Source organism: Pseudomonas sp. PDM17 (genome assembly GCF_014851985.1).
Taxonomy (GTDB): domain Bacteria; phylum Pseudomonadota; class Gammaproteobacteria; order Pseudomonadales; family Pseudomonadaceae; genus Pseudomonas.
In genome coordinates, this window is the sequence record NZ_JACVAT010000006.1 from 454035 (window position 1) to 510789 (window position 56755).

Sequence of the window (56755 nt, forward strand, 5' to 3'; positions counted from 1 at the left end):
CGAAGTCATCTACGAGACCCGCCACGGCCCGCTGCTCAACAGCGCGCTGGGCGAGCGCAAGCACGACCTGCAACCGCTGCCGCTGTCCAGCGGCTACGGCATCGCCTATCAGAGCATCCAGGGCGAGACCGACCGCACGCTCGACGCCTTCTTCGATCTTTCCCGCGCGAAGAACGTCGAACAGGCCTTCGACGCCACCCGCGACGTGCGCGCAATGGCACTGAACATCGTGTTCGCCGACGAAAAACACATCGGCTGGCAGGTTACCGGTCGCTTCCCCAACCGCAAGGAAGGCCGCGGCCTGCTGCCCTCCCCCGGCTGGGATGGCCGCTACGACTGGGACGGCTATGCCGACCCGATCCTGCACCCGTCCGACCAGGACCCGGCGCAGGGCTGGCTGGGCACCGCCAACCACCGCAGCGTGCAGCCAGGCTACGGCGCGCAGCTGTCCAGTTCCTGGTACTACCCGGAGCGTTACGAGCGCATCGCCCAGCTCGCCGGCGGCAGCAAGAGCCACGACTACCGCAGCATGATCGCCATGCAGTACGACCAGACCACACCGTTCGCCGGCAAGCTGCAGTCAATGCTGGACGCGCCGGGCATGGCGCAGCCACTGAAGAAAGCCATCGACGCCCTGCCCGCCGACCAGCGCGCCCGCGCCCGCGAAGCGCTGGACAGGATCATGGCCTTCGACGGCAAGCTCTCGGCCACCTCCGGTGATGCCGCGCTCTACGAGGCCTTCCTGCAGGAAAGCACCAAACAGATCTTCCTCGACGAACTCGGACCTGAGGACAGCTCGTCCTGGAAGGCCTTCGTCGAGACCGCCAACCTCTCCTACTCGGCCCAGGCCGACCACCTGCTGGGCCGCGACGACAGCCCGTTCTGGGATGACACCCGTACCCCGCAGAAGGAAGACAAGCCGGCGATCCTCGCCCGCAGTCTGGCCGCCGCCACCGCCTTCTGCGAGCAGAAGCTGGGCAGCGACCGACACGCCTGGCAGTGGGGCAAGCTGCACACCTACGAGTGGGTCAGCGACAGCACCAAGATGGCGCCCAACCTGAGCGCCGGCGACCGCGCCAGCCTGGGCGCGATCAAGGGCTACCTGGACCGCGGCCCCTACCCGGCCGGCGGCGACCACAGCACGCTGAACGTCTCGGCCTATCACTGGGGCCAGGACTTCAACACCTGGCTGATCCCGGCCATGCGCCTGGTCGTCGATTTCGGCCAGAGCGAGCCGATGATGGGCCTCAACAGCAGCGGCCAGTCCGGCAACCCGGCCAGTCCGCACTACGCGGACGGCATCGATGCCTGGCTGAAAGGCAACTACATGAGCTTCCCCTTCCAGTCGCAGAACCTGGAAAAGGTCTACGGCGTGAAACGCCTGACGCTGGTGCCGGAGAAGTGATGATCTGAAAAATATTTCCGGGGACCGGGAACTTGGCTCCCGCCCCGGAATCAGATTTGTCGACTTACTCCATGATCATATTCAGGCACCCTCTGGGTGCCTTTCTTTTTTCCCCGCTCCGCTTCCGCTGCACCTCCCTTCGCAACACCCTTCCCCGGCCGGAACTCCCTCGCATCGTTCCCACAGGAGTCATCGCCATGTCCGAATCGCTCATCGTCATCACCGGCGGCCCCGGTGCCGGCAAGAGCACGCTGCTCGACCATCTGCACCAGCATCACGGCCTGAACGCCGTCGAGGAAGGCGGGCGGGCGATCATCCGCGAACAACTGGCCCGTGGCGGCGATGCACTGCCATGGGCAAACCGGGAGGCCTTCTGCCGGGAAATGTTCGAACACGCGCTGACGACCCGCAAGCGAGCGCTCGATACGGGGGGACTGTGGCTGTTCGATCGCGGCCTGCCGGACGTGCTGGGGTACGCGCGGCTCTGCGGCCTGCCGATTCCCGAAGCACTGGAAATCGCCACATGGGAACAGCGCTACGGGCAAACCGTGTTCCTGGCGCCCGCGTGGGAAGCCATCTACCGCAACGACGCCGAACGCCGGCAGGACTTCATCGAAGCGCGGCGAACGGCGGCGATGATGGCCCAGGTGTACGAAGCGCTGGGGTATCGCGTCGTGCAGTTGCCGCTCGCGAGCCTGGAGGAACGAGCGGCCTTCGTGCTGGAAGTCCTAGGGACGGCTGATCACGCCCATTGAGGCAGCGGCAGCAGGCGGTTCGGAGATACTCACACTGAGGGACACCACGACCTGACGGCTCTCGCCCTGGATGCCGTAGTCGTCGGAGTTGCCATAGCCCATCCAGACTTCGCTGTTGCCGCTCATGCGGACATCGGACAGCTCGTCACCGTCACCTTCGTGGCCATTGAGCCAGCCGGACGCGGCACCGCGCTCCTGCCCCAGATGCAGCGTGCCATCCACGGCGAAGGTCAGCGGGTCCTTGCCCGGCTCGACCTGATCTAGCCAACCGAGGAACAGCGAAGGAGTGAATCGGCTGTGCAGCCAGCAGCGAACCTGCGTGAGGCGCTGGTTCTTGAACACCAGGAGCGTGGCGTTGCCGTAGAGCAGGCCCTGCTCGCCGCCGCGCATGGGCAGGCGCGCCGTGGGCTCGCCCAGGCGTTCGACGAACTGGTTCAGGGGAGCGCTGGACGGCAGACCGAGCACTTCGCCACCGGGAGTGACGTTGAGTTCGGCTGCCGCCAGATGGCCGCTGGCGCCCAGCAACAGGGCGCAAAGCAGGCCCCGCAATCCTTGCGAGGTCATGTCCGTTTTCTCTCTGAGTGGCGATCAGGCCTTGGGCAGGGTGACGCCGGTCTGGCCCTGGTACTTGCCGCCGCGATCGCGGTAGGACACTTCGCAGGCTTCGTCCGACTGCAGGAACAGCATCTGCGCCACGCCTTCGTGCGCGTAGATCTTCGCCGGCAGGTTGGTGGTGTTGGAGAACTCCAGGGTCACGTGGCCTTCCCACTCGGGTTCCAGCGGTGTCACGTTGACGATGATGCCGCAGCGCGCGTAGGTGCTCTTGCCCAGGCAGATGGTCAGCACGTCGCGCGGGATGCGGAAGTACTCGACGGTGCGGGCCAGGGCGAAGGAGTTCGGCGGGATGATGCAGACGTCGCTGTTGATGTCGACGAAGCTCTTCTCGTCGAAGTTCTTCGGATCGACCACGGCCGAGTGGATGTTGGTGAACACCTTGAACTCGGCGGCGCAGCGTACGTCGTAGCCATAGCTGGAAACACCGTAGGAAATCACCCGGCTGTCATCGGCACCGCGAATCTGGCGCTCGACGAACGGCTCGATCATGCCGTGTTCCTGAGCCATGCGGCGAATCCACTTGTCCGATTTGATGCTCATGGCGGGTGTCCTGTGCGGCGGTTGAAAAAAGAAGGCGAATCTTACCGGGGCCGACCCTTCAGGGCAAAGGGCCGGCGGTCCCACGCCGGCCTTCGCTCAGGGAAGCCAGGTTGTGCGAAGTTTCCGCTGATCCACCGAGTAGCGCAGCCAGTCTTCGGCATAGCCGTCGGCGCAATCGCACTCGGCTCCGGGCACAGCCTCGCGCACCAGGCGCAGGTCGACGCCTTGCGGCGACTGGCGCAGCACCAGGCTGGCGGTTTTCAGCAGACCTTCCACCGCACCGGGATCGCCCAGTCGCTTATCCACCACCTGCAGGGTGGCGAGGTCCAGCAGCAGCGCGTCCACTACCGGCAGGCCGGGACGGTTGTCGCGCACGAGGAGGAGCAGGCCCAGACCGTTGCCCATGTCCAGCAGTGGCACCGGGTCGCAGGCGCTCGTCGGGCTGCCGAGCAGGCCGGTGGCATGGTAGAGGGCTGGCGGCAGTGGCAGGGTCAGGCTGGAGCCGTCAGGGCGGCGCGCCTGCACGGCCATATCGTCCTCGAAGGCATCGCCTGAGGCCGAACGAAAGTCCAGGGTCACCGGCTGGCCGCCGATCACACACTGTGCCTGCCAGTTGGCGGAGTCCTCGTCGGCGCCCCAGGCCACTGAGCCGACGAGGCCCAGGCACGCCGCCAGCAGCCAGCCGGCGGCGCGTTTCGCATCCTTGCGCATGGCAGTCCCTGCGTATCAGTCGTCGCTGATGGAGATGTTCGGCATGTCCGGCGCGGCCTTCTCGCTCAGGGCGATGCGGGCGCCGACGCAGCGGGCCATTTCCTGGTAGATCATCGCCAGCTGGCTTTCCGGGTCGGCAATCACGGTGGGCTTGCCGCCGTCGGCCTGCATGCGGATGGCCATGGACAGCGGCAGCGACGCCAGCAGCTCCACGCCGTACTGTGCGGCCAGCTTCTCGCCGCCGCCTTCACCGAACAGGTGCTCGGCGTGGCCGCAGTTGGAGCAGATGTGCACGGCCATGTTCTCGACCACGCCCAGCACCGGGATGTTGACCTTGCGGAACATCTCCACGCCTTTCTTCGCGTCGAGCAGGGCCAGATCCTGCGGGGTGGTGACGATCACCGAACCGGCCACCGGGACTTTCTGCGCCAGGGTCAGCTGGATGTCGCCGGTACCCGGCGGCATGTCGATGACCAGGTAATCCAGGTCGTTCCAGGCGGTCTGGGTAATCAGTTGCAGCAGCGCGCCGGAAACCATCGGGCCGCGCCACACCACCGGGGTGTTGTCGTCGGTGAGGAAGGCCATCGACATGACTTCCACGCCGTGGGCTTCCAGCGGGATGAACCACTTCTGGTCGCGGATCTTCGGCCGGGTGCCTTCGGGGATACCGAACATGATGCCCTGGCTCGGGCCATAGATGTCGGCGTCGAGGATGCCGACCTTGGCACCTTCGCGGGCCAGCGCCAGCGCGAGGTTCGCGGCGGTGGTGGACTTGCCCACGCCGCCCTTGCCGGAGGCCACGGCGATGATGTTCTTCACGTTGCTCATGCCCGGCACTTGCGCCTGAGCCTTGTGCGCGGCGATGTGGGTTTCCACCTTGACCTGGGCCGAGTCGACGCCGTCCAGCGCTTCCAGGGCCATCTGCACGGTCTGCGCCAGGCCGTTCTTGAACAGGCCGGCGGCGTAGCCCAGCTCCAGGGTCAGCGAAATGCGCCCGCCCTGGATGTCCAGCTCGCGGAGGTAGCCGGCGTCCAGCAGGTTCTGGCCGGTGTGAGGGTCGTTGATCTGGCGGAGAAGATTTTCCACCGTGGCTCGGTTGGCGCCCATGGGTACTCCCGATGAAAGACTGAGCAGAATAGGCGGGCATTCTAACAGCAGCGACAAGCTTCGGGCTGCAGGCTTCAGGAGCGGCGCATCGCATCACCTCGCTCCTGCCTGCAGCCTGCAGCCTGCGACCTGCCGCCTGTAGCCCGTTCTGGCCTGCCACAGGTCGCTTCCTATATAGTTGCTGATTCCCTCGTTTTAACCGGAACGGCCGATCATCATGTCCGAAGCCCGCAAGATCCTCGTCACCAGCGCCCTGCCCTACGCCAATGGTTCGATCCACCTGGGTCACATGCTGGAGTACATCCAGACCGACATCTGGGTGCGCTTCCAGAAGATGCGTGGCAACCAGGCGGTGTACGTGTGCGCGGACGATGCCCACGGCTCGGCCATCATGCTGCGCGCCGAGCGCGAAGGCATCACCTCCGAGCAGCTGATCGACGGCGTGCGCGCCGAGCATATGGCCGACTTCGCCGACTTCCAGGTGAACTTCGACAACTACCACTCGACCCACTCGGAAGAGAACCGCGAGCTGTCCTCGGCCATCTACCTGAAGCTGCGCGACGCCGGCCACATCGCCACCCGTCCGGTGACCCAGTACTTCGACCCGGAAAAGCAGATGTTCCTGGCCGACCGCTTCATCAAGGGCACCTGCCCGAAATGCGGCACCGCCGACCAGTACGGCGACAACTGCGAAGTCTGCGGCGCGACCTACGCCCCGACCGAGCTGAAGGACCCGAAATCGGCGATCTCCGGCGCCACCCCGGTGCTCAAGGAATCGCTGCACTACTTCTTCAAGCTGCCTGACTTCCAGGACATGCTGCAGCAGTGGACCCGCAGCGGCACCCTGCAGGACTCGGTGGCCAACAAGCTCGCGGAGTGGCTGGACTCCGGCCTGCAGGAGTGGGACATCTCCCGTGACGCGCCTTACTTCGGCTTCGAGATCCCCGACGCGCCGGGCAAGTACTTCTATGTCTGGCTGGACGCGCCGATCGGCTACATGGCCAGCTTCAAGAACCTCTGCGCACGCCGCCCGGAACTGGACTTCGACGCCTACTGGAAAGAAGGCTCCGAAGCCGAGCTGTACCACTTCATCGGCAAGGACATCGTCAATTTCCACGCGCTGTTCTGGCCGGCCATGCTCCAGGGCGCCGGCTACCGCAAGCCGACCGCGGTCAACGTGCATGGCTACCTGACCGTCAACGGCCAGAAGATGTCCAAGTCGCGCGGCACCTTCGTCAAAGCGCGCACCTACCTGGACCACCTGGACCCGGAATACCTGCGCTACTACTACGCCTCCAAGCTGGGCCGCGGCGTGGACGACCTCGACCTGAACCTCGAGGACTTCGTGCAGAAGGTCAACTCCGACCTGGTCGGCAAGGTGGTCAACATCGCCAGCCGTTGCGCCGGCTTCATCCACAAGGGCAACAACGGCCTGCTGGTGGACGCCAATCCGGCTCCGGAGCTGGTCGAGGCCTTCCGCAATGCCGCGCCGAGCATCGCCGCGGCCTATGAAGCCCGTGACTTCGGCCGCGCCATGCGCGAGATCATGGCCCTGGCCGACCAGGCCAACGCCTGGATCGCCGACAAGGCGCCGTGGTCGCTGAACAAGCAGGAAGGCAAGCAGGACGAAGTCCAGGCCATCTGCGCCCTGGGCGTGAACCTGTTCCGTCAGCTGGTGATCTTCCTCAAGCCCGTGCTGCCGAAGCTGGCCGAAGCCGCCGAAGCCTTCCTCAACGTCGCCCCGCTGCAGTGGGCCGACCACGAGCAACTGCTGGCCAACCACCCGCTGAACCCGTTCAACCCGCTGATGACCCGTATCGAGCCCGCGAAAATCGAAGCCATGATCGAAGCCTCCAAGGAAGACCTCGCCGCCGCCAACAAGCCCACTGGTAATGGCGAACTGACCAAGGACCCGCTGGCCGCGGAGATCAACTTCGACGCCTTCGCCGCCGTCGACCTGCGCATCGCGCTGATCGAAAAGTGCGAGTTCGTCGAGGGCGCCGACAAGCTGCTGCGCCTGTCCCTGGACATCGGCGACGAGAAGCGCAACGTGTTCTCCGGCATCAAGAGCGCCTACCCGGACCCGAGCAAACTTGAAGGCCGCCTGACCCTGTACGTAGCCAACCTGGCCCCGCGCAAGATGAAGTTCGGCATCTCCGAAGGCATGGTCCTGGCTGCCGGCCCCGGCGGTGAAGAGATCTACCTGCTGAGCCCGGACAGCGGCGCCAAGCCCGGCCAGCGCGTCAAGTAAGACGACTCATCACGGCAAGGAGGCCATCGATGAAACTGCACCACTGGGCAGCACTCGTCCTGAGCGCCGCCCTCGCCGGCTGCGGTGCTCCATCGGAGCACGGCGCCGGTTCCGGCGCCGCTTTCCAGGGGGAAGCGGCGAAAGCCGGCACCTTCCTCGCCTATGAACACCAGGTCGGCATCCGCCTGGCCAGCGAGCGCATCGACGCGCAACTGGCCGCCGCCCGCGACGCCTGCAGCCAGGACCGCTTCGGCCAGTGCGAGCTGATCGCCATCGAGCAGAGCGGCGACAGCCAGATGCGCAACGCGCACCTCGTCGTGCGCATCGTCCCCGAAGGCGTGGAAAAACTCGTCGCCCTCGCAGCCGAAGGCGGGCAACTGCAGAGCCGCAGCACCCGCGCCGAAGACCTCGCCCAGGCCGTCAGCGACAACCAGCAACTGCGTGGCCGGCTGGAGCGCGAGTACCAGACTCTGCAGGGTTTCCAGGGCCGCAAGGACATGAGCGTCAGCGACCTGCTGGCCCTGGCCAAGGCCACCGCAGAGGTCGAACAGCAACTGCAGGCCGCCAGCCAGGACGCCGCCCAGCAGCAACGGCGCATCTCCACCAACCTGCTCACCCTGGACTTCTCCAGCGAATACCAGCCCAGCGGCCGCTGGTCGCGCATCGGCAAGGCCTTCGGCAACTCGCTGGACGAACTCACCGACGGCACCGTCAACGCCATCCAGGTAGCCGCGTTCGGCCTGCCGCTGCTGGTCGTGCTGTTCATAGCCGGCCTGATCCTGCGCTGGCTGTGGCGAAAACTCGGAACCCGGCGCGCCACTCACCCAGCATGAAGAAATCCAACATCGTCTTCACCACCCTGCTCACCGGCGGGGTGCTCTATAGCGTGCTGCACCACAACCCGGTGTACCGCGACCTCTACGCCAACCGCGAGGATTGCCTGAAGGACTGGGGCGCGACGCCCAATGCCTGCGAGCCGGAGTCCACCAGCAGCAGTGGCGGCGGCAGCAGCTCCGGGCGCTATCGCGGGCCGAGCTACGAGGACGGCTCGCGACCGAGGACCGCGCAGACCTATCAGGTGCAATCGCGCCAGTTGGTCACCCGCGGCGGCTTCGGCCACTCCGGAGCGCGCTTCTCCGGGGGTGGCTGATGCGTCGCCTGGCCATGACGCCGCGCACCGACTGGCGCGAGCGCTGCGAGGCGGTCGGCTTCACTTTCCACAGCATCGACGGCCTGTACTGGGACGAATCGGTGGCCTACGAATTCAGCCTCGAACAGATCGAGACACTGGAGGCCGCCAGCGAAGACCTGCACCAGCGCTATCTGGAATGCGTGGAATGGGTGATCCGCACCGGCCACTTCGAACCCTTCCAGCTACCGCCGGGCGCCCGCGAGGACATCATCCGTTCCTGGAACCGCCAGGACCCGAGCCTTTACGGCCGCTTCGATTTCGCCTGGGACGGCGACGGCCAGCCGAAGATGCTCGAGTACAACGCCGACACCCCCACCGGCCTGCTGGAAGCCAGCGTGGTGCAGTGGCAGTGGCTGAACGATGTGAACCCGGCCGCCGACCAGTTCAACTCGCTGCACGAGAAGCTGATCGCGCGCTGGAAGACCATCGCGCCGGACGGCCTGCTGCACTTCACCGCCATCGACGGTCATGAAGAAGACACCGGCAATGCCCTCTACCTGCTCGACACTGCGCACCAGGCCGGATTGTCCACGCGCTACCTGCCGCTGGAGTTCATCGGCCACCACGCGGGGCGCGGCACCTTCATCGACCAGTACGAGCAGGACATCCGCCACTGTTTCAAGCTCTACCCCTGGGAATGGCTGCTGCAGGACAGTTTCGCCGAGCACCTGGAGCGCAGTGACATCCGCTTCCTGGAGCCGGCGTGGAAGCTACTGATGTCGAGCAAGGCCATGCTGCCGGTCCTCTGGAAGCTCAACCCGCAGCATCCCAACCTGCTGCCCGCCAGCTACCGCCAGGACATCTCCGGCGCCTACGTACGCAAACCGCTGTATTCGCGTGAGGGCCAGAACATCCGCATCGTCGCCGGCGACCTGCAGCTGGAAAGCGACGGCCCCCACGCCGACGCGCCCTGCATCTACCAGGGCTATGCGCCGCTGGCCAACCACGACGGCAATTATGCCGTGCTGGGCTGCTGGGTGATCAATGGCAAGGCCGCCGGCCTGGGCATCCGCGAGGACGCCAGCGCCATTACCCGCGACAGCAGCCGCTTCGTTCCCCACTATTTCGTCTGAAGGATCCGCCATGAACCTGCTGCAGACCCTGCCCAACTTCCTCGCCTACTTCGCCTCGGCCATCGGCCTGTTCGGGCTGTTTACCAGCCTCTACATCCGCCTGACGCCCTATGCGGAAATCCAGTTGATCCGCCAGGGCAACATCAGCGCCGCCGTGGCCCTGGTCGGCACCCTGCTGGGCTTTGCCCTGCCGCTGGCCAGCGCCATCGCCCACAGCGTCAGCCTGATCGACATGCTGACCTGGGGCGTGATCGCCATGCTGGTGCAGGTGCTGGTGTTCCTCGGCCTGTCACGCCTGGTGCCGGAACTCAAGGGCGGCATCGAAAGCAACACCCTGGCCCACGGCGTATTCCTCGGCGGCGCCTCGCTGTGCATCGGGCTGCTCAACGCCGCCTGCATGACCTACTGAGCGTCTTCGCAGTCCACGTCGCCGCCACCCAGGTGCTCGAAGCCTTCCAGGTAGAGACACGAAGCATCCGACGCACAGTCCTGCAGAGAGGCGTTGCTCAGGTTGTCCCGTGAAGTAGGGTCTTCCAGGTTCACCTGCGGGAAGATGTCGGCCACCTCCTCCGCCGTCATGATCCTGTCGAAAGTGACGTTGACCGATTGCAGGCGGCCGTATTCCCAGTCCAGGTCCACCGCCGCGATGCGCGGATCGAGCTGATACACCAGCGCCTCGGGCAACTGCGGGCCGGCGTAGCTGAGATCGGTGTCGTGGCAGGCATCGCCCCAGTTGCTCAGCTTCTTGCTGGCGGCGCAGCTGAACTGCGCGTCGACCTTGCCGGTGCGCTGTTCCATCTGGCAAGCGAAGTCGGCCACGCCCATGCGCGGCCAGCCGACCAGATCGGCCGTGGTGAAAGGCGCGGCCGCAGCCAGGGCACTGGAGAACTGCAGGCAAAGGGCGGTGAAGCGTCCGGACAGGGGGTTGCGCATCGCGACTTCCGTGAGGGGAACCGATCGGGTTCGGCAGCCGCCGATATTCCTCCCGCCGCCCCTGGCACCGCAACTGATTTCGGGGAGGTACAATTGCCTACTTCGCACCTTGTATTCGAGCCATGTCCTCTCGCCGCCATCAACCCGCTGACCATTGGTCTCCGAGCATGATCCGCCTTTCCTTGCGCCCGGCTGCGAGTGCCCGGCCGTGACCGAACTCGCCCTGATCCTGGTCAGCGCCATCCTGGTCAACAACTTCGTTCTGGTGCAGTTCCTCGGCATCTGCCCGTTCATGGGTGTGTCGCGCAAGATCGAGACGGCGCTCGCGCTGGCCCTGGCGACCACCTTCGTCCTCACGCTTGCCTCGGCGTTGAGCTACATCCTGCAGCGCTACGTGCTGCAACCGCTGGACCTGGAATTCCTGCGCGCGATCGGCTTCATCCTGGTGATCGCCGTCGTCGTGCAGTTCACCGAACTGCTGGTGAAGAAGACCAGCCCGTTGCTGGCCCGCACATTGGGCATCTTCCTGCCGCTGATCACCACCAACTGCATCGTGCTCGGCGTCGCGCTACTGAACGCTCGCAAGACCGAGTTCGGCTTCCTGCAATCGACCTTCCAGGGCTTCGGCGCCGGGCTGGGCTTCACTCTGGTGCTAGTGCTGTTCGCCGCCCTGCGCGAGCGCATCGCCCTCGCCGACGTGCCCAAGCCGTTCAAGGGTGCAGCCATCGGCATGATCACCGCCGGGCTGATGTCCCTGGCGTTCATGGGCTTCAGCGGGTTGCTCAAGCCATGATCGCGGCGCTGCTGATCATCGTGATGTGCCTCGGCGGCGCCGTGGCGCTGCGCCTGGCCGCAGCGCGGGTGAAAGTCGCCGACGAATCCATCGCCGGGCAGATCAACGATCTGCTGCCGCAGACCCAGTGCGGCCAGTGCGGCTACGCCGGCTGCAAGCCCTACGCCCAGGCCATCGCCGGGGGTGACGCGATCAACAAGTGCCCGCCCGGCGGCGCCGCGACCATCGCCGCCCTCGCCGAGTTGCTGGACATAGAGCCGCTGCCGCTGGACGCCGCCGAAGAGACGCCGCTGCGCGTGGCCTACATCCGCGAGGCCGAGTGCATCGGCTGCACCAAGTGCATCCGCGCCTGCCCGGTAGACGCCATCGTCGGCGCGGCCAAGCTGATGCACACGGTGATAGTCGACGAATGCACCGGCTGCGACCTGTGCCTGGAACCTTGCCCGGTGGACTGCATCGAGATGCGCGACCTGCCGCTGCGCGTCGTCGACTGGAAATGGCCGTTGCCGCAGGGCCGGCTGATCCAGACCGACCGGGAGCAGGCGGCATGAACGCTCAGGTCTGGGACTTCCCCGGCGGCCTGACGCTGCCAGCCAACAAGCAGCAGTCCACCGCCATGCCAATTCAGCGGCCACCGCTGCCGCGCCGTCTGGTACTGCCGCTGCAGCAACACATCGGCGGGCCCGCCGTGCCCTGCGTTGAAGTCGGCCAGCGCGTGCTCAAGGGCCAACTGATCGCCGAGGCCGGTAGCGCCATCAGCGCCGCACTGCATGCGCCGACTTCCGGCACGGTGGTCGGGATCGGCGAGCAGCCCTACCCGCACAGCTCCGGCCTGTCGGCGCGGGCCATCGTCATCGACAGTGATGGCCTGGACGAGTGGACGACGCTGAATCCCGAGTCCGAGTATGCGTCCTTCTCCGGGGTCGAACTGCTGCAGCGCCTCCGCCAGGCCGGCATCGCCGGTCTCGGTGGCGCCGGCTTCCCCACCGCCGCCAAGCTGGCCTCGCGCGCCCAGGACGACCTGCATACGCTGATCATCAACGGCGCCGAGTGCGAGCCCTACATCAGCGCCGACGACCTGCTGATGCGCGAGCGCGCCGTCGAACTGGTCGAAGGCATCGACGTGCTGATGCACATCCTCCAGCCGCAGCAAGTGCTGCTCGGCATCGAGGATGACAAGCCCGAGGCCATCGCCATTTTGCAGGCCACCATTGGTGAGCGGCCGATCCGCCTGCAACCGGTCCCGACCCGCTACCCCTCCGGCGGCGAGCGCCAGTTGATCCAGGTGCTGACCGGCTGCGAGGTGCCGTCCGGCGGGCTGCCGGCGGATATCGGCATGCTCTGCGTAAACGTCGGCACCGCCGTCGCCGTGGCCGACGCCGTGCTGCGCGGGCGGCCGCTGATCTCGCGTATCACCACCCTGACCGGCGCCGCCCTCGCGCGCCCGTGCAACGTCGAAGCGCTGCTCGGCACGCCCGTGGGCGAGCTGCTGGCGCTCGCCGGCCTCGACCACGCCAAGCTCGACCGCCTGTTGCTCGGCGGCCCGCTGATGGGCGACAGCCTGACGTCGCTGGACGTGCCGCTGATCAAGACCACCAACTGCCTGCTGGCCGCCACGCGCGAAGAACTGCCGGCACCCGCACAGGCCATGCCCTGTATCCGCTGCGGCGACTGCGCGCAGGTCTGCCCCGCCAGCCTGCTGCCGCAGCAGCTGTACTTCTTTGCCGAAGACCACGACCAGTTGAGGGCACACAACCTGTTCGACTGCATCGAGTGCGGCGCCTGCGCCTACGTCTGCCCGTCGAGCATTCCGCTGGTGCAGTACTACCGCGCCGCCAAGGGCGAGATCCGCGAACTGGAACGGCGCCAGCTCAAGGCCGAGCAGTCGCGCCTGCGCTTCGAGCAACGCCAGGAGCGCCTGCGCCGTGAGGAAGAACAGCGCGCTGCCGACCGCCTGGCCCGCCAGGAACGTGCGTCACGCGCGCAGGAAGACCCAGCCGAAATCGAGACGCCCAGCGCGCCGGCCGCGCAATCGGTGATCGAGCGGGTGAAGGCCGAAAAGGCCGTGGGCAATGCACCTGACCAGCTCAAGCGCCTGAAGATCGACGCCAGCATGGCCCAGGTCGCGCTGAACAAGGCCGAGAAGCAACTGGCCACCCATGACACCGAGCAGTTGCGCACCCAGGTTGCCGAGCTGCGTGTCGCCGCCGCTGAGGCGAAAGCCGCACTGGCGGCTGCCGAAACGCAAAGCGCCAGCGCGGAGCCAACGCCCGCTGCCGCACCCGTCGCGGGCGAAGCGGCACTGAAGAAAGCGAAAATCGATGCCGCCATGGCCCGCGCCCAGTTGAAGAAGTCCGAGAAGGCTTTCGGCGAATCACCCAGTGACGAGCAGCGCGCCACCCTCGCCTCCTTGCGCGCGGACGTCGAACGCATCGAGCGCCAACTCAACGAACTGCAGGGGACCGCCATGCCAACCGAACCGAAAACCGAGCAGCCCGTCGACGGCGTACTCGCCCTGCGCCAGGCCAAGCTGGTCTATATCGCCCAGCGCGACGCCCTGCGCGTGGCTGAACGCGAAGGCGTGTCCGCCGAGGCGCTGGACGCGATCCGCCAGACGCTCGCCGCCGCGGAAGCTGCCCTGCACGCCGCCGAAGACGCCAGCGGCAAGGCGCCGCCGGACCTGGTGCGTACCGACAAGCGCCCGATCACCGATGCCCTGCGCGCCGCCAGGACCGAACTGGCCTACGCCCGCGCCGACCTGAAGAAGCTCGAACGCGAAGGTGCTGGCGACTCGGCACTGGCCACTGCCCGTGAGCGCCTGCAAGCGGCGGAACGCGCAGTCGCCGATGCCAGCGGTGAGGCGCCTTGATGAAGCTGCCACGCATCAGCTCGCCCCACGCCACAGGCGCCAACCGCACGCAGCGAGTCATGCTGACGCTGCTGGCCGCCTGCGCGCCGGGTGCGCTGGTGTTGATCGGCCTGTACGGCGTCGGCACCCTGTTCAACCTGCTCTGGTGCAGCCTGCTCGCCCTCTCCACCGAGGCGCTCTTGCTCAAGCTGCGCGACCGCCCGGTGATCTTCTTCCTCAAGGACGGCAGCGCGCTGGTCACCGCGATGCTGCTCGCCCTCGCCCTGCCGCCCTACTCGCCCTGGTGGCTGAGCGCGGTCGCCACGGTGTTCGCGCTGATCTTCGGCAAGCACCTGTACGGCGGCCTCGGGCAGAACCCGTTCAACCCGGCGATGGTCGGCTATGCGGTGGTGCTGGTGTCCTTCCCGCAGCAGATGAGCCAGTGGCCGGCGCCGGACAGCGCGCTCGGCTTCGGCGATGGCCTGCGGCAGATATTCGGCTTCGCAAGCCAGGCGCCGGACGCCTGGGTCGGCGCCACGGCGCTGGACGTGGTGCGCAACAACCACAGTCTGACCATGGAGGAACTGCTGGCGCAGTCTCCCGCTTTCGGCCGTATCGGCGGGCGCGGCGTGGAGCTTGTCAACCTGGCCTTCCTCGCCGGTGGGCTGTTCCTGCTCTGGCGCAAGCTGTTCACCTGGCACGCGCCGGTGGGCATGCTCGGCGGCCTGTTCGTCATGAGCCTGCTGTTCTGGAACGGCACCGGCTCCGACTCCCACGGTTCGCCGCTGCTGCACCTGTTCAGCGGCGCAACCATGCTCGGCGCCTTCTTCATCGTCACCGACCCGGTCTCCGGCGCCACCAGCAACCGCGGCCGGCTGCTGTTCGGCATCGGTGTCGGCGTGCTCACCTACGTGATCCGCGCCTGGGGCGGCTACCCCGACGGTCTGGCCTTCGCCGTGCTGCTGATGAACCTCGCCGCGCCGACCCTCGACTACTTCACCCGCCCACGCACTTACGGACACAAGAAGCCCGAACGCGGCTTCAAGGCGGGTGACCGATGAACCGCACCCTGCTGAAGAACGCCCTGGCGCTGGGCCTGCTCGCGGTGCTTGCCGCCGGCGTGGTAGCGATCGTCCATCAGCTCACCGCCCAGCGTATCGACACCGCCCAGCGCGAGGCGCGTGGCCGCACACTGCTGGAGCTGCTGCCCCGGGGCAGCTACGACAACCATCCGCTGGAGACCGAAGTCAGCGCCTTCGACCCCAAGCTGCTGGGCCGCGACGAGCCGGCACCCGCCTACCTCGCCCGGCTCCAGGGGCAGACCACGGCGGTCGTGCTCCAGCCCGTGGCGCAAGATGGCTATGGCGGCTCGATCCAGCTGCTGGTGGGAGTGACCTCACAAGGTCGTCTGCTCGGCGTGCGGGTCTTGGCGCATCACGAGACGCCCGGCCAGGGCGATCGCATCGAACTGGGCAAGAGCGACTGGCTGCACGGCTTCGACGGCCACTCCCTGAGCGCCCCGGCCGAGGCCGGCTGGAAAGTGAAGAAGGACGGCGGCCAGTTCGACCAGTTCGCCGGCGCCACCGTCACCCCTCGCGCGGTGGTCAAGGCCACGCACCTGGCGCTGCAGTACTTCGACGCGCACAAGTCCGAGCTGCTGGCCCCTGCGACCTCGGGAGACAAGCATGAGTAATCCCGGCTACCGCGAAATCGCCCTGCAGGGCCTGTGGAAGAACAACCCCGGCCTTGTGCAGTTGCTCGGCCTGTGCCCGCTGCTGGGCACCAGCAGCTCCATGGTCAACGCCCTCGGCCTGGGGCTGGCGACGATCTTCGTGCTGGTCTGCTCCAGCGTCGCCGTATCGCTGATCCGTGGCACGCTGAGCGAGGCCGTGCGCCTGCCGGCCTTCCTGCTGGTCATCGCCACCCTCACCACCTGTGTCGAACTGCTGATGCAGGCGTGGCGGTACGAGCTGTATGAAGTGCTGGGCATCTTCGTGCCGCTGATCACCACCAACTGCGTAATTCTCGGCGGCGCGCAATCCTTCGCCGCGAACAACAACGTGGCGCGCTCGGCCTTCGACGGGCTGATGATGGGGCTGGGCTTCGCCCTGGTCCTGCTGGCCATCGGCACCCTGCGCGAACTGCTTGGCCATGGCACGCTGCTGGCCGGCATGGACCTGCTGTTCGGCCCCGCCGCCACCAGCTGGAAACTACAGGTGCCCGGCTACCAGGGCCTGTTGCTGGCCGTGTTGCCGCCCGGCGCCTTCCTGGTGCTGGGCCTGCTGCTTGCCCTGAAGAACCGTATTGATGAAAGCCTGGCGGACCGCGCCAAGGCGCAGGCGGGCGACGTACCCGCGACCGAGCGCCAACGCGTCCGCGTGACCGGAGTGATCGAATGAATGCCGCCAAGCGCGCGGAGATTTTCCGCCGACTCAAGGAAGACAATCCCAACCCCGAAACCGAGCTGGCCTACAGCACGCCCTTCGAGCTGCTGATCGCGGTGCTGCTCTCCGCCCAGGCCACCGACGTCGGGGTGAACAAGGCCACCGCCAAGCTCTACCCGGTGGCCAATACCCCGGAGGCGATCTACGCCCTGGGCGTGGAAGGCCTGTCGGAGTACATCAAGACCATCGGCCTGTACAACAGCAAGGCGAAGAACACCATCGAGACCTGCCGCATCCTCATCGAGAAGCACGGCAGCCAGGTGCCGGAGAACCGCGAAGACCTGGAGGCCCTGCCGGGCGTGGGCCGCAAGACTGCCAACGTGGTCCTCAACACGGCTTTCCGACAGCCGGCGATGGCGGTGGACACCCATATCTTCCGCGTCTCCAACCGCACAAACATCGCGCCGGGGCGCAACGTACTGGAAGTGGAGCGCAAGTTGCTCAAGTTCGTGCCCAAGGAATACCTGCTGGATGCGCACCACTGGCTGATCCTGCATGGGCGATATGTCTGCAAGGCGCGCAAGCCACAGTGCGGCAGCTGCCGGATCGAGGACCTGTGCGAGTTCAAACACAAGACGTCGGACGATTGAGCGTTATGGGAAAATTCCTTCAGGCTGATTGAAAAAATCTTTTTTACCGCTTACGCCTTTGTCGATATAAGGGGCGCCAACACACCCCGTGTTGTGGAGTGCACCGAATGGCAAACGACAAAGAAGACCTCGAACTCGAGGACGATGTCAGCACAGACGACAGCGATGACGGCGCCGAATCCTCGGCAGAGGTCGCCAAGACCAACCTGACCAAGCGCCGCATCATCGACAACTACCTGGAAGAGCGTCGCCTGCAGCGCCAACTGTCCGACTACGATTTCGATCTGTAAGCCTTCTCCTAAGCGAAGTACCTGCATGAAAAAGCCCCGCACTCTGGCGGGGCTTTTTGTTTCCTGCTCCTACAGGCTCACACCGCTACACCAGCGCGCTGCACCACCCGGTAGCACGGCTCGTACGCCGCGCCGCCCGGCAACTTCATGCGGTGCTGCTCGACGAAGGCCTGCAACAGTGCATCCAGCGGTTCCATGATGGCCGCGTCGCCGTGGATCTCGTACGGGCCGAACTCCTCGATCATGCGGATGCCGCGGTCCTTCACGTTGCCGGCGACGATGCCGGAGAACGCCCGGCGCAGGTTCGCCGCCAGTTCGTGGGGCGGCACGTCGCGGCCCAGATCCAGGCCGGCCATGTTCTCGTGGCTCGGCTCGAACGGGCGCTGGAAGCCCTCGTCGATCTTCAGCAGCCAGTTGAAGTGGTAGGCGTCATTGCGCTCGCGGCGGAACTGCTTGACCCGCTTCAGGCCGGTGCTCATTTCCCGCGCCACTTCCGCCGGATCGTCGATGATGATGCGGTAGCGCTTCTGCGCCGCCTCGCCCAGCGTTGCACCAACGAAGGCATGCAGCTGTTCGATGTAGGCCGCCGCGCTGCGCGGGCCGGTGAGCACCAGGGGGAACGGCATGTCCTGGTTTTCCGGGTGCATGAGGATGCCCAGCAGGTAGAGGAACTCCTCCGCCGTGCCGACGCCGCCCGGGAACACGATGATGCCGTGGCCGACACGGACGAAGGCTTCGAGGCGCTTCTCGATGTCCGGCAGGATCACCAGTTCGTTGACGATCGGGTTCGGCGCCTCGGCAGCGATGATTCCCGGCTCGGTCAGGCCCAGGTAGCGGCCATCGGTGATGCGCTGCTTGGCGTGGCCGATGGTGGCGCCCTTCATCGGGCCCTTCATCACGCCCGGGCCGCAACCGGTGCAGACGTCGAGGCTGCGCAGGCCCAGTTCGTGGCCGACCTTCTTGGTGTACTTGTATTCGTTGGTGCTGATGGAGTGGCCGCCCCAGCACACCACGATCTTCGGCTCCACGCCGGCGTGCAGGGCACGGGCGTTGCGCAGCAGGTGGAAGACGTAATCGGTGATGCCGGCCGAGCTGTCCAGGCCGAAGCGCCGGCTGTTCAGGGCGTTCTGGGTGTAGACGATGTCGCGCAGAGCGCTGAAAAGCATCTCGCGGGTGCTGGCGATCATCTCGCCGTCGACGAAGGCGTCGGCCGGCGCGTTGAACAGTTCCAGGCGCACGCCGCGGTCCTGCTGGTGGATTTCCAGTTCGAAGTCGCGGTAGGCGTCGAGGATGTGCTTGGCGTTGTCGATCTGCGTGCCGGTGTTGAGGATGGCCAGGGCACACTGGCGGAAGAGCTTGTAGGTACTGCCCGAGCCCGCTTCGCTGAGCTGGTGGACTTCACGTTGGGAGAGGGTTTCGAGGCTGCCCTTGGGGCTGACCGAGGCATTGTTTACCGGTCTTGGGGACATGCTGTATTCCTTGACGATGGAAGCCGGGCACCAGAGCGCGCGGCTTTCCGATAAATCGATGCGGCCGTCCATTCGGCCGTCATTGCCGGGGGCGTCGCGGCGGGGATTCTCCGGCCCGCGGCGCGCTCCTTCTGACTGTGACAAGCGAATGGCGGAAACTGCTTCCGCAATCGACGCGTCCGACGTCGATGCCCCTTGAGTATGAACGCTGCGATGACTTTCTGATGACAGCCGGAAAAGAAAAACCCCGCCGGGGAGGGCGGGGTTTCTCGAAGGACGCTTCGACGACAGCCGAAGGATCAGTCCTTGCGCTGCGGGCTCAGCAGCTCGATCTTGTAGCGTATGGCACCCCAAAGTACCCAGGGATATGGACATGAAAAAATCGCCATCTTTCAGATGGTTAACCTTTCGTCCGGCTGTCCATAGAAAATGACGGATGTGGACAGGAAGCCCCCTAGTGTCCGATCTCCCGCAGCTCTTCCCGAATTCGCGCCAGAACTGCGTCGGTGTCAGAGTTTTCTTCAAGGGCGAGATATCCAGCGAGGATGATGCTCACTGGATGGACTCCGAGTGCACCGGCCATGCGATCGACTTTCTCCAGAGTGGCACTCCATTTGCCGTTCTCCAGGTTGCTGATGTACGGCTGGCTGGGACCAAGGCTTTCTTGGGGAATTTCTCGATTGAGCCTGTAGGCTCGAATAGCAGCCCCGAGAGCTTGCTTGAGTTCCGATTGCATTTTTGACGCTCGCAAAAGGAACGATGAAGCCGCTTAGACTCGAATTGCTCTATACTATATATAGTATATATGGAGTTTTTTATGTTCCTCACCCCTCCCAAAGCAGAAATCGAGGACTTCGGTCTATTCGGTGAGACACCTTGTTGGCGCTTTGTAGAGCACAGCATCCATCGTCCCTGGTTCTACGTTGCTACACGGGAACTGGATGAGTCAGACGAGGATGGCTTTACGAGACGGCCAATGCTGATGCTGACCGACGAGGATCTTCTAGAAGCTCTTCTTGCCGAGCAAGGGAGCGAAATACGCGTTGAAATGGTTTTGCTGGTGACACCGCACCACCTGAACCACACGGGGAGATGGCAGATGGAGCCGCTGGAGGCTCTTGACCGCTACGAAACAGCTAGGGGATTCGCCTTCACGTACCAAGTGCAAAGCGGCCAAACATACGTCTGGGGCGATCAGACGGTCACCAACAATCATGATGTGAAGAAGAGAGAAATCTTCAGCAGCGCGATGCTGCCCCACTGAAATCCAAGCCGGCAAATTGCATCTCTAGGGACAGGTCGCAGCAGACTGCCGGCGAAAAAACACGGCCTCACTAACCTTTGACCAGTGAGGCCTATCCTCCAACTTTTAATAAGCATCCGAAGATGCTAGTGCCAGCCTCTATCGGGATTCACCCCATCTGCCCTCAACAAGAATCATATGCTGGGCCCCACAGCGGGAAGCGAGGTCGACCAGCAGCAGATCGATATTGCTGGCCGTTCAGGCTGACTTGGGGATTTCCTGTTAGTTGAGCAACAATGAATGTGGCTTACGCACCGAGGTATTGCCCCAGCCAGTTCAAAGCGATCAACTAACTGGGAGGAGAAGTCGCCAGTACAACCTCTGCTGCTTCTTTGACTCCCAAGCCATGGGATACTGAAGCCACGTACAGAGCTATTAGCAGTCCGGGCATTTCTCCGTATCTCAGAAAGAGATCATGAGCCAAGTCGACATCCCACTCCGCCCCCGTAACCTCCTTGAATCTCACTCCCAGCTGACAAACGAATTCTTTGCCAAGGTTGGGGAAATCTAAAGCGAAGCCGAACTCGTAAAAGGGGGCATCCTTGCGACGGAAAAGGTTCGCCTGTCCCTCTGGCGAAGCGCCGACGAATACAATGTAAACCCTGCTAGACGGAGCCTGCAGCAACGAACGCAATTTAGCTGTGAAATTGTTGAACGCGCTCCGTGCAGCTAGAAGCTCAGCTGCTTCGACAATCAGCAGAGCCCGCCCCTTCCCCGCCGCTCTGAATTGCTCAAGCCATCTCTTGAGGCGGTAGCCCCCCTCCGATGTCATCGAAGCTCGACCATTGCGAGCATTCGAGAATGCCCTCGCCATACTCACTATGCGACTCAATCCTGGTAGTAGCGTCATGTTTTGACGTTGGCTTTGAGTGCGGTGAACAGAATCTTGAAGGGCCATCGCAATAGCCCGTTCAGGATTATTCGGCTCAGTTTGTAGATCCGCCACAGCCACTAGGAAGCCATGTTGACTCGCTAGGGGAATGAAGTCCTGCTGTAGGAAGGTTGTTTTGCCCTTCTGTTCTGGGGCGAAGAGCGTTAGAGCATGCTCAAGCTGATGCTCAAAGATGAACATCATGCGAGCTGCAAGCTCAGACCTTGGGAAGTGAAGCGATTCGATGTTGATCGTCGCTGCGCTCCCCTTGGTAGAAAGACTCATCAGTATCCCATTCCCAAATCTTGAGCCTCAGCCGCAAGTCGGTCCATGACGACTCGGCTGGACAGTTCCCGGGCCTGCCTATAAGCCAGCACATCAGACAGCTTCACTCGCCGATGTCGACCCGCTTTTGTATGAGGAATCGCTCCCTCATCCAGAAGCTTCACCAGGTATGGCCTTGAGACGTTGAGCAAATCGGCACCCTCCTGCGTTGTCAGCTCGGCATGAACAGGAACGACGCTAACCGCATTACCCGCCGCCATCTGGCCAAGCACTTCTAGGAAACTGCGCAATGCCAATAGTGGGAGCGAGACTGGCGCGCGAATCTCATCCGGGCACAGCAGCTGTAACTCCGGCAGCTCTTCAGTGGAGAGCAGCGGCTTTAAGACGCGTAGCGATTCAGCAGCCGCAGCAATCTCTGTTTGCGTGGGTAGCTCCGTGGCAGCAGTTGTAGACCTGGGCATTCGTGCCTCCGCTTTGTGTGACGAGAGCGCCAAGGCGCAACCTTACCGTTATTCGAAATAAACGAAACTTCCAACTTTTAAGCTTAATAACACGCCCTACGCGCTGTTCGTCTGCTTGATTCCTCAGCACATATTGATGGTGGTTGATCAAGCGGAGAGCAGAAGGGCCTGGAGGCCCTCCTTCCACTTCCGAACACAACCACCCTAGGCGCTCACAGAAGCTTGTCCCACGGGACGTTTCCCGCCAGATACCCAGCAGCCACGAGCAAGGCAATGACGCTAAGTACTAGGAAGCGCCACGCAGGCAACCGGTACGCCAACTCCCTCAGTTCCTTGATCATTTTGCTATTCAAAATTGCGCCCCTTAACCCATTCAGTCAGAAGTCGAATTGGGGTCAGGAAATCCCTCGCAGCTTCACAAAATAAACTGACCGCCACCCATCGTCTGACAGATGCTTGCATCTCATCATGAATGCCTCAGCCCAGCATCGCTGCACATACAACGAGGGATCCCTTGGTAGTGAGGGGTTTTGGCAAATCGCCCTCCCCCATAGCCAGTCTCTTAGCTGACTCTGAATCTACCTAGGTGGCGAACGCTCCAATCACTGGCGTCCACGCGTCCGGAGCGGTACTCACCTGTTGAACTGGTGAAGTTGCACTCGTACAAAACGCAGTTTCTGAAATCCGTTCCGTCTAGCTTCGCCTTTCTGAAGACACTCCCGCGAAGATACGAGCGCCGAAAATCTGCGCCCCTAAGGTCGGCGCGAGAGAAGTCGGTTTGGTAGCAATTCGCTCCAGGAAGAACGGCGGGATCAACGGTGACGGAATAGAACTTGGCGCCTCGAAGATCGGCGTCTTCCATGCTATCTACGTCGGACAACCATCCCTGCTCAAACAGGGCGCCTGGGGCACGTATCCCAACGAAGTCAGGTGGTCCATCCAGCTCAAGCTCGATGGCGATGCGAGAGAAGAGCAGTTCGCTGAAGTGGAAGCCTGCGAAGTCAACGCCTCTTCTCAAGCCTGCCTCGTTCAGAGAGACCTTATCCCGGAACGCTTCAAGCAATGCTTCAAGCTGCAGCGTGAATCTCGGCCGATTGAAGCTGCAGGAGTAAGGAATGCTCCAATACCCACGCCTGTAGCAATGGTCGATGTACTTTGCGATCAACTGATCTTCGAGTTGAAGCGACTGGAAGTCGGAGCCGTAAGCGGCAGCAAGAGCATGCTGGCAATGGTTCAGATTCACGGAGGAGAGGGTCTCATCGTGAGCCTCGACTCCAAATCCATGCTTCTTGAGCATTTCGAGCGCCCACGAGGAGGCTTTACGAGCATCCTTGTGAAGGCGCTTAGCATCCGCTTTGAAGGCAGCAAAAGAGGGGGTATCGGGAAAATTACTCATGGCCATTTCTCTCATGGCCTGTTCGGACCCTAGTGCTCGCAGGCCATCCAAAGAAAGGCTACAAGGCTAAACAGAAACGGGCAGGATGCTTCACTGAACTAGGGTGTGTACGCCACCGTCACGGCGCTCCACCAAATATCATTAATTTGCCTTAGAAGGTCAACGGTTATGAGCAGCATCAGGTGATGCTCCCATACAGTTTTCCTCAGCTATACCTCAGAAACGTCCAACAATGCCCAAGGTCTATAACCGTCGGCACGAGCACTTTTCTCAGCCTCAAGGATTGCTTCCGTCCTGCTCAGGGAGCGCGAGCGAAACTCATATCGAAACGCGGGTCCATCTTGCCGACGGACGCTTAAGACAACCATATAGCCTCGCATAGGGTTGCTAGCTTCGATTGTTTTCTTTGTTTTCCTGGGCGTCACCCCCAGGGCCTCACGCATCTGGCGCTCCAGATCTTCGTCTGTTCGCATCTACTACCTCATGGCCGCGGCCAACGTATCAGGAGAAAGCAATGGTCGTTGCTTGGGGAATTGCCGAGGGTGCGTCAGACTATACCCTCGACTGACTTTTACCTCATTGCAGTTCACTCCACGGAGCTTGTTTCAAAGTGAACCTTCAGGACGCTGTCCTTGCACTTCTGCTTGCAGCCAAAATCCATGGCACTGACAGTGCCATCAAGGCCACTGCGAAACGCTGCGCTAAGCAACTACCCCGCAGCAAGCGCGACATCCTCTTTAACATTGCAGCAAGCTCCGAGCCGTTGAAGCTTGTCCTGCATATTGCTCACAGCCTCGATTGAGTTCAGGGAAACTCCCAAACGGGCCGTGGTGATTAGAACGAGCCAATACGCAAAACCCCGCATTCGCGGGGTTTTGACGATTCAGAGACGTCGACTTCGTATTCAGCATCCGGAATAGAGACCAGCCGCTGCCTGGTCATCCTGCTTTTCGCCCTTTACGAGCTGACCGCAGGAGGTGCTACGCGGACCTCATCTGGATTTATAGAGCGGGGAGGCTCACGCACACTCTTACCAATACAGTACGCGAACTCCAATCCGAAGTCCAAAAAGCATTGAGACCAAAGGGCAGGTTCTCGGACTCAATTCACCAAAACAACCACACTGCTGCGCTGGCTCCATTTGAATGTGCGTCCAGCTGTGGCATCATGAAAACAGACCATAACCCCCACGCCTCGGGCGGGAGCTTCCCGCACTGCGCACCAGGGGGTTTGTTTTTTCTGGCCGAAAAGCGCTGCTCATTCTCCGGAGCGGCTCCGCGTGAAGGTCCGCAAGCGGCCAGAAGCAGCCATTGATGCACTGTCGTCAGAGCCCGCACCTCTGCCCGAAGGCGACATCTCCCCAGTTTTTTTCTGCTACCAACCCCCTTCGACAACTGCATCCTTGAGTTTCACCATCCGAATTTCCCCCTTCTCATCGCCTACCGTAAGTGCTGATGGAATGGGCTTCGGGGGCCTTCGATACCAGGCAATGCATGCCTGTATCAAATCGTTCTGAAACTGGCTTTGAGCGATCTGGTTTATCAGGTGTTCAGTCAACTCGATATTTGGATCAAAGAAAAAATCTCCGTCGAATCTCAGCGTATTATGAGAGCCATTCATAGACTTTATAAGGCGCTGGAAAGATTTTGACGGGGGAATTATTTCGAGTTCTGAAGAGATGGCGTGCTCGTTAAAAATCGGGCTCATGAAATCGATTAGATGGTCGCCGCAGGCAACCATTGCATGAAAAGCGTCGCTGGAGCTATGTATTTCGCCGCCATCGATTGTGGCGAAACACAAAACATTAGCCCCCTTTTCATTGACCATAAGACAAACAGCTCCAGCAAGTGGTTGGGCATCTTTTCCGTAGTGATGACGAAGGATTGCTGCTCCTGCGACGCTGAAGAACCAGCATGCACGGTCAGTTGTTGCACCGGCAGAGTCTAAAACGCTGCGGATTACGCGGTGAATGCGCAGGTAGTCGAGGAGAGGAATGAGTTGGTGCTTCTTCTTGCTCATGGTCGTCCTTGGTGGCTGTGCATGAAGTCCCAGAACGGATGGGCCTAAATGATTCACATGTAAAAGCTATAGCTGACCTGTGGCTTCTCCGAGGCATCCACGTATTTCATGATGTCTCCAACCTTGTTGGCGCACTCCAAAGTGATGGGTAGGCGTCCATCAAGCTGGGTGTTGTTCCAGTTCATCTTGGTCAACCCAAGGATCTCCTTGCACAGGTCTTCCAGGGATGAGTCGCTTTCGAACGCTTCCACGCGCAACGGGCTTGGGATGTACATGCCTGGGTATGTCTTGTAGAAGTCGACAATCCCCTTCGTATAGAGCACGCCTTGAGTTTCCGACAGGCTCAGCAGCGTTCCCCGGGTTGGCGGGTAGTTCTTGTCGCTGAACAGCCGGATATCGGTGGACGTGATCGACACCAAGTCTTTTGTCCTGATCCCCTTAGCATTCAGTACCCTGGAAAACCCTGATACTTCGGTAGGCCTGAACCTGCTGGACTTGTGGATCACGACGCGAGCCGGCTTCTGCATCAACGCCTTTTCATACTCAGCCAACGCGCTGTCGAGTAGCTCATACGCCTGAGATTCGTCCATGTAAGGGCGCTTGTCCCGCTTGTCCAGAGACACTGGTGCACCGCGCAAAATGACTCCATGTCCGAACTCGTCGAACACTTGAGCCAGGCTGGTCGAGACGGTTTCGCCATCCCGGCTCTTGTAGAACCCTATTCCGATGTAGCAGGTCTTGGGCTTGAACTTGTCCTCGACCAACCGCCACGGCACAGTGCGGTTGCCCTTGTAGTAGAGGGCGGTGCAGAAATTCCAAGCCTTGGTAGCGAGATCTTGCTGATCGATCGAGGGTTTGACTGACAGGATGGTCTTCTCGCGAACGAGTTGCAGCGGAATGCCCAGGTGCATGCAACGCGCTTTGAGAAGCCGACGGAAGTTGTGTTCCAGGTAGGCTTCCAGCGACTCGGTGTCTTTGTCACCAGTCGCCTTGGTTAGAGAATCGAAGATGTCATTTGGGACGACGCAGACGATCACGTCGATGGAGCGGTTCTCGGACAGAAATCGAATCTGCTCATAGTAGAGCTCAACGCATTTCACGACCCGGTCTTCACGGGCCGTGATCTTCGATATGTTGTTGATTTCTGACTTCTGCAGGGTTCGTGTGTACTGGGGAGAGGACAGAATTTTGGTGTAGAACCCATGGTATTCATCCACGCCACCAAACCCCCGGAACAAATTGGGGAACTTGGTTTCTTCCTTTCCGACGATTCCGCGTTTGCATTTGTCCAGCCATTCGTCCAGGAGATCAACACCTTCACCGCGCCCGACGATACCAATGCGTAATTCACTACGCCTCAGCTCATCGCGCTTGTCATAAACTCCCAGGGTTTCGATGCCAGTCCTAGGGCATATGTGCGCGCCGTTTCCGAACTCCAGCATTGGCTCTTTGAGGATTTTAATCTTCAAGGGCTAACTCCTCATCAAATTCAGCGCCAACCTGTTCGCCTTCCACCAGCTTTTCTTCGCAAGTGATCTCTAATAACTCGCCGAAGAATTCTACTTCATTCGCTGGGCTGTCCAGGGCAGGAGTCGAAGCAGAGTTATTAGGCGAAGCCTTAGTAATCGGGCTGTTGACTGAACGCAAGTAGTAGGCTAGGAATCGAACTATGTTTCGTACGCTTTGGTTAAACTCAAGTCTTTTTTGCTTTGATAGCAAATCCTCATGAAAGCGAGACTTGCGATTTCCATCATAAGTATAAAGCCAACTAGGCACAACGAGTGCGTACCACTGCTGCGCAATGCTGGTAAAGCTCAGTTCGAATGATAAATGAACATGGTGAGCGAGACGCGTGGGGTCTCGCTTGGACATCACCTTTTCGTACACTCGACGGGTTGATTTCTTTTTCCCTACCCAGTCTTCTTTGCGGCTTTCGTCGTCTGGGTTGTGAGGTTTGAAGAAAAAGATCTTCTCTCGGCGGTCATACACAATGTTGTGAGGCTTGACGGTCTCACGCACATGGTTATTCAAAAGTAGCTTGAAAATATTGATATTGTCGTCGATCTCAGATTCGGAGAGGTCGCGGGACTCAAGTGCTTCAATGGTGCCTACATCAACAATATGTCGAATACTGGAGTTGTTGATGTCCTCGAAGGTGAAGATTCGATTTTCGAAAACCACCCAGTCATCCGTGCCAGATCCATTGAGCAGTAGGGCCATCTTCGCAAGGCTTTGCCTAGAGCAGCTATTTTTTCGAAAGTTCAGGTGTTCGCGGGCTTGCTCAAGGATTGAGGCCTCATTCAGCAGCAATTCGGCGACGTATACTGTTTCAGGCGGTGTTATCGTAATAAGGTTGGAAGTCAGTGTGTGAGATTGAAGGTTTCCCTCAGCATTGAAGTCCAGATATGCCTTGATGTCCCCCAAGATGATCTTGAAGTCATTCAACACCCGCTCCTGAGCGGGGATTCGAAGCCCGGACACCTTGGCTAGAATGTCGCCAAGATCAATGATGTGATTCTTCGTTGAAAACTCGAATGCGCCATTTGTGATGGCGTCAATCGCGGACTGGCTGTAGGAAGCCTGCTTGTTGGTCAGCATCAAAACGTACAGTTCATCAAACGTGTTGTAGAACTGCTTGTCGACGAAGTGGGTCAAGGTCTTTTTGACCTTTTCCAGAGAAGTGGTGGCGGTAACCTGAAAGGCGACACGGTCATGGTCATCACCCAGATCGATGCCGGGGAAGTTTTTCTGCCGCCTATTGAGGTTAATCAGGTTGGGTAGGTTGTAGGCTGCTTTCAGGATCGGAATCAGCGCGTCTTCCAGCGACAGGTTGATGTCAAGCCTGCCTTGTTTAGTTGATAGGTCAACCTGGTTAATGATTCTGCTGACGACATCCCTTAGTTCATTCTCAATCTCTAACTGTCTCAATGCTAGACACTTCCCTATTGACCGAATCGATAGTGGCGCTGATACGAGAGCTGAGGCCGCTGGGAGTGGCATTGTACCACCATGGAATGGACGACTGTTCTGGGTGGATTGCCAGCCCCATTCTGCAAGGCTGCTGCGCTTGGCAGGCAATACAATGCTGGTCAGGTGAGCTGGATGCGCTCGCATCGGGTGCGCAAGCGCTGGACACCCCAATCAAGGCTCTCCTTCGATTGTGCACGACCGGTTATTCCTTAGCTGCCTTCAGCAGTGGGGCTCTCGGCGGGCTCGGCCAAACCCAAGAGACCCTTTCTCACGTCGGGCTCACATTTGTGGCAGGCAAAGTATTTGATTCTTTCCATGTCACCTGTGACGAATTCATCGCATCTCTCACACGCGACTGCTCCCCAGCCACGGTCGAAGCACGATACGCAACTCCACATGCCCTCGATGAAAAATACCGAGGGTTGAGGGTGCTGACACTTGTGGCAGGATGCGATGTGGACGTGGCCTTCCTCGCACCAGTCGTCGCCCTCGGGAAATTGTTTGGTGCAGAGGTCTATCAGGATGTCGGTGGTAATTTGATGGCCGCAGGCAGGACAGGCATGCAGACCCTTTTGAAAGAATTTAAACGGAGCATTGCAGCCGGGGCAGGGTAATTCTGCGTTGCACTCTTCCACTGCAGTGTCATCAACCCCGCAAACCATGCAGGTGTAGTCGGTACCCCATGAATGGGTTTCGCCGACAATTGCGGCAGACATGTGGCAATGACCGCAGGTAACGATCTTGTTGCCTTTCTTTTCCTGGATTTCGATCTGGGGTTTGAGGATCTCGAATCGGGCTTTGATGAAGTCGCCCTGACGCATCATGCGTTGGTTGAGCACCTGGAGTTCCACTGAGTAGGGCTGAAATACCGCCTCCCAAGGACCGGTCAATAGTGCATGGAGGTAGTGCCAGGATGCCCACGTTTCCACAATCACGCCGGCTTGTGTCTTACTCGGATTATCCATGCCTGAGTGGGCAAAATGGACGATCTGATTGCGGTGCTCGCCAAGGGCCTTGAAGTTGTCGGAAGCATCCTGGTCGATTTTCTCGCCAAGAATCGATTGGATTCGCTTCAGCGCGTCATCCAGGTAGACCGACAGAAAATCTCCCACGGCAAGGTTTTGTAGGTCACCGGTTTCGGGCTTCGCGAGCATGAGTGTCCAATGCTCTTTCATCAGTCGGGCTTTCAGGAACAGCTCGATCGCCGTGTACAGATCGACAATGGCATTCTTGGGTTTTTGCTGTAGGTGGTCGATGGAGGTATTGACGAAACCTAAAGCGTTTCGCACCAAGGCATCGAAAAGCTCCTCCTTTGTCCGCCGTTCCTGCTTCAGCCACTTGCGTGCCATAGTCCCTCACTGTGCCCGTTCTGCGGTTGTTAGGTCGGATGCATGCTGATGAAGCAGTCCTATTCGCGGGCTCAATCTATCGTATCGGGAATCCATAACGCTCATTAGCAGTACTTGAGATGGCTATTAACCCGCTTCTCATGCCCTCTGGAACCAGAGTTATCGTCAGCAAGCGTGTCCGCAATTTTAACCGATAGATCTCACGCAAGACTCGTAAAAGTCACCACCTCAAAAGTGAATCAGTCTACTTTCGAAGGCACTCGAAATGACCGCTTTTGGCCGATAGCCGCCTTTTACGAATGGCCGCAATGGGTCGGTAGCGGCCTCTCGCTGGAGGCAGCATCCGGCCACTAGCGGACTGTCGTAGCAGCTCATAGCTTCTTCTGCGGCGTAGCTGGTGATGATTTTCCGATGCTGAGCTATGTTGAAAAGGCCTTGGTCGTTGTAGACGCCGCAACCGTGGAAGACCAGCCCAAACAATCGCTTAACTTTCATTTTTGCTTCCGGACAGCAGTCATGAAAGACACCGAACGTGAAATGATCGAGCTCGCAATCCTAGCCTTCCTAGAGCTGACTCCCTCCTTACGCGAACAGATCAGACTGCTAATTCCTGCTTCGATGTCTCGCGAGGAGGCTGGGTCCCTCTTTCGGCATAAAGTCTGGTCAGAGCTGTGCCATGCGGCAAAGCAAGCAGGCATTCAACCAATGAATTAAGCGAGCCAGGTGATAGAGCTGTATCGTCGTGACCTTGCGCAGAACAGACGGCTGCCCCCCGAGGAACTACTCAAACTACTTGGATAGGCGCCCATGCGATCCACTCGCTTAGTGTGGAAGAGCAAGAGCCTCTTTTACTGTGGTCATGAGTGCCGTGAGATCAAATGGTTTGTCGAGAAAGCGGTAGGCCGGGAAGTCTCTACTCCAATAGCCGCCTGACATAATGATAATGGGGATGCTTGGGGATCTCTGCGCTATTTGGCGCGCTAGCTCCAAGCCGTCAATTTCTCCTGGCATTGAGATATCAGTGAGCAAGAGGGCAAGTTGACTTGGATTTGCATTGATCCACGCGAGTCCATCATCAGCACTTCCAAGAACGATGGCGGGGATTCCGTAATCTTCCATCGCCAGCCCCAGGACTCTGGCAAGAGTCGAATCATCATCAAGAATGAGTACGTATGTGACGCATTCTGTGGGTGGACCTCGGAGCGTTTCCATGCCTAATCTCCTGCGTGTGCAGCGGTAGAAGGCACTTCCTCGCCTACGTTCACATTATTCGCGTTACCCGTTTTTTATCCGACGCACGGTGGAGTTGATGGGTAGCTCAGCCAAATCAGGTTTACGCCAGTACTCTGACCTCTCGCTGCGAGCCATCCAGAGCTGTGGGTAATTTCAGGCTGCTTTTGAATGCCAGGTGAATGCCCGTGACTCGCTTGTAGGCTCTCCAAAATAAATACGCAGCACTCAATGTTGCGCCGAAGCTCGTTGAAGCGCTGAGCAGAAAAGGGGGGATCAGATGGGGCGGCTTCTGTAGAGAGCTCATCCGCCAACATCCTCAGAAAGCACGTAGCGATGTTTAGACCAGAGGTGAATCGTCGATCATCCATACCGTCCTCGGCTGACGACCGAACGGGGGAAGGGATTTCCGCCAAAACTCGGGCGCTATGAGGTCACACTCCCCCCTTATCTCTGATTCTGCAATCGATTTGGTTGAACACAGGGCCTAAGGGCGTGTCACCTAGTACCTGTCGATATCAGCTATGGGTCGCTAGCTGACTCAAAGAGGCGCCGGCTCGAAACCCGGCGCCAACCTGGAGAAAAGGTCAAACCTCAGTTTGCTCCGCCATTTCTAGAGCGTCGTCCACCTCAATCCCGAGGTATCGAACGGTGCTCTCCAGTTTCGTATGGCCTAGCAGCAGTTGAACCGCACGCAGGTTCTTCGTTCTGCGATAGATCAGCGATGCTTTGGTTCTACGAAGCGTATGGGTTCCGTAGAGCGTGGGGTCGAGACCGATTGTCGTTACCCAAGCTTTCACTATGCGGGCGTACTGCCTCGTGGATATGTGCGCCGAATGTCGAGCACGACTGGGAAAAAGGAAATCGTCGTTGCGACGGTGGGCGGCACTGATCCAAGCTTCAACTGATGCTCTCGTCTGGGCGGTGATTTCGAACTGGACCGGCCGCTGGGTCTTCTGTTGCATGACGATTGCACGCGTCGATACATGATCACCGTGAGCGATGTCTCTGACGCGCAGCTTCGTTAAATCGCAGGCTCGCAATTTGCTGTCGATGGCGAGGTTGAACAGCGCCAGATCACGTTCCTTGTTTGCGATTTCCAGTCGCACTCTGATAGCCCAAATGTCCCTGAGTCTCAGCGGTGCTTTCTGGCCGACCAGTTTGCCCTTGTTCCAAGGTTCGAAAGCTTTCGTTTTGTGTGTGGCCATGATTCGTCCTCCACATGAGTGAAGGAATAGGGTGCATCGCTCCTAGCTCCAAAAGAGCTTCGGCCAAGCCCTATGGGTGGAATGCCCTTATAACGCGCGTGCTGGATATTTCGTTTCCACCGCCGCTGGCTCTCAGCGACTTCAGACTACTTTCAGATTCGCCGCTGATACTCCCCTCATCGATCGCCCCCTGGGGTAATCAGCATGACCCAGCAAGAATGGAGCGGCCTGTTTCCATTCCAGTTTGGGTCCGTCGTCGAGCGAAAAGCTCACCATTCCCAACCAAACCTCGGTACCCAAGGCCTACCTGGAGTTCGACGACGCGGGGGTGCGAAACCGTCGGCTTACTACGATAGCGTGGTGGACGTCATGGAAAAACTGGTGAAGTTCACCCTGCTGCGTAATAGCCAGGGCTTCCTGGCGGATCGTTATTCGGAACGCATGGAGAGCGCCTAGCAACTTTCCGCCCACCTGAGTCAGCGCCCAATCTGAGGCCGCCATGAGAATCGAAATCAGAGACGCCGGCCCCGAGGACGCTGCGGCTATCCAGGCCATCTGTGCTCCGGTTGTGACCGGCACGGCGACCCCCAGAGGAGCTGCCGCCGAGCGGCGAGGAGATACGGGAGCGCGTCGTCACGCCCCAGCAGACCTACCCTACCTTGTCGCGGAGCGCGATGGGCGTCTGGTTGGCTAAGCTTGCGCCAGCCAGTACAGGGCCCGAGCAACACACCGCTCGGAAGTGGATGTCACTGTCTATAATTGCGGAGAGCGAGCGACGCGCGGAGGTTAGCCGCGACCTCTACAGCAAGCTACTTCACATACTCGCCAAGCAGCGATTCAACGCTGCCTCTGTCGACATCGCGCTGCCCAACGCGGATTGCGTCGGTTTGCATGAGCGGCTGGGCTTCCGGCACATCGGCACCTTCCAGTAAGTCGGTTTCAATCTGGGCCAATGGCACGACGTCGGCTATTGGCGACTGGATCGTGGTGATCCGGGCAACTCGCCCGAGATTCCTCGTCGATACTTCGAGATTGTTGGGGAATGACAGCTCAATCGGCCGGGCTTCATATAAAGCATGTATATCCCGCCCCATGTCGGGCCTGCATGTCCGGCCAATCATCCTAGTCGAACCTCGGTGCGCTGCTGAGGCGGTCTTGGTCAACATCAAGCACGAAGCGCTTGTTCACCGTATCCAGCCTCAAGAGACTCCATGGAATTGCAAACTGTTTTTCTCCCATCTCCAGGAATCCGCCGAACGACAGCCCGGCGCAGGCAACTTACCTACTTTGCGAATACAGCATGATTTTCTTGAGGCCGCCAAGACCTTCGTCCTCGAAGTTGCAGATGTCACTCTCGATGAGCGTATCTGCGCTCAGCAATTGGGGGCCGAGACAGGAATGGTCATCGGCGGCTACGCCGTTATGGCCCTCGTACATACTGAAGGAATCGCCATCTTCAATGTTCATGGAAAATCCCTGAAAAGATGCGATGACTTGGTCGTACAAAGCGCCAGATCAGCATCCGCCGCCGCAAGCTCCAGACTGCGCGCCAGCGGGAGCCCGGTCTGTGCGATAGGGAACTTTGCACCACCGGTAAAGGCCTGAAACTGTATGCTTGAGTAGTCGCGATACGCCCCGTGAGGAGGCCGCCATGCGAGAGACTCCCTCCCCCGCGCAGAACCATTTACTGGCCGCACTCCCCCGAGAGGTTCAGGAGCGCCTCTTCCCCCATCTGGAGCTGCAACGCCTGGAACTGGGCAAGGTGATCTACGAACCCGGTGATGCGATGCGTTACGTGTTCTTCCCCACCGACTCCATCGTTTCGCTTTTGTACGTGATGGAAAGTGGTGCATCGGCCGAGATATCCGTGGTCGGTAACGAGGGGCTGGTCGGTATAGCCGTCTTCATGGGCGGCGAGAGCACCCCCGGCCGCGCTATCGTGCAAAGCGCCGGCAGCGTTTACCGGCTCGCAGGGCAACGAATGAAGGACGAGTTCGGCCGCCACGGCGACATGCTCCAGTTGTTGCTCCGCTATACCCAGGCATTGATCACTCAGATGGCCCAGACGGCTGTCTGCAACCGCCATCACTCCATCGACCAGCAACTCTGCCGCTGGCTGCTGCTGTCCCTCGACCGCCTGCCCGGCAACCAGCTGATCATGACCCAGGAGCTCATCGCCAACATGCTCGGTGTGCGGCGAGAGGGCGTCACCGAAGCGGCCGGCAAACTGCAGAAGCAAGGTGTGATCGAGTACAGCCGGGGGCGGATCACCGTGCTGGACCGCTCGCGCCTGGAGGTATTGAGTTGCGAGTGCTACGCGGTGGTGAAGGCGGAAACCGACCGCTTGCTACCCTACGTTCCCCGTCGTCCAGGCCATACGGCGGGGTGACACGCGTTTACAGGAACAGCTCGAGGCGATGCTCGCCAACCGCCAGCGGCACCCGCACAGGGCTTTCGCCGCAGACCAGTGAACAGCCATTCAGAAGCGCGCGCTGGATGCCGCGGCAGTGCTTCCCGGCCGAGGTTAGGACGATGCTGTAATGGCAACCATCCACCGTTACGCTGGCGTCGAACCCCGGCCAGTCCAGCGGGATACACGGATCGATGACCAGACTTGCACCCTCGCGCCGGAGCCCCAGGATTCCCTCCACCCCCGCTCGGTACATCCAGCCAGCGGAGCCGGTATACCAGCTCCAGCCACCACGCCCGACATGGGGGGCAATGGAATAGACATCGGCGGCGACGACATAGGGTTCGATCCTGTAGCACTCAACCTCTGCCGCCGTGCGCGTGTGGTTGATCGGGTTGAGCAGGGAGAACAGCCCGGCCGCCTTGTCGCCCTGACCGAGACGGGCAAACGCCAGGATGCTCCACATCGCCGCATGACTGTATTGCCCGCCGTTCTCGCGCAGGCCCGGCGGGTAGCCTTTGATGTACCCGGGATCATGTGCTGATTGATCGAAGGGGGGAGTGAACAGCAAGGCCAACCCCTCATCCTGACGGATCAACCAGCGCTCCAGCGACGCCATGGCAGTGGCTGTACGCTCGGGATTCGCACCGCCGCAGAGCACTGCCCAGGACTGGGCAATGGAATCGATCCGGCATTCGTCGCTGGCCGCCGAACCGAGCCAGGTGCCGTCGTCGAAGGTCGCCCGGCGATACCACTGGCCGTCCCAACCATGCTCCTCCAAGGCCAGTTGCAGCGCCGCCGAATGTTTTCGCCAGCGCACGGACCGTACCTCATCCCGCCCCTCGGCCAGGGCAGCGAAGCGCTCCAGGGTATGCAACAGCAACCAGCCGAGCCACACACTTTCGCCCTGGCCGCCGACGCCCACACGGTTCATTCCGTCGTTCCAGTCTCCGCTCCCCATCAGTGGCAGGCCGTGGGCGCCGGTCATCTCCAGGCACCGGTCCAGGCCCCGAGCGCAGTGTTCGAACAGCGAGGCGCTCTCCTCCGCAAGCATCGGCTGGAAAAACGTATCGCTCTCGCCAGGATTCAGCTGTGGCCCTTCGAGGAAAGGCAGCATTTCGTCGAGCACCGCAAGGTCCGCGGATGACTCGATGTAGCTGGCACAGGCATAGGCCAACCAGACCCGGTCATCGGAGATTCGCGTGCGCACTCCCTGCCCCGTCTGTTCCAGCCACCAGTGCTGCACATCGCCCTCGACGAACTGGCGCCCGGCGGCCCGCAGCAGGTGGTGGCGGGTCAGCTCTGGGCAGGCGAACGACAACGCCAGAGCATCCTGCAACTGGTCACGGAAACCATAAGCACCGCTGGCCTGGTAGAACGCCGATCGGGAATGGATGCGGCACGACAGGGTCTGGTAGAGCAGCCAGCCATTGAGCATCAAGTCCATGGCGCGATCGGGCGTGCGGACCTGAACCGCGCCAAGCCGTTGTTCCCAATACCGGGTCACGTCGGCCAACACTGCATCGAGATCAAGACTGCGGTAACGCAGCACGAGTCGACTAACATCCTCGTTCGATCCGGCCTGCCCCAGCAACGCCAGCACTTCCACGGACTCGCCGACGCCCAGCTCGACGATGCATTGCAGGGCAGCGCAAGGATCGAAGCCAGCGCCGCTGGCGCCCGACAACGCCGTGGTGCCGAGCAGCGCCCGAGGAGCCGACAGGCTACCGGCAGGACCGATGAATTCGCTGCGATCGGCGGTCCAGCTGCTCTGCCGCCCGCCCAGGTCTGCGAAAGCCAGCCGCTCGGAATAAGCGATGCTCCATGGGTTACGTGCCAGTAGCGCGCCGCTGTCGACATCCACCCCCGTCAGGATGAAAGGGGCACAGGCTCCGCGCGCGGTACCCAGTACCCATTCCACGTAAGCTGTCACCGATAGCCGGCGCGGCCGGCCGGAGGTATTGCGCAGTGTCAGCCGCGATATCTTCAGCGGGTCTTCCAGCGGCACGTACTGCAGCAGCTGCGCCTCGATACCGTGAGCCGTGTGGCTGAACCGGCTGTAGCCGAAACCATGGGCGGCGCGGTACAAGCCTGCGTCGCGGATCGGCTGGGCGGTAACGCCCCAGACTGCCAGACTGTCTTCGTCGCGCAGGTAGAAAGCCTCACCTGCAGGATCGATGACCGGGTCGTTGGACCAGGGGCTAAGCTGATTGTCCCGACTGTTGCCGGCCCAGGTGTAGCCGCTGCCTTCCGCCGAGACCTGGAAGCCGAACGCTGGATTGGCGATCACATTGATCCACGGCGCCGGGGTCATGTGGCCATTGTTCAGAGCGATGTGGTACTCACGCCCGCCCAGCGCGAAGCCGCCCAGCCCGTTGAAAATCTCCAGCGGCTCATCACTGCTCGCTCCCTCGGTCGCGGGCACCAGCGGCAAGGCCACCGGTGAGTGCAGGGCGGCAGACGGCCGCGGCTGGACCGGCGGCAGGCGCTCCAGGTGGGCAGCGATGGAGCCGCGGCGCGCCAGCAGGTTGACCCGCGCCACGGCGTTCAGCAGTGCCCTTGCCTCCACGGTCATCAGGTCGGCACGCAAAGTGTACACGGCACCCCGCAAGGCCTCGCCTTCCTTGCGTTGACGCGAGGGGCTGCTGCGTACGGCCGTTTCGATAGCTGTCTGCAGATCCTGGACATAGGACGAGGCTCGTTCGTTGACGATCACCAGGTCGACGTCCAGGCCCTTCATCCGCCAGTACTCGCGGGCACGCAGGAGTTGCCGCAGCAGCGACAGATCGTCGACTTCGTCGATGCGCAACAGGACGATCGGCAAATCTCCGGAAATCGCCAGCGGCCAGAGCCCGGACTGGCGCCCCGCCCCGCGCCGGAGGGCTTCCTGCGGTGCCCGCCAGCGATAATCCGCATAGAGAATCGGCGCCGCCAGGCGCTGGAAATCGGCGGCCTCCTCGGCATCGATACCCAGGTCGTGCAACTCCACCTGGGCCTGGGTCCAGGCCAGGGTCTTGGCGCGTTCGAAGGCGTTGCGTTCATGGTGTTTGTCGATCAGGTCAAGCAAGGCGTCCCGGGTACTGGCTACCAGTGTCCAGAATGCGACCCGTGCAACCTTGCCCGGCGCCACCCGCAGGCGCTGGCGAAGGGAGAAGATCGGATCGAGCACGCTGCCCTGGGAGTTGCCCAGGGCACGGTGGCCCAGAACTGCCTGCGCCTCCCGCAGGGTTCGACCACGGCCGAGGAAGCGGGCGCGGTCGGACTCATACTCCATCTCGCCGATCACCTCGCCCTCGACCACTGCGAAATGGGCCGCCCAGATCGACGGATCGTCCGGCGAGCGCAGGCGTCGGGTGGCGACCAGGGCGCCGAACTCGGCAAGGTATTCTGTCTGTACGAACATCCGCGAGAACACCGGATGCGCGCCATCGGCTGCCGGCATTGCCAGCACCACTTCGGCATAGGAAGTCAGTTCGATTTCACGTGCACGGCGACCATGATTGGTCAGCGACACCCGCCGCACCTCGCCATCGTCCTCCCCGGACACCAGTACTTCCAGGCTGGTCAGCAGCGCGGCGTCGCGCTGGATGAACTCGGCGTGGTCCTCGTCGAACAGTACCTCGCCATTCTCCACCGGTTGTCCGCCAGGCTGCGCCGTGGCCGACCACAGTGCGCCGCTCTGCAGGTCGCGCAGGAAGATGAAACTGCCCCAGTCGTCGCAGGTAGCATCCTCGCGCCAGCGCGTCACTGCGATATCTCCCCAGCGGCTGTAGCCGCCACCGCTGGCAGTCAGCATCAATGCGTAGCGGCCGTTGGACAGCAGATGAGTGATCGGCGGCCCATCGAGCACTGCATCGACTCGGCGCAGCGTGGACGCATCGTCAATGGTTTCGCTGGGCGCTACCGCAACTTCCTCGGCGCGGGGATGCCCCAGCGCCACGTCGCGCGGGACGCGCTCCTGCAACAGCAGTTCGCTGGCCTGGATCATCGGCTCGCGATGCAGGCGGCAGCGCATGCGCCCGTGCAGCAGAGTATTGGCGATGGCAACGATGCTCATGCCCTGGTGGTGGGCCATGAAACTGCGGACGATGGCGACGCTTTCCCCGTCCTGCAGGCGTGAGCGGGTGAAGTCCAGAGCCTCGTAGAAGCCATAGCGGCCGAGCGCACCGACAGCCGTCAAGTGATCGAAATTGCGCAGCGCCCCTTGCGCATCGACCATGGCCGCCAGCGCCGTGGCATAGGGCGCTATGACAACGTTTTCGGTCAACCCGCGCTTGAGACCAAGTCCCGGCACGCCGAAGTTCGAATACTGGTAGGTGAATTCCAGATCGCGGGCGTTGTAGGCCGATTCGGAGATGCCCCAGGGGATTCCCAGCGCGGCGCCGTAGGCCTGCTGCCGCGCCACGACAAGGCGGTTGGTCTGTTCCAGCAGGCTGCCGGCCGGCGCCCGCATGACCAACGAGGGCATCAGGTACTCGAACATCGAACCGGACCAGGAGATCAGCGCCGAGCCACCGGGCACCGGCGTGGCCGTGCGGCCCAGGCGGAACCAGTGGCGGGTCGGCAGGTCGCCCTTGGCGATGGCGAACAGGCTGGCCAGGCGTGCCTCGGAGGCCAGCAGGTCGTAGCAACTCGGGTCCAGGCGGTTGTTGTCCACGCAATAGCCGATGGACAGCAGCTGGCGCTCCTGGTTGAGTAGGAAACCGAAATCCATTTCCAGTGCCAGCCGCCGTGAGGTATCGGCCAGGGCCTGAAGGCGACGGTCCACTGTCTTTTCATGGCCATGCCGTCGGTCTCGGCTGTGCTCGGCAAAGGCCCTGCACAGTGCGTCGAACCAGAACGACAGGTCGTCGCCCTCCTCGCCAGCCCGCGCGAGGCCCGCGACGCAACGCACGGCCTTTTCCGCGCGGTGCCCGAGGGCGGGCAGCAAGGCGTCGAGCGATTGTGGGCCGGTGAGGGCCCGGTGAATCACCCGCACGTCCTCCTTCACCTGCAGCAACGCGACATCTTCTACCAGCGGAAGCCTTGCGACGGCTTGCCGTGCCAGATGCAGGGTGTCGAGCAGGCCCTGGCGCGCTTCCACCACCAGCGGGCTGGCGCGCCACTCCTCGCACGCGTTGGCCAGCACGATCAGGTGCCCAGCCAGGTTGCCGCTGTCCACCGAGGACAGGTACCTCGGTTCGAGGGCACGCAGGTCGTGGGTTCCGTACCAGTTGAAGAAATGGCCGTGGCTGCGCGGCAGCTTCTCCAGCACCGCCAGGGTGCCTTCGAGGCGCTCCAGCGTCTGCAGGCCGCCGGCCCAACCGAAATCGCGGGCGGCCACCGCGGACAGCAGGTAAAGGCCAATATTGGTAGGTGAAGTGCGGTGAGCCAGCACAGGCCTGGGCTGCTCCTGGAAGTTGTCCGGCGGCAGCAGATTGTCCGCCGGTGTGACGAAGGTCTCGAAGAAGCGCCAGGTCCGCCGTGCGCCCAGGCGCAGTGCAGTTGCGTCATCCTCTTCCAGGCCTGAACGGCGCGCCGGCTGCGTGGGCCTGCTGCTGTAGAACGCGAGCAGAGGCGCGCCTAACCAGAGCAGGGTCAATGGCAGGATCAGCAACCAGTTCGCCGGATGCAATACCAACCCGGTGATGCCGGCCGATGCGGCGAGGGCCGTCCCGCCGGCCATCTGCCGATAGCTGCCGAGCCAGCCGGGGCGCGGCTTGCGTGAGGACTGTGCGGCGGTGGTCCACTGCAGCAGGTTGCGCTGGCTGACGTACATCCGCCAAAGCGTGCGCAAGATGGCATCGACCATGCTCCAGGCATCGTTTGCCAGAAAGGCCAGCGACAGCAGGATCTGCAGCAACGCACGACGGAAGTCGGCACCGAGCATGGCGAAGTGGCTGCGTATTCGAACACCCGAGCGCGCTGGCAGCAATGCGCAGTAGATCGGCAGTAACGGGGGGATCGCCTGGGTCAGAATGACCAACATCGCGGCCAGCAGCGCCTGGGGCAATGGCAACCACCAGCAGAGCAGAAGGCCGGACAGGGCGAAGGGCGCGACCAGCGATCGTCGCAGATTGTCGAGCATCTTGCAGCGGCCGATCAACGGCATCGCCTGCGGCCCGCGCCAGTGGCCGAGCATCCACGGCAATAGCTGCCAGTCGCCGCGGGTCCAGCGATGCATGCGCCTGCTCGCCACATCGAAGCGCGACGGCGACTCTTCAACGACCTCGACATCCGACACCAGCCCTGCGCGGGCGAAGATGCCTTCGAACAGATCATGGCTGAGCAGTCGATTGTCCGCGACCCGACCGGCCATCGCGCGCTCGAAGGCATCGACGTCATAGATCCCCTTGCCGGTGAAGGAGCCTTCGCCGAACAGATCCTGATAAACGTCCGACACCGCCGCCGCGTAGGGGTCCATCCCTGCCGGGCCGGAAAAGACGCGCTGGTACAACGACCCCTCCCCGCCCATCGGCAGCGATGGCGTCACCCGCGGCTGGAGTACCGCGTGGCCGTTGATCACTCGCTGCTGCAAGGCATCGAAGCGCGGCTGGTTAAGCGGGTGGCCCATCTTGCCGATAAGGCGCAGAGCCGCCTCGCGGGGCAGGCGGGTATCGGCGTCGAGGGTGATGACCAAGCGTACCTCGCTCGGCACTCGCGGCGGCTCTCCGGCAATCGCCACGAAGCTGGTATCGGTGGCGCCGCGCAATAGCCGATTCAGTTCATGCAATTTTCCGCGCTTGCGCTCCCAGCCCATCCAACAGCCCTCGGCAGAGTTGAAGCAGCGCCTGCGAAACAGCACGAAGAAGCGCTGGCCGCCGGGCCCTGGGCCGTAATGCTGATTCAGGCGTTCGATGGCCGCAGCCGCAGCATCGAGCAGCGGTGCATCACTGGGCAGGACCTCCTGTGGCGCGTCGACGCCATCGAGAATCAGCACGAAAGTCAGGTCACCGCCGATACCCGCCAGATGGTGGACCTCCAGCCGCTCGATCTGCTCCAGCAGATCGGCCTCGGTGGTCAGCAAGGTCGGCACCGCCACCACGGTGCGCAACGCCCGTGGCACGCCGGCCAGGAGTTCCAGCGCAGGCAGCGTGATCGCGCCAAAGCTCCAGGTCACCAAGCGGTTGATGAGTGCCGTGGCCACTTCGGTCACCGGAACGAAAAGGCAGGCCAGGAAGGCCAGCATCCAACCCCAGGAGAACGCAGGCTGATTCAGCAGATGCGATACGAATCCCAGCAGCACCAGGCTGAGCAGGCCGATGGCACCGATGTAGCCGCCCATGCCCAGGCGCACGCTGAAGCGATTCAGGCGCAGGTGCAGCGTCGGGCTGAAGCAGATGGCGCGCTCCAGCGTCGGGCGACCTTCAGCAATCAGATGAAATCCGGGATCGAATTCACGGCGGGAGTCTTCGCCGTCCGGATGTTCGGCAACGGCCTGACGGCAAGCCTCCAGGGCGTGATCGACCACCTGGAGCTCGTCCAGACACGAGCCGCGCGCCAACTGTTCGATGGCGCTGCGATAGAGGTTACGAGTGGGAAAGTCCATGGCAGCGAAGTTGCTGCCGTCGCGCAGCCGCGCGTCGACCAGACTGACATTCTCGAACAGCTGTGCCCAGTCGATATCGGAGATCAGGCACATGCTAGTGATCACATTGCGCACAGTGACATTGGAGGCGCCCAGGCGCTGCTGCGCATGCTGGACCGCCGCCTCGACGCTGACACCCTGTTCGTGCAGGCGGTCTTCGAGCCAACCCAGTGTCGGTGTCGTGCGCGGGTCCTGGTCGCGCATGCGTTTGGCCAGTTGGGCCGAGAACACCTCGGAAAGCGGACCGGTCGAGCGCGCGGCGATATCCGCCTCCAGTGCCGAACGAGCGTGCCCTGGCGAGAGCAGACGCTCGGCCAGGGCATCGGCATCGGCACGGGCTATGCGCCCGGCACTGATCTGCTCGGCCAAGCGCCGCAGGTTCTCGATCAGGACGATGCGCAGGGTAATCGCTACCGCCCACAGCTCGCCAATAGTCAGCGGCTGGACCCGCTGGTAGGCATGGATGTAGCGCTGCAGCAGTTCAACATCGAGGTGGCTGTCGGTGTGCGCCACGAAGGCCCAGGCCAGCCCGAAGACGCGCGGGTAGCCGGCGAACGGCCCATCGGCCAGCTTGGGCAACTGCCGGTAGTAGCCAGGCGGCAGGTCGTCGTGGACCTCGCGGATTTGCTCTTCGACAATGTGGTAATTGTCCAGCAGCCACTCGGCAGCCGGTACCACACCATTGCCCCTTTCCAACTCGACAGCGCTAGCCCGGTAGGCAGCCAGCAGGACACGGGAGTTGTCATCCAGGCGCACATGCAACGGCAGTACACGCTTTGGCGTATCCGTCACTTGTTGTGCCAGGGCCAGGCTCTGCGCGTGCTGTTCGAGCCGTTCGATGCCGAAGAGTTCTTCTCGAACCGGTGCCAGACTGTCCCAGGGAGGCTTTGATCGGTCGAGGCGCAAGGCCCGGAAATGGAGCGACATCATGGCATTGCTCCGGAAGTGCAGCGGAAACCTGGCCGGCCGACACGAGCGTCAGGGTGGCACGTACAGAGCAAGCCGCGTCTGTCGGTACCCGGCGAGTCCTGAAGAGGCTGCCTTTATCACCGCAAGCCGTGAGGCATGTCTGACTGCAACCTTCGCAGACCAGGACTACGACGTCGGTGCGGTTGCGCACTTAAGGTAAGGGCCGTTTGATGCTCGGCTCTGGTGACCTCCATCGTAACCGGCAGTTGCACGATCAACGACGCGGCTTGCGCCGAACCACCGGCGTTTCATTCACCCTGGTCCGGCGATTGACCTGCGGCACGGAGTGTGTCGTCATGGACAGCTGACGCCATGCCCTCTTGCAGAGAATCACCGCATGCCGCCATTGGCGCCGTAGACCCGCCGCCACACTGCGCTTTCTGTAGTCATCCATCGATGGCGCATCACTGCTCATGAACAGCTCCGGCGCGGCTGGGCTTCGTGCCCTTCTCCGGTCGATGGGTGGGCTTTCCAGCAGAATCGACCTCCAGCGATTGCTGGAGTATCGCTTCCGCTCTGGTCTTCGGATTGACGTCGTTATCTGAGCCCGGCAGACGCGGCGCTTCGTTGCGCCTGCCGGGCGGATGAGTCTTCCCCTTGGGATCAGCGGCCCCGCCATGGGGGCCTTGCTTGCCTGTCTGGTTCATGGTCGCCTCGCCGCGCTTGCCACTCCTGCACCATGCAGAGTGTGGAGGGAGCGACAATGACAACCTTTCACCAGGTTGTCGGTGCGGTAGCCCACTTGCGCTGGTCATCCAATAACGGGCACCGGTACGTGCGGTAACAGACGGACCGACGCCTTGGCTTCGCGGATGCTGGAAACTGGTTCGAAAGGTCGCATGCCAGGAGAGCAACCATGACCCGCTACTGCCATCAGGTCTCAGGTGTGTTCAACCGACGATCACAGGCCGATTGCGCAAAACAGGACCTGTTGGGGTTGGGCATTCGTCTGGACCGAGTGCGCATATTCGACAACCAGGAACTGGTGCCCTCCGGGCGCCTGCGCGCGAAGCGGCGCCCCTTCAGGCAGGTCATCAAGGGCGTTGCCGTCGGGACGCTGTTCGGCCTGCTGGTCAGTGCGCTGTTCGCATTCGCCATGACGAACGCCGGAGCAGGTCTCTTCGGCGGCTCGCCGCTATTCGAATTGCTGGGCTGGGGTGCTGTCGTGGGAGGGCTGGTGGGCGCGGCAATCGGCGCGTCGGCGAACGTCAGCCAGGACGACCATCCCTTCGGGTACACCCTCTTGCCAGGAAATGTCGTTCTGCTTGCCGAGACCCGCTCGGCGCGCGAAACCCTGCGCGCCTTCGACATCATCGAAAGAGCACCCGGAGTCGGTGCGCACATGGACATCAGCCTGGTCTGAGTTGGCACATGACGACGCAGCGGCCGACTCCGGGCAGCGGACGGACAACAGCGTCAGGATGGCCGTCGTCCCTGGAGCATACGCATCACCACTATTGCTACTGCCGCGATCAACAGAACATGAATGAAGCCGCCCAGGGTGTAGGCGGTGAACATCCCGAGCGCCCAGAGGATGAGCAAGCAAACAACAACGGTTTCCAGCATGATGATTTCTCCTACTGCGGCTTGCGGCACTCGATGACCTGATTCGCCAGCCAGGCCGGATAGCCGTCCGTGCGCCATCGCACGTTCGGTGGGGACTACTCCTCCGAGGGATCGACCGGAGACTGGTGCGGAGCCTGTGATGGTGCTTCGGCCGGGTTAACCGATGGAGGCAGCGTCGGCTGTTTCTTGTCGCGATCTCGAAATGAATATCGCTCGGCGGGAGAGCCATATTCACCGCCCGGCAGTGTGGGCCTGACACCACCACCGGCTGGCGATGGGCTGTCCGGAACTGTTCCCGGTTGTCTTTTCATGGCGACCTCTGGTGAGCCGATCACTGCTGGTCGCCAGGACGTACCGAAACACCAGGCCAGCTCGCTGTCGACGGAATGCAACCATGGCAGGTCGCAACTCCTGGCGTCGGTGCGCAAGCGCGCTTAGCCCCTCACAAAGACCGGCAGTGCTCGCGGGGACCTTCCCAGCGGATTGCTCCAGTGGTCTAGCGCACAGACAGACGAACGCCTAAGACGCAATCTTCAAATGAGCGTTGCACTTGAATGCAGGAGGACACTATGAACCCCATCACCCTCTTCATTGTCATGGTTCTGACAGCCATGGGGGCCGTCCTCATCTACTTTGGCCACACGGTTGTGGGCATCGTTGTGCTGGTGTGCGCACTGGTCGTCTCGCTGTCCCTCAAGATGGCCAATACCTGGCAGAAATTCGTCGTGTTGCGCGCAGGCAACCTGCAAGGCGTGTGCGGGCCCGGACTGTTCATGATCATTCCGGTCCTGGACAGCGTCGTCGCTGTGATCGACGAGCGAATCCAGACCACGGCGTTCAATGCCGAGCAGGCACTGACCCGCGATACAGTGCCGGTGAACGTCGACGCCATCATCTTCTGGCACGTGCACGACGCCCGCAAAGCGGCACTGGCGATCACCGACTACCGGCAGGCCATCGACCGGGTAGCACAGACCTCTCTGCGGGAAGTGATCGGCTCGTCGATGCTGGCCGCGCTGCTATCCGATCGACGCAGCTCCGATCAGCAGTTGTGCCGCGAGATTGGTGAAAAGACTCAGGAATGGGGTGTCACCGTCGGCTCGGTGGAGATCCGCGACGTGGCCATCCCGGTAGCATTGCAGGACGCCATGTCACGCCAGGCGCAGGCCGAACGCGAGAAGCAGGCGCGAATCATCCTAGGCTCCGCAGAAGCGGAAATCGCCGGACGTTTCGTGGAAGCGGCCACTATCTATGCCGGTCAGCCTACTGCCTTGCAGTTGCGCGCAATGAACATCATCTACGAGACCACCAAGGAGCGCGGAACCACCATCCTCATTCCCAGCGCCATGATCGACAGCATGAATCCGACCGTTGCCGTCGCCACAGCCGTGGCCACCCAGGCCGGTGCGACTGATGTCGGCGACGAACCTTCGTATAAGAGTCCGCGAGTCAATGCTGCAATAAGGGGAAAGGTGTAAACCTTATTCAGGACGGGGCATTGGAAAAAAAACCCCGCATTTGCGGGGCTTTTTATTTGCGCAGATTACATTGCTTGCACTTGATCAGCCTGAGGACCTTTGGGCCCGTTGGTCACGTAAAAGCTGACCTGCTGACCGTCATCAAGCGTTTTGTATCCGCTGCTTTCGATCGCGCGAAAGTGAACAAAAACATCTGCGCCGTTTTCGGGGGTTATGAAACCGAAACCTTTCTCAGCGTTGAACCATTTAACGATACCAGTTTGACGAGTAGTCATGATGAATCTCCAAATAATGATCATGCCATGCGATATGCGAGACATGACTGGATGCGAAGTGAAGAGGGGCCGCAAAGATGGAGAATCCAGAAGACAAAACATCAATCGGTGCCGCTAAACCGAGCAGGCAGGAGACTCACCATACAGGTTCTGCAAGGAATAGATAGGCAATTTAAAAAATATGCAGATATCTGGCAGACGGTCGGGGATGAGCACGAGATATGCGTATAGTGAATGCTAGTCACCAACCTGGTGGCTCATCGCCTGAGGTGACATGATGTCTTATTCAATGTTAGAAACTGCGCGTTCGGATCTGGAGAAGAAAATCGCAGCGTTCCTTTCCAAAGGCGGAGAAATCCAAGAAATTCCCGCCGGTAGGCATGGCCGTAAGGAGCCATACAAACGGAGCGAGTGGACGATTGGCAAGGCGAAAAATTCAGCCGCCTGATGTTTTTGAAAAAAACCGCATCGGAAGATGCGGCTTTTACCGTGTGACCGCTACTCCTCAAACCATTCGGCATCACCAGATCCCAGCCGGTTTGCAAGTCCTCGACCTGCACCGCCAAGCCCGCACATCGCTCTTGGTCTTCGCCTCCCTCGCAATCAATTCCGCCAATCCATTCGCGATCAGGTCAGCATTGCTAACCAGCACATCGAGATGGCTTTTAGCCGCCAAGGCTGTTTCGGTGGAACCGCGTTGCTCGATCCAGATTGCCAACTCCTCTGCTGCTGCACCGATGGCGTTGATATTCTCATTGAGGCGATAAAGCAGCGCCGAGACAGTAGTATCGGTCATGCCGGTCTCCTAAGTGAAAGCTCTCTTAGGGCGGGAACTAAAAGCCCGCGGGGACCTGCGGGCAGGGAAGACAGCTTGCGACTGTATGCCCCTAAGCGGAGCTATTGGTAGGTTGCGTCAGCAATCTGGCGAGCTGAATACCGGCTCGCCGTGGCGATTGATGCGCGTGATCTTTGCCAGAGCTTTTTCTGCTGCGGCAAACGCTTGGGACATCACACCAAAGCAGGACAACCCATAGACCAAGTGAAAACTCGGCGTCGAGCCCTCATACTGGTCCTGCACTGCGATAAAGGCTAATGCGTGGTCGCCATTCATCTTGGCTAGGCTCCACGTGTCGTAACCGGGGAATGCACGTTCGTTCATGGGAGCCTCACAATTTCAGGGGATAACCCACTATCCTCCTGATACCGCTGAATAGCTCTCAATGGTTCGGTTATTCGACCAAGGGTCGAGAACGCGACAGACACTGATCTCCCTACCCTTCACTGACCGCACTGACTGCCGATAACTGCTCGGCAGATCCATCGGCGTTGTCACGCGCACGCGAGCTGTTCGCTCAGTGTTGAGGCGCTAGAGCCTCTTCTACAGTGGTCATGAGCGCCGTGAAATCAAATGGCTTGTCGAGAAATCTATGCGTTGGGAAGTCTCTGCTCCAAGAGCCGCCGGGATGTCTGGGGATCTTTCTGCAATTTGACGCGCGAGTTCTACGCCGTCGATTTCTCCAGGCATTGAGATGTCAGTAAGCAAGAGGGCTAGTTGGCCAGGATTAGTATTGATCCAGTCGAGCCCGTCATCGGCATTTCCAAGAACGATCGCGGGGATTCCATAGTCTTCCATCGCTAGACCCAGAACTCTCGCCAGAGTCGAATCATCATCGAGGACGAGCACGTATGTGACGTTTTTCGTGAGCGGGCCTCTGAGCGTTTCCATGCCTAAACTCCTCTGTGTGCAGCGGTAGAAGGCACAGTCTCGCGTACGTTCACCTTATCCGCGTTACTCGTCACTTTGCCGACGTGTGGTGGAAATAGTTAGGGTTTCCACCATCAGCCGCTTACCGTCTTGGAGCGATTGACGCCCATCTAAGATGGCGGTCTCTCATCCGAGCCTAGGGGCTCAGAAGATGACGCCTGAGATGTCTAAGTGAAGGAGCAAGTAACTCGTGGGTAGATCAGCCAAATCAGATGTGGTGGACTTGATGGAGGAACTGGTGAAGTTCACCCTGCTGCTGCGCGATCGCCAGGACTTCCTGGTGGATCGTTATTCGGAGCGCAAGGAGAGCGCCGAGCAGCTTTCCGCCCGCGTGACTCAGCGCTCGATCTGAGGTCGCCATGCCCATCGAAATCAGACAAGTACGCCCTGAAGACGCGCCGGCAATCCAACTCATCTACTCCCCCATAGTGGCGAATACGGCAATCTCCTTCGAGGAGATACCGCCGACAATCGAGAAGATGCGGCAGCGCATCGTCACGACGCTGCAGAACTACCCGTACCTTGTTGCAGAGCGCGCTGGGCGCCTGGTTGGCTACGCCTACGCCAGCCAGCACAGGGCGCGCGCCGCATGCCGATGGACAGTAGATGTGACCGTCTACATAGCAGAGGGTGAGCAGCGTCGTGCTGAAGTGGGTCGCAGTCTCAACGCAGCGCGGCTTCCCATTCTTGCCAAGCAGGGATTCAACGCTGCCTATGCCGGCATCGCGCTGCCCAACGCCGGAAGCGTTGGCCGGCATGAATGGCTGGGATTCCGGCACATCGGCACCCTCCCGCAGGTCGGTTTCAAGCTGGGCCAGTGGCACGACGTGGGCTATTGGCGACTGGAACTCGGTACGCCGAGCAACTCGCCCAGCGATCCCTGTCGATACCCGGAAATCACCCGCTGAGCGGCAGCAATGGGTCGGTAGCTGCCTCTAGCTTTTCCTGCTAGAGGCCCGAGCCGACTAAACGCGCCTGCTTCTCTCGTGAAGCCTCTCAGCTCATGACAAGCTGGGCTCCGCAGCGTGTCGATGCCGTCATCACACGCAGCGCGCCAAGCCGTAACCGCGGCATATCGGCATGATGGGCCAGTCATGCATCAATCTTTCGCCCCTGCCGCTCTGTCGGCTCGGGCAGAAGGGGCACGTTGCTCCCTCGTCACCGTGTCTTGAACACGCCGCTCAGCACAAAGGCATAGCGCTCGGGGCGGATGAAAAAGGTCGAGCGGTCGCAGCAGCTGTCGTCGTCGAACCAGGACGTCCGCTCCATCACCAGCAGCGCCGTCCCCCGCTTCACGCCAAGATGGCCAGCCAGCGCTTTGTCCGCTTCCCGCGCCCGGATGGCCATGTCCGCACGCATCACCGCGCGCCCGGTCACGCGCTCGAGCACCGAGTACAGCGGCACCTCGGCCATCTCCTCCCAGTCCACTGCACGCAGTTCATCGGTCAAATAGCTGCAGGCGTAGGCGATGGGCTCCTGATCGACCAGGTGCAGGCGCTCGACCTTCACGCAGTGACCGTCGAACAGGCCGGCGACATCCTCGGGCACCGCGCAATGCGCATGTCCCAGCATGTGCATCGTCGGGTGCAGCCCCTGGAGCAGCAGCGATTCGTGGAAGCTGCGCAAGGCATCCAGGTTATGCCTCACCTGCTGCGCCGCCACGAAGGTGCCCTTGCCCTGCTTGCGCTCGACGATGCCCTCCTCCTCCAGCTTGCCGAGCGCCAGTCGGATGGTGACGCGGCTGACGTCGAAGCGCGCCATCAGCTCCGCCTCGGATGGCAGCTTGCCGTCGGCGCCGTAGTCGCCCCGCTGAATTTCCTGCAGCAGCTGCTGGACGATCTGTTCGTAGAGAGACGTGGTACTTGCTCGCTGGAGAGTCACGTGGTTACCGATCCGCTGGAATGAAGCCGAGCGCTGGCGCTTCGCTTCTAAGGTTATGACCATTCAGTCTTGGGATAACTTGTATTAATACGTATTATGCCAGGCATCCTCCATTCTAGATGACTCGATGCCGCTTGCCATGCCCCACCCCGAACTTTACCTGCCGCCCGATGCGCTCAGCGTGCAGGACGTCGAATTCGCCTACCCGAACGGGCACGCCGTTTTCAGTGGGTTGAACCTGCGCGCGCGGCCTGGCGAGTTCGTTGCCATCCTCGGTCCTTCGGGATGCGGCAAGACCACCCTGCTCAACCTGCTTTCCGGCTTCCAGAAACCCGGTGCCGGCCAGGTGCTGGTGCACGGCGAGGCAACCCGCCCGGAACTGCCGCGCCTGGGCTACGTGTTCCAGAGCCCGCAACTCTTCCCCTGGCTGAGCGCGCTGGAGAACGTGCGCTTCGGCCTCAGGCTCGCCGGCCAGGGCGATGCCGCGCAGCAGCGCCAGCGCGCGCTCCGGTACCTGTGCCTGGTGGGCCTGGAGCATGCCGCGCAGCAGCTTCCCCGCCAGTTGTCCGGCGGCATGCAGCAACGCGTTTCCCTCGCCCGCGCCCTGGTGCTGGAGCCCGAGGTGCTGCTGATGGACGAGCCATTCGCCGCGCTCGATGCCATCAGCCGCGCCGCGATGAACGAAGAGACCCTGCGGCTCTGGGCCGCCCTGGGGCAGACGGTGCTGTTCATCACCCACGACATCGACGAAGCGGTGTTCCTGGCAGACCGCGTGGTGGTGATGAACATCGCGCCGGGGGGCATCCACAGCGAGCTGGCCATCGACCTGCCGCGTCCCCGCAGCAATCTGGAAACCCGGCGACTGCCGGCCTTCCTCGACTACCGCAATGAGCTGATGGCCCGCATTGGCGAGGTCATGGCCGCCTCGCCGCTAAGCATCGACATCCCCCACTGACAACGAGTCCCGCATGATCAAGAAACTGCTTCTGCCCATCGCCCTGGCAGCGACCTCCTGGATCGCCTGTGCCCATGCCGCCGAACCGCTGCGAATCGGCTACGTCTTCGCCATGGCCAACGCGCCGGTGCTGATCGCCGACAAGCTCGGCTACTACCGCGACGAAGGACTCGATGTCGACATCAAGGCACTGGGCGACGGCCCGGTGATCCAGCAGGCCCTGGCAGCCCACGAACTCGACGTCGCCTACGTCGGTGCGCCGCCGGTTTACCAGTGGTATGCCCGCGGGCTCAAGAGCGTGATCCTGGCCAAGGTGAACTACGGCCAGGCGGCCGTGCTGGCGGGTATCCACAGTCCGATCCAGGACCTGGCCGGCCTCAAGGGGCACAAGCTGGCCGGGGTGAAGAAAGGCAGCGGCATGGATGTGCTGCTGCGCGGCTACGTGCTGGGCGAGCGCGCCGGCTTGAACCCGGACACCGATCTGGACATCGTCGACATGCCACCGGGCAACATGAACGCGGCGCTGGATCGCGGCATCGTCGATGCGGCGTTTTCCTGGGAGCCCTTCGTCAGCCAGGCGCTGCTGCGCGGCTCGGCGCGGTTGCTGCTCGACGTCAACCAGGCCCTGCCGCAGTACCCCTGGTACGTCGTCATCGGCCTGCCGGAAACCCTGCGTGATCGCCCTGACGACGTGGTGAAGCTGCTCCGCGCCCACCGCCGCGCCATTGCCTACCTGAACGAGCACCCGCAGGAGTCCGACGCGATCATCGCCGACGCCTTCCGCCTGGAGTCGGTGCAACGCCCCGACGGCAGCCAGGCCGATGGCCGCGCCATCGTCGCGCAAGCGCGCAAACGCCTGGGCTGGTCGGCCGACCTGAACGCTGCCGACCTGGCCTTCATCGAGCGCCTGATGGGCTATTCCAACGCGCTGAAATTCATGAACACCACTGTGCCGCTCAAGGACCTGGTGGACACCTCCTTCCTGCAGAAAGCCTCCCGCTGAGCCGCCCATGAGATTACCAAGGCCCGATTGGGGCTGGGCCTCACTGCCCTTTCTGCTGCTGGTCTGGATCGCCCTGGCCAGCCGCTTCCCCAGCTACGTGCTGCCACAACCCTGGGTGGTCGGCGCCGAAGCGCTGCGCTGGATCGCCGACGGCTCGCTCTGGAAGCAGTTCCGCGCCAGCGCCCTGGAGGAGTTGGCCGGGTTCGGCAGCGCGGTGATAGTCGCGGTCGTCGTCGGCACCGCCGCCGGCCTGTCGCGGCGCTTGCGTGAGTTCGTCGCGCCGCTCAACAGCCTGTTCATGGCGATCCCGCCGATCGCCTGGGCGCCGCTGATTCTGATCATCTTCGGCCTCGGGTTCTTCTCGATCATGCTGGTGATCTTCATCGCGGCGGTGTTCCCGATGATCGTCACCCTGCAGGAGGGCGTGCTGGGCATCCGCGACGGTGAAGTCCGCGCCGCCAGGACGCTGGGCGCCACGCGCGCACAACTGCTCGTGCACATCTACCTGCCGGCCTCTCTGCCCTTCCTCACTGCAGCCCTGCGCATCGGTTTCAGCCAGGGCTGGCGAGCCCTGGTGGCCGCCGAAATGATCGGCGCCTCGCAAGGCATCGGCTGGATGGTTTCCATGGGCGGGCAGATCGGCAACAGCAGCCAGGTGCTGCTGGGCATCGCTGTCATCGGCCTGCTCGCCTGGTTGATGGAGAGCCTGGTGTTCCGTCGCCTGGAGCGCTACTACCAATCCTGGCGGGCCGCCTGAGGCGCCCGCACTCCTGAACATCCTTCGCAACGAGGTATCCGCGTGAGCCAGACCTTCGATCCCCGCGACGCCGGTGACTACATCGCCCCGAGCGGACTCTACGAGCGCAACAAGGCGCACCCCTTCCTCGGCAGCATCCGCTGCAATCGGCGCATGCTGGTGGCCGGCCAGTGGGACGAGATCACCTTCGTCTACGAGGTGGGGGCCAGCGGCCTGGCCGATGGCGCGTGGCTCAAGCTGGCGTTCAAGTTCTATTCGGACTGGGCCCTCTTCCAGACCTCCGACCCGCGCGCCGCCAACTACGTCAGCGCCGAATACCAGGCCGGTGACCTGGTGCCGGGCCAAAGCCCGGCGACGGTGCAACACCTGAAGGTGCGCTTCGACCAGAAGGGCCACGAGCGCCCCTTCCAGAAGGCCATCCTGATCGACATCGTGGACGGCTACCTCAACCCCGGCGACCGCATCGTCATCCGCCTCGGCGATCGCCGCCAGGGCGGTGCCGGTACGCGGGTGCAGAGCTTCGTCGAGAAGGACTTCCGGCTGCGCCTGTTCATCGATCCGCTGGGCAGTTCGAAGTTCGCCGAGGTGCCCGGAGACCTGCTGCTGGACATCGTGCCCGGCGCTGCGGAACGCTTGCAGGTCATCGCGCCGCGCCTGGTGGGCGAAGGCCAGCCGTTCGACCTGCTGGTGCGGGCCGACGATGCGTGGGGCAACACCTGCCGCTTCACGCCGTTGGGCGGGGAAATCACCCTGGCCGGCCCGGCCGGACAGGTCCTCCGCCTGCCGTTCACCCTCGCCAGCGAAGGCTGGGCCATCCTGCGCGTACCCGCGGTCGAGCTGCCGGCCCAGGGCGAATGGTCGATCAACGCAACCACCACGCAGCCGGGGGTGTTGCCCGCCACGGCGTTCGTCAATGTCGACGCGGCGACTTCTGCCTTGCGCCCGCTTTACGCCGACCTGCACGTGCACTCCGATGACACCGTGGGCACCAACGACACGCTGTACAACCTGAGCTACGGCCGCGATGTCGCCGGCCTCGATGTGCTCGGCTACACCGCCAACGACTTCAACATCACCGAACAGCGCTGGGATGCGGCAGTCGCCCTGATCCACCAGCTCAATGAACCGGGTCGCTTCGTCTGCTATCCGGGCACCGAGTGGTGCGGCAACTCCTGTGCGGGCGGCGACCGCAACGTCGTCTTCCTGCACGACCGCAAACCGGAGTTTCCCTTCGACGCCCAGGGCCGCCTGGTGCGCTCCTTCGAGTGGAACGAATTCACCGCCGGCACCATCAAGCCCGGCGCCTGGCCCGTGGACGAACTTTACGCCGCCTACGCCCATGATCCCGAAGGGCACCTGATGATGCCCCACGTGGGCGGCCGTCGCTGCAACCTCGACTGGCACCATCCGCAGCTGGAACGGCTGGTAGAGGTCGGTTCGGCGTGGGGGCAATTCCACTGGGTCTACGCCGAGGCGCTGCAGCGCGGCTACCGTGTCGGCGCTGCCGCCAACAGCGACGAGCATCAAGGCCGCTGTGGCGGCGGCGTACCGGCGACCGCGGTGTTCGGCTCGCGCGGCGGGCTCACCGGGGTAATCGCCGAGAGCTTCGACCGCGCCGGCGTGGGCCGCGCACTGCGCGCCCGGCACACCTTCGCCACCACCGGCGAGCGCAGCGTCGCGCTGCTGCGCCTGGGCCAGCACCTGATGGGCGATGTGGTGACGGCCAGCGGCGAGACCGCGCTGGATTATCGCCTGCTGGGCGACGCCGGCTGGGAGCACGTCGAGCTGTTCCGCGGCGAGCAGAGCCTGTGGTCGCGCAACCTGCATGCCGAGGCCGGCCTGTCGCCACGCCGCATCCGCCTGCGCCTGGGCGGCGCCCGGATCAAGGATCGCTACCGTGGCGCCTACTGGAACGCCGAGATCAGCATCACCGGCGCGACCCTCACTGCGTTCCGCTTCCTCGGCGCCGACCATCCCGAACAGGTGGCATGGCGCAAGGACGCCACCACCCTGGCACTCAGAACCGACACCAACGGCGATACCGACAGCCTGGAAATCGACATCTCCCAGCTGAAGGGCGCGACCATCCGCGTGCACTGCCGGATCGATGGCTATGTGAAGGTCGGCGACCCGCTGGAGCCGCATCCGCATCCCCACGCCCCCACGGTGGCGCTGGAGCTCTCGGGCGATGAACTGCTCGCCGCCGGGGCCATCGTCAAGCATCTGCCGGGAGCGGAACTGCAGGTGGCGCTGGAACAGATCAGCGAAGCCGCCCTGCCCCGCGACGTGTCAGGCCGCATCGATCTGCGCGCGCTGGGCCTGGAGGAAGGCCGCGAGCACCCGCTGTTCATCAGCGCCCGCCAGCGCGATCAATCGCGCGTTTGGACCTCCGCGTTGTTCGTCACCCTCTGACCGCTCGGCCTGCTTGTCGGCCCTCCGCAAGCAGGCATTCCAAAGGCCATCGCGACGCCTGCGGTTGCGCTTCCTGCATCTGGAAAATGATTCGGCGGGGCCCGGAATTGGCCTTCGACACCTCGAAGAAAGTCGCCGGCAGCCCCTGAATATACCCCCATGAGCCATGCCGCAAAGGCACGAAAAGTATTCTCCGAAGGCAATGGCGTGCCGCTACGGCAATAGTCTTAATGGGCATTTGCCCAACCCCCTTCCTTCGCGAGCCGCCATGAGCAAACGCCCGAATTTTCTACTGATCGTTGCCGATGACCAGGGAGTTTCCGACCTGGGCGCCTTCGGCGGCGAAATCCATACGCCCCACCTCGACGTACGGCCTTCGCCGGCCTGCGCCTGACCTATGTCTTGTTAACGATTCGATTGGTCAGTTAGCTGAAGCGTTGAAACGGCACAAAACACCGCTGAATCTTTCTCAGATTTTTCGCTTATTTCTCACTTATTTCTTTTTCCCACTGAGGGCGGGGGCCATGCGATTCACCGTCGTAGCCGATCAAGAACGTCGACCGCTTGGGTAGCGCGACCTGACCGGCGCCTCTGACGAATTCATCCAGGCTGACGGTGGAAACGCATAGCGATGCTTGTCGCGGCTCGGTCCGGCCGCGGAATGGTGACGATCTGCGGCCACCAGGAATCCTGGGACCGATACTCCATCCTAAGCCCAGCCGCCCGGATGAGAATTGCTCGCATTCTGACGGCGCCCTCCAAAATACTGCCGATAGACAAGCATCGCGGGCGCGGGGCTCTCCAGACTTCTGCCTTCTCCCTCCATTTGCCGGGACGTCATGCCCGAGCGCCCTCCTTCCCGAACTGACCCTTTTCTGCAGCTCGCAGGGTCACGTACTCAGCGGTAAGCCCTCAACACTTAATTCCCTAGATAGGGAATAACAGATATACCGTTTTGAGCTTAAAACTCATAAAATCGACACTTTTTGCGAAATAAATCTCATAACATATTGAATCCAAAGGATTTGTATAAAAACCAAACAGAGAGGGATTTTGTGGGAAAAATTTGAAATTCCTTTTTCAGGGAAATAATCTTTATCTGGCGTCACGCGAAATTCGCTTGATTCCAGCAAATTCAATGCCTTTATGAATGGCGCGAATGCTTTAATTCCCTAAAAAAGGAAATAACATGAATAAGATCCCGCTCGCAGTGATCGGCGCTGGATTGATCGGCAAGACCCATATCGAGCGCGCACAGGCACTGGAAAATGTGGAATTGGTGGGGATTGCTGATCCTTCTGCCGCAGCCCAGGAGATGGCGAGCTCGCTTGGTGTGCCCTGGTTTGCGGATTACGTCGCGATGCTGGAAACAGTCAAGCCGCGCGGCGTGGTGGTGGCAACGCCCAACGTGACCCATGCGGACGTCGCCGTTGCCTGCCTTGAGCGCAAGGTGGCTGTACTCGTCGAGAAGCCGATCGCCGACACCCTGGAGAACGCCCGCCGAATCTGTGCAGCTGCCGCAGCGAATGGTGTGCCTGCTCTGGTCGGCCACCAGCGCCGATACAACCCGATCATGCGTCAGGCAAAATCGATCATTGATGCCGGCGTA

54 protein-coding genes and 3 pseudogenes (2 of these 57 only partly in view) are annotated in these 56755 nt (G+C 61.8%); 32 read left to right on the top strand and 25 right to left on the bottom strand.

Going from position 1 to position 56755, the window contains the following annotated elements; translation table 11 throughout:
* Together IB256_RS23255 and IB256_RS23260 are read left to right on the top strand one after the other, a co-directional pair.
* Nucleotides 1–1405, top strand: the 3' portion of a protein-coding gene (locus IB256_RS23255; RefSeq protein ID WP_192404212.1) for a penicillin acylase family protein. It extends 1136 nt beyond the left edge of the window; the window shows 1405 of its 2541 coding nt (coding positions 1137–2541); its start codon lies off the left edge, out of view; its stop codon occupies nt 1403–1405.
* A 197-nt stretch (nt 1406–1602) separates the two neighbouring features.
* Nucleotides 1603–2160: an AAA family ATPase gene (locus IB256_RS23260; RefSeq protein WP_192404214.1), complete on the top strand. Its 558-nt coding sequence runs from the start codon at nt 1603–1605 to the stop codon at nt 2158–2160.
* Here IB256_RS23260 and IB256_RS23265 read toward each other — a convergent pair.
* The 4 genes from IB256_RS23265 to apbC form a co-directional block, all read right to left on the bottom strand.
* A complete protein-coding gene (locus tag IB256_RS23265) occupies nt 2134–2724 on the bottom strand; it encodes a hypothetical protein (RefSeq protein WP_192404216.1) in 591 nt (196 codons plus the stop codon). The two genes, IB256_RS23260 and IB256_RS23265, sit on opposite strands and share 27 nt — an antisense overlap.
* A gap of 24 nt (nt 2725–2748) precedes the next feature.
* Nucleotides 2749–3315, bottom strand: coding sequence for a dCTP deaminase (gene dcd, locus IB256_RS23270; protein ID WP_017521037.1), 567 nt, complete (start codon nt 3313–3315; stop codon nt 2749–2751).
* 96 nt (nt 3316–3411) lie between these two features.
* Nucleotides 3412–4026 (bottom strand): hypothetical protein, encoded by a 615-nt coding sequence (locus tag IB256_RS23275; RefSeq protein WP_192289592.1) that lies wholly within the window; start codon nt 4024–4026, stop codon nt 3412–3414.
* Nucleotides 4027–4041: 15 nt separating this feature from the next.
* Complete coding sequence (gene apbC / locus IB256_RS23280) at nt 4042–5133, bottom strand: iron-sulfur cluster carrier protein ApbC (protein ID WP_192289593.1); 1092 nt, start codon at nt 5131–5133, stop codon at nt 4042–4044.
* A 217-nt stretch (nt 5134–5350) separates the two neighbouring features.
* On the opposite strand from apbC, the gene metG reads away from it, so the two are divergent.
* Genes metG through IB256_RS23305 form a run of 5 tightly spaced genes read left to right on the top strand, consistent with a single transcriptional unit; the run spans nt 5351 to nt 10058 of the window.
* Entirely contained in the window at nt 5351–7384 is a 2034-nt protein-coding gene (metG, locus tag IB256_RS23285; protein WP_192289595.1) for a methionine--tRNA ligase, read from the top strand.
* Nucleotides 7385–7419: 35 nt separating this feature from the next.
* Entirely contained in the window at nt 7420–8217 is a 798-nt protein-coding gene (locus tag IB256_RS23290) for a DUF4349 domain-containing protein (protein WP_412547973.1), read from the top strand.
* Nucleotides 8214–8534 (top strand): hypothetical protein, encoded by a 321-nt coding sequence (locus IB256_RS23295; protein ID WP_151186187.1) that lies wholly within the window; start codon nt 8214–8216, stop codon nt 8532–8534. The genes IB256_RS23290 and IB256_RS23295 overlap by 4 nt, the downstream gene beginning before the upstream one ends.
* A complete protein-coding gene (locus IB256_RS23300) occupies nt 8534–9649 on the top strand; it encodes a glutathionylspermidine synthase family protein (protein ID WP_192404218.1) in 1116 nt (371 codons plus the stop codon). The genes IB256_RS23295 and IB256_RS23300 overlap by 1 nt, the downstream gene beginning before the upstream one ends.
* A gap of 10 nt (nt 9650–9659) precedes the next feature.
* Nucleotides 9660–10058, top strand: coding sequence for a DUF350 domain-containing protein (locus IB256_RS23305; RefSeq protein ID WP_192404220.1), 399 nt, complete (start codon nt 9660–9662; stop codon nt 10056–10058).
* On the opposite strand, the gene IB256_RS23310 is transcribed toward IB256_RS23305, so the two are convergent.
* Nucleotides 10052–10582 carry a hypothetical protein gene (locus tag IB256_RS23310; RefSeq protein WP_192404222.1) on the bottom strand — a complete coding sequence of 177 codons (531 nt, stop codon included), beginning with the start codon at nt 10580–10582 and terminating at the stop codon, nt 10052–10054. The two genes, IB256_RS23305 and IB256_RS23310, sit on opposite strands and share 7 nt — an antisense overlap.
* A 208-nt stretch (nt 10583–10790) precedes the next feature.
* On the opposite strand from IB256_RS23310, the gene rsxA reads away from it, so the two are divergent.
* The 8 genes from rsxA (at nt 10791) to IB256_RS23350 (ending at nt 17547) form a co-directional block, all read left to right on the top strand.
* Nucleotides 10791–11375 carry an electron transport complex subunit RsxA gene (gene rsxA, locus IB256_RS23315; protein ID WP_192404224.1) on the top strand — a complete coding sequence of 195 codons (585 nt, stop codon included), beginning with the start codon at nt 10791–10793 and terminating at the stop codon, nt 11373–11375.
* Nucleotides 11372–11926 (top strand): electron transport complex subunit RsxB, encoded by a 555-nt coding sequence (gene rsxB, locus IB256_RS23320; RefSeq protein WP_192289607.1) that lies wholly within the window; start codon nt 11372–11374, stop codon nt 11924–11926. The genes rsxA and rsxB overlap by 4 nt, the downstream gene beginning before the upstream one ends.
* Complete coding sequence (gene rsxC, locus IB256_RS23325; RefSeq protein ID WP_192404226.1) at nt 11923–14244, top strand: electron transport complex subunit RsxC; 2322 nt, start codon at nt 11923–11925, stop codon at nt 14242–14244. The genes rsxB and rsxC overlap by 4 nt, the downstream gene beginning before the upstream one ends.
* Nucleotides 14244–15284 (top strand): RnfABCDGE type electron transport complex subunit D, encoded by a 1041-nt coding sequence (locus IB256_RS23330; RefSeq protein ID WP_192289611.1) that lies wholly within the window; start codon nt 14244–14246, stop codon nt 15282–15284. Before rsxC ends, IB256_RS23330 begins: the two co-directional genes overlap by 1 nt.
* Complete coding sequence (gene rsxG / locus IB256_RS23335) at nt 15281–15916, top strand: electron transport complex subunit RsxG (protein WP_192404228.1); 636 nt, start codon at nt 15281–15283, stop codon at nt 15914–15916. Before IB256_RS23330 ends, rsxG begins: the two co-directional genes overlap by 4 nt.
* Nucleotides 15909–16622: an electron transport complex subunit E gene (locus IB256_RS23340; protein WP_192404230.1), complete on the top strand. Its 714-nt coding sequence runs from the start codon at nt 15909–15911 to the stop codon at nt 16620–16622. The genes rsxG and IB256_RS23340 overlap by 8 nt, the downstream gene beginning before the upstream one ends.
* Nucleotides 16619–17257: an endonuclease III gene (gene nth, locus IB256_RS23345; RefSeq protein WP_192289617.1), complete on the top strand. Its 639-nt coding sequence runs from the start codon at nt 16619–16621 to the stop codon at nt 17255–17257. Before IB256_RS23340 ends, nth begins: the two co-directional genes overlap by 4 nt.
* A gap of 107 nt (nt 17258–17364) precedes the next feature.
* Entirely contained in the window at nt 17365–17547 is a 183-nt protein-coding gene (locus IB256_RS23350; protein ID WP_138212521.1) for a PA3496 family putative envelope integrity protein, read from the top strand.
* Between the two features lie 77 nt (nt 17548–17624).
* On the opposite strand, the gene ppnN is transcribed toward IB256_RS23350, so the two are convergent.
* A complete protein-coding gene (gene ppnN, locus IB256_RS23355; protein ID WP_192289619.1) occupies nt 17625–19016 on the bottom strand; it encodes a nucleotide 5'-monophosphate nucleosidase PpnN in 1392 nt (463 codons plus the stop codon).
* Between the two features lie 454 nt (nt 19017–19470).
* Nucleotides 19471–19752, bottom strand: a complete 282-nt coding sequence (locus tag IB256_RS23360; RefSeq protein ID WP_192404232.1) for a helix-turn-helix domain-containing protein — start codon at nt 19750–19752, stop codon at nt 19471–19473.
* A gap of 81 nt (nt 19753–19833) precedes the next feature.
* Between IB256_RS23360 and IB256_RS23365 the strand changes: the two genes are divergently transcribed.
* The gene (locus tag IB256_RS23365) at nt 19834–20280 is read left to right on the top strand and encodes a hypothetical protein (protein WP_192404233.1); all 447 of its coding nucleotides are present in this window, start codon (nt 19834–19836) and stop codon (nt 20278–20280) included.
* A 328-nt stretch (nt 20281–20608) separates the two neighbouring features.
* Here the strand turns inward: IB256_RS23365 and IB256_RS23370 are convergent, their stop codons facing one another.
* The 3 genes from IB256_RS23370 to IB256_RS31050 all read right to left on the bottom strand — a co-directional run bounded on the left by IB256_RS23370 (nt 20609) and on the right by IB256_RS31050 (nt 22798).
* Complete coding sequence (locus IB256_RS23370; RefSeq protein WP_192404235.1) at nt 20609–21475, bottom strand: hypothetical protein; 867 nt, start codon at nt 21473–21475, stop codon at nt 20609–20611.
* The gene (locus tag IB256_RS23375) at nt 21475–21936 is read right to left on the bottom strand and encodes a helix-turn-helix domain-containing protein (protein ID WP_192404237.1); all 462 of its coding nucleotides are present in this window, start codon (nt 21934–21936) and stop codon (nt 21475–21477) included. Before IB256_RS23375 ends, IB256_RS23370 begins: the two co-directional genes overlap by 1 nt.
* A 562-nt stretch (nt 21937–22498) precedes the next feature.
* Complete coding sequence (locus IB256_RS31050; RefSeq protein ID WP_225601926.1) at nt 22499–22798, bottom strand: pentapeptide repeat-containing protein; 300 nt, start codon at nt 22796–22798, stop codon at nt 22499–22501.
* Here IB256_RS31050 and IB256_RS30700 point away from each other — a divergent pair.
* Both IB256_RS30700 and IB256_RS30880 read left to right on the top strand, forming a co-directional pair.
* On the top strand, nt 22715–23365 hold the full coding sequence (locus IB256_RS30700) for a hypothetical protein (protein ID WP_225601929.1): 651 nt from the start codon (nt 22715–22717) through the stop codon (nt 23363–23365). The two genes, IB256_RS31050 and IB256_RS30700, sit on opposite strands and share 84 nt — an antisense overlap.
* Before the next feature lie 577 nt (nt 23366–23942).
* Nucleotides 23943–24134, top strand: coding sequence for a hypothetical protein (locus IB256_RS30880; protein ID WP_318653572.1), 192 nt, complete (start codon nt 23943–23945; stop codon nt 24132–24134).
* A gap of 572 nt (nt 24135–24706) precedes the next feature.
* On the opposite strand, the gene IB256_RS23385 is transcribed toward IB256_RS30880, so the two are convergent.
* The 6 genes from IB256_RS23385 to IB256_RS23410 all read right to left on the bottom strand — a co-directional run bounded on the left by IB256_RS23385 (nt 24707) and on the right by IB256_RS23410 (nt 32108).
* Nucleotides 24707–25351: a DUF2026 family protein gene (locus IB256_RS23385; protein ID WP_192404241.1), complete on the bottom strand. Its 645-nt coding sequence runs from the start codon at nt 25349–25351 to the stop codon at nt 24707–24709.
* 53 nt (nt 25352–25404) lie between these two features.
* On the bottom strand, nt 25405–26820 hold the full coding sequence (locus IB256_RS23390) for an argonaute/piwi family protein (RefSeq protein ID WP_016263567.1): 1416 nt from the start codon (nt 26818–26820) through the stop codon (nt 25405–25407).
* A complete protein-coding gene (locus tag IB256_RS23395) occupies nt 26810–28279 on the bottom strand; it encodes an SMEK domain-containing protein (protein WP_192404243.1) in 1470 nt (489 codons plus the stop codon). Before IB256_RS23395 ends, IB256_RS23390 begins: the two co-directional genes overlap by 11 nt.
* A gap of 251 nt (nt 28280–28530) precedes the next feature.
* Nucleotides 28531–29670: a hypothetical protein gene (locus IB256_RS23400; RefSeq protein WP_192404245.1), complete on the bottom strand. Its 1140-nt coding sequence runs from the start codon at nt 29668–29670 to the stop codon at nt 28531–28533.
* An 822-nt stretch (nt 29671–30492) separates the two neighbouring features.
* Complete coding sequence (locus tag IB256_RS23405) at nt 30493–30882, bottom strand: response regulator (protein WP_192290372.1); 390 nt, start codon at nt 30880–30882, stop codon at nt 30493–30495.
* 605 nt (nt 30883–31487) lie between these two features.
* Nucleotides 31488–32108 carry a tyrosine-type recombinase/integrase gene (locus tag IB256_RS23410; protein ID WP_192290373.1) on the bottom strand — a complete coding sequence of 207 codons (621 nt, stop codon included), beginning with the start codon at nt 32106–32108 and terminating at the stop codon, nt 31488–31490.
* A 271-nt stretch (nt 32109–32379) separates the two neighbouring features.
* Here IB256_RS23410 and IB256_RS23415 point away from each other — a divergent pair.
* Nucleotides 32380–32564: pseudogene (locus tag IB256_RS23415) on the top strand (arsenical resistance protein ArsH); the annotation flags it as partial.
* A 353-nt stretch (nt 32565–32917) separates the two neighbouring features.
* On the opposite strand, the gene IB256_RS23420 reads toward IB256_RS23415, so the two are convergent.
* A complete protein-coding gene (locus IB256_RS23420) occupies nt 32918–33202 on the bottom strand; it encodes a hypothetical protein (RefSeq protein WP_192290374.1) in 285 nt (94 codons plus the stop codon).
* 61 nt (nt 33203–33263) lie between these two features.
* Between IB256_RS23420 and IB256_RS31055 the strand changes: the two genes are divergently transcribed.
* Nucleotides 33264–33713 (top strand): hypothetical protein, encoded by a 450-nt coding sequence (locus IB256_RS31055; RefSeq protein WP_412547972.1) that lies wholly within the window; start codon nt 33264–33266, stop codon nt 33711–33713.
* Nucleotides 33714–33759: 46 nt separating this feature from the next.
* Complete coding sequence (locus IB256_RS23430; protein ID WP_192319026.1) at nt 33760–34497, top strand: Crp/Fnr family transcriptional regulator; 738 nt, start codon at nt 33760–33762, stop codon at nt 34495–34497.
* 7 nt (nt 34498–34504) lie between these two features.
* Here the strand turns inward: IB256_RS23430 and IB256_RS23435 are convergent, their stop codons facing one another.
* Both IB256_RS23435 and IB256_RS23440 read right to left on the bottom strand, forming a co-directional pair.
* Nucleotides 34505–43015, bottom strand: a complete 8511-nt coding sequence (locus IB256_RS23435) for a GH36-type glycosyl hydrolase domain-containing protein (protein WP_192404247.1) — start codon at nt 43013–43015, stop codon at nt 34505–34507.
* A gap of 443 nt (nt 43016–43458) precedes the next feature.
* Nucleotides 43459–43701, bottom strand: a complete 243-nt coding sequence (locus IB256_RS23440) for a hypothetical protein (RefSeq protein ID WP_192290376.1) — start codon at nt 43699–43701, stop codon at nt 43459–43461.
* A 209-nt stretch (nt 43702–43910) separates the two neighbouring features.
* Here IB256_RS23440 and IB256_RS23445 point away from each other — a divergent pair, with 209 nt between their 5' ends.
* Nucleotides 43911–44417 carry a hypothetical protein gene (locus IB256_RS23445; RefSeq protein WP_192290377.1) on the top strand — a complete coding sequence of 169 codons (507 nt, stop codon included), beginning with the start codon at nt 43911–43913 and terminating at the stop codon, nt 44415–44417.
* 53 nt (nt 44418–44470) lie between these two features.
* Here the strand turns inward: IB256_RS23445 and IB256_RS23450 are convergent, their stop codons facing one another.
* A complete protein-coding gene (locus IB256_RS23450; RefSeq protein ID WP_192209985.1) occupies nt 44471–44620 on the bottom strand; it encodes a lmo0937 family membrane protein in 150 nt (49 codons plus the stop codon).
* 569 nt (nt 44621–45189) lie between these two features.
* On the opposite strand from IB256_RS23450, the gene IB256_RS23455 reads away from it, so the two are divergent.
* Nucleotides 45190–46098: a slipin family protein gene (locus tag IB256_RS23455; protein ID WP_192319023.1), complete on the top strand. Its 909-nt coding sequence runs from the start codon at nt 45190–45192 to the stop codon at nt 46096–46098.
* 65 nt (nt 46099–46163) lie between these two features.
* Here IB256_RS23455 and IB256_RS23460 read toward each other — a convergent pair whose 3' ends face one another.
* On the bottom strand, nt 46164–46373 hold the full coding sequence (locus IB256_RS23460; RefSeq protein WP_192209983.1) for a cold-shock protein: 210 nt from the start codon (nt 46371–46373) through the stop codon (nt 46164–46166).
* A 289-nt stretch (nt 46374–46662) separates the two neighbouring features.
* Between IB256_RS23460 and IB256_RS31060 the strand changes: the two genes are divergently transcribed.
* Nucleotides 46663–46821, top strand: coding sequence for a hypothetical protein (locus IB256_RS31060; RefSeq protein WP_401086891.1), 159 nt, complete (start codon nt 46663–46665; stop codon nt 46819–46821).
* 72 nt (nt 46822–46893) lie between these two features.
* Here IB256_RS31060 and IB256_RS23465 read toward each other — a convergent pair whose 3' ends face one another.
* The 3 genes from IB256_RS23465 to IB256_RS23475 all read right to left on the bottom strand — a co-directional run bounded on the left by IB256_RS23465 (nt 46894) and on the right by IB256_RS23475 (nt 48099).
* A complete protein-coding gene (locus IB256_RS23465; protein ID WP_192209982.1) occupies nt 46894–47169 on the bottom strand; it encodes a hypothetical protein in 276 nt (91 codons plus the stop codon).
* 117 nt (nt 47170–47286) lie between these two features.
* The gene (locus IB256_RS23470) at nt 47287–47532 is read right to left on the bottom strand and encodes a hypothetical protein (RefSeq protein ID WP_192209981.1); all 246 of its coding nucleotides are present in this window, start codon (nt 47530–47532) and stop codon (nt 47287–47289) included.
* A gap of 228 nt (nt 47533–47760) precedes the next feature.
* Nucleotides 47761–48099, bottom strand: a complete 339-nt coding sequence (locus IB256_RS23475) for a response regulator (protein WP_192290379.1) — start codon at nt 48097–48099, stop codon at nt 47761–47763.
* Between the two features lie 253 nt (nt 48100–48352).
* On the opposite strand from IB256_RS23475, the pseudogene IB256_RS23480 reads away from it, so the two are divergent.
* Nucleotides 48353–48490: pseudogene (locus IB256_RS23480) on the top strand (arsenical resistance protein ArsH); the annotation flags it as partial.
* Nucleotides 48491–48497: 7 nt separating this feature from the next.
* Entirely contained in the window at nt 48498–49046 is a 549-nt protein-coding gene (locus IB256_RS23485) for an arsinothricin resistance N-acetyltransferase ArsN1 family B (protein WP_192404249.1), read from the top strand.
* 250 nt (nt 49047–49296) lie between these two features.
* On the opposite strand, the gene IB256_RS23490 is transcribed toward IB256_RS23485, so the two are convergent.
* Complete coding sequence (locus IB256_RS23490; RefSeq protein ID WP_318653573.1) at nt 49297–50019, bottom strand: GntR family transcriptional regulator; 723 nt, start codon at nt 50017–50019, stop codon at nt 49297–49299.
* 139 nt (nt 50020–50158) lie between these two features.
* Between IB256_RS23490 and IB256_RS23495 the strand changes: the two genes are divergently transcribed.
* From IB256_RS23495 to IB256_RS23520, 6 genes and pseudogenes are all read left to right on the top strand, one after another.
* On the top strand, nt 50159–50974 hold the full coding sequence (locus IB256_RS23495) for an ABC transporter ATP-binding protein (RefSeq protein WP_192404253.1): 816 nt from the start codon (nt 50159–50161) through the stop codon (nt 50972–50974).
* A gap of 13 nt (nt 50975–50987) precedes the next feature.
* The gene (locus IB256_RS23500; RefSeq protein WP_192404255.1) at nt 50988–51977 is read left to right on the top strand and encodes an ABC transporter substrate-binding protein; all 990 of its coding nucleotides are present in this window, start codon (nt 50988–50990) and stop codon (nt 51975–51977) included.
* 7 nt (nt 51978–51984) lie between these two features.
* Complete coding sequence (locus tag IB256_RS23505; protein WP_192404257.1) at nt 51985–52734, top strand: ABC transporter permease; 750 nt, start codon at nt 51985–51987, stop codon at nt 52732–52734.
* A gap of 42 nt (nt 52735–52776) precedes the next feature.
* The gene (locus IB256_RS23510; RefSeq protein ID WP_192404259.1) at nt 52777–55146 is read left to right on the top strand and encodes a hypothetical protein; all 2370 of its coding nucleotides are present in this window, start codon (nt 52777–52779) and stop codon (nt 55144–55146) included.
* Between the two features lie 268 nt (nt 55147–55414).
* Nucleotides 55415–55542, top strand: a pseudogene (locus tag IB256_RS23515) (hypothetical protein); the annotation flags it as partial.
* A 793-nt stretch (nt 55543–56335) separates the two neighbouring features.
* Nucleotides 56336–56755: the 5' portion of a Gfo/Idh/MocA family protein gene (locus IB256_RS23520; RefSeq protein ID WP_192404261.1), read on the top strand. 630 nt of this gene lie beyond the right edge of the window; only the first 420 of its 1050 coding nucleotides appear in the window; the start codon lies at nt 56336–56338; its stop codon lies beyond the right edge, outside the window.

Bases quoted from the DNA above. Each gene is read 5' to 3' on its own strand.
- IB256_RS23260 (WP_192404214.1), top strand. From the start codon at position 1,603: ATGTCCGAATCGCTCATCGTCATCACCGGCGGCCCCGGTGCCGGCAAG.
- IB256_RS23265 (WP_192404216.1), bottom strand. From the start codon at position 2,724: ATGACCTCGCAAGGATTGCGGGGCCTGCTTTGCGCCCTGTTGCTGGGC.
- dcd (WP_017521037.1), bottom strand. From the start codon at position 3,315: ATGAGCATCAAATCGGACAAGTGGATTCGCCGCATGGCTCAGGAACAC.
- IB256_RS23275 (WP_192289592.1), bottom strand. From the start codon at position 4,026: ATGCGCAAGGATGCGAAACGCGCCGCCGGCTGGCTGCTGGCGGCGTGC.
- apbC (WP_192289593.1), bottom strand. From the start codon at position 5,133: ATGGGCGCCAACCGAGCCACGGTGGAAAATCTTCTCCGCCAGATCAAC.
- metG (WP_192289595.1), top strand. From the start codon at position 5,351: ATGTCCGAAGCCCGCAAGATCCTCGTCACCAGCGCCCTGCCCTACGCC.
- IB256_RS23295 (WP_151186187.1), top strand. From the start codon at position 8,214: ATGAAGAAATCCAACATCGTCTTCACCACCCTGCTCACCGGCGGGGTG.
- IB256_RS23300 (WP_192404218.1), top strand. From the start codon at position 8,534: ATGCGTCGCCTGGCCATGACGCCGCGCACCGACTGGCGCGAGCGCTGC.
- IB256_RS23305 (WP_192404220.1), top strand. From the start codon at position 9,660: ATGAACCTGCTGCAGACCCTGCCCAACTTCCTCGCCTACTTCGCCTCG.
- IB256_RS23310 (WP_192404222.1), bottom strand. From the start codon at position 10,582: ATGCGCAACCCCCTGTCCGGACGCTTCACCGCCCTTTGCCTGCAGTTC.
- rsxB (WP_192289607.1), top strand. From the start codon at position 11,372: ATGATCGCGGCGCTGCTGATCATCGTGATGTGCCTCGGCGGCGCCGTG.
- rsxC (WP_192404226.1), top strand. From the start codon at position 11,923: ATGAACGCTCAGGTCTGGGACTTCCCCGGCGGCCTGACGCTGCCAGCC.
- IB256_RS23330 (WP_192289611.1), top strand. From the start codon at position 14,244: ATGAAGCTGCCACGCATCAGCTCGCCCCACGCCACAGGCGCCAACCGC.
- rsxG (WP_192404228.1), top strand. From the start codon at position 15,281: ATGAACCGCACCCTGCTGAAGAACGCCCTGGCGCTGGGCCTGCTCGCG.
- IB256_RS23340 (WP_192404230.1), top strand. From the start codon at position 15,909: ATGAGTAATCCCGGCTACCGCGAAATCGCCCTGCAGGGCCTGTGGAAG.
- nth (WP_192289617.1), top strand. From the start codon at position 16,619: ATGAATGCCGCCAAGCGCGCGGAGATTTTCCGCCGACTCAAGGAAGAC.
- IB256_RS23350 (WP_138212521.1), top strand. From the start codon at position 17,365: ATGGCAAACGACAAAGAAGACCTCGAACTCGAGGACGATGTCAGCACA.
- ppnN (WP_192289619.1), bottom strand. From the start codon at position 19,016: ATGTCCCCAAGACCGGTAAACAATGCCTCGGTCAGCCCCAAGGGCAGC.
- IB256_RS23360 (WP_192404232.1), bottom strand. From the start codon at position 19,752: ATGCAATCGGAACTCAAGCAAGCTCTCGGGGCTGCTATTCGAGCCTAC.
- IB256_RS23365 (WP_192404233.1), top strand. From the start codon at position 19,834: ATGTTCCTCACCCCTCCCAAAGCAGAAATCGAGGACTTCGGTCTATTC.
- IB256_RS23370 (WP_192404235.1), bottom strand. From the start codon at position 21,475: ATGAGTCTTTCTACCAAGGGGAGCGCAGCGACGATCAACATCGAATCG.
- IB256_RS23375 (WP_192404237.1), bottom strand. From the start codon at position 21,936: ATGCCCAGGTCTACAACTGCTGCCACGGAGCTACCCACGCAAACAGAG.
- IB256_RS31050 (WP_225601926.1), bottom strand. From the start codon at position 22,798: ATGGAAGACGCCGATCTTCGAGGCGCCAAGTTCTATTCCGTCACCGTT.
- IB256_RS23385 (WP_192404241.1), bottom strand. From the start codon at position 25,351: ATGAGCAAGAAGAAGCACCAACTCATTCCTCTCCTCGACTACCTGCGC.
- IB256_RS23400 (WP_192404245.1), bottom strand. From the start codon at position 29,670: ATGGCACGCAAGTGGCTGAAGCAGGAACGGCGGACAAAGGAGGAGCTT.
- IB256_RS23405 (WP_192290372.1), bottom strand. From the start codon at position 30,882: ATGGAAACGCTCCGAGGTCCACCCACAGAATGCGTCACATACGTACTC.
- IB256_RS23410 (WP_192290373.1), bottom strand. From the start codon at position 32,108: ATGGCCACACACAAAACGAAAGCTTTCGAACCTTGGAACAAGGGCAAA.
- IB256_RS23420 (WP_192290374.1), bottom strand. From the start codon at position 33,202: ATGGGGCGGGATATACATGCTTTATATGAAGCCCGGCCGATTGAGCTG.
- IB256_RS23430 (WP_192319026.1), top strand. From the start codon at position 33,760: ATGCGAGAGACTCCCTCCCCCGCGCAGAACCATTTACTGGCCGCACTC.
- IB256_RS23435 (WP_192404247.1), bottom strand. From the start codon at position 43,015: ATGATGTCGCTCCATTTCCGGGCCTTGCGCCTCGACCGATCAAAGCCT.
- IB256_RS23440 (WP_192290376.1), bottom strand. From the start codon at position 43,701: ATGAACCAGACAGGCAAGCAAGGCCCCCATGGCGGGGCCGCTGATCCC.
- IB256_RS23445 (WP_192290377.1), top strand. From the start codon at position 43,911: ATGACCCGCTACTGCCATCAGGTCTCAGGTGTGTTCAACCGACGATCA.
- IB256_RS23450 (WP_192209985.1), bottom strand. From the start codon at position 44,620: ATGCTGGAAACCGTTGTTGTTTGCTTGCTCATCCTCTGGGCGCTCGGG.
- IB256_RS23455 (WP_192319023.1), top strand. From the start codon at position 45,190: ATGAACCCCATCACCCTCTTCATTGTCATGGTTCTGACAGCCATGGGG.
- IB256_RS23460 (WP_192209983.1), bottom strand. From the start codon at position 46,373: ATGACTACTCGTCAAACTGGTATCGTTAAATGGTTCAACGCTGAGAAA.
- IB256_RS31060 (WP_401086891.1), top strand. From the start codon at position 46,663: ATGTTAGAAACTGCGCGTTCGGATCTGGAGAAGAAAATCGCAGCGTTC.
- IB256_RS23465 (WP_192209982.1), bottom strand. From the start codon at position 47,169: ATGACCGATACTACTGTCTCGGCGCTGCTTTATCGCCTCAATGAGAAT.
- IB256_RS23470 (WP_192209981.1), bottom strand. From the start codon at position 47,532: ATGAACGAACGTGCATTCCCCGGTTACGACACGTGGAGCCTAGCCAAG.
- IB256_RS23475 (WP_192290379.1), bottom strand. From the start codon at position 48,099: ATGGAAACGCTCAGAGGCCCGCTCACGAAAAACGTCACATACGTGCTC.
- IB256_RS23485 (WP_192404249.1), top strand. From the start codon at position 48,498: ATGCCCATCGAAATCAGACAAGTACGCCCTGAAGACGCGCCGGCAATC.
- IB256_RS23495 (WP_192404253.1), top strand. From the start codon at position 50,159: ATGCCCCACCCCGAACTTTACCTGCCGCCCGATGCGCTCAGCGTGCAG.
- IB256_RS23500 (WP_192404255.1), top strand. From the start codon at position 50,988: ATGATCAAGAAACTGCTTCTGCCCATCGCCCTGGCAGCGACCTCCTGG.
- IB256_RS23505 (WP_192404257.1), top strand. From the start codon at position 51,985: ATGAGATTACCAAGGCCCGATTGGGGCTGGGCCTCACTGCCCTTTCTG.